Source organism: Adlercreutzia rubneri (assembly GCF_009755265.1).
GTDB lineage: Bacteria > Actinomycetota > Coriobacteriia > Coriobacteriales > Eggerthellaceae > Adlercreutzia > Adlercreutzia rubneri.
Genome location: NZ_WPOO01000010.1, coordinates 1 through 57,671 on the forward strand (window position 1 = coordinate 1; position 57,671 = coordinate 57,671).

At 64.8% G+C, this 57,671-nt stretch carries 37 protein-coding genes (1 of these 37 running past the window's edge); all 37 read left to right on the forward strand.

Translation table 11 applies throughout. From position 1 onward, the window contains the following. Window positions 1-679 precede the first annotated feature (679 nt). Window positions 680-3,511, forward strand: a complete 2,832-nt coding sequence (secA, locus tag GO707_RS06860) for a preprotein translocase subunit SecA (protein ID WP_114540010.1) — start codon at window positions 680-682, stop codon at window positions 3,509-3,511. A 197-nt stretch (window positions 3,512-3,708) separates the two neighbouring features. Next, window positions 3,709-4,809, forward strand: coding sequence for a peptide chain release factor 2 (prfB, locus tag GO707_RS06865; protein WP_114540011.1), 1,101 nt, complete (start codon window positions 3,709-3,711; stop codon window positions 4,807-4,809). 23 nt (window positions 4,810-4,832) lie between these two features. Further along, window positions 4,833-5,666: a transketolase gene (locus tag GO707_RS06870; protein WP_114540012.1), complete on the forward strand. Its 834-nt coding sequence runs from the start codon at window positions 4,833-4,835 to the stop codon at window positions 5,664-5,666. Window positions 5,667-5,676: 10 nt separating this feature from the next. Further along, window positions 5,677-6,654 (forward strand): transketolase family protein, encoded by a 978-nt coding sequence (locus GO707_RS06875; RefSeq protein ID WP_114540013.1) that lies wholly within the window; start codon window positions 5,677-5,679, stop codon window positions 6,652-6,654. Between the two features lie 43 nt (window positions 6,655-6,697). Further along, the gene (gene ftsE / locus GO707_RS06880; RefSeq protein WP_442877734.1) at window positions 6,698-7,576 is read left to right on the forward strand and encodes a cell division ATP-binding protein FtsE; all 879 of its coding nucleotides are present in this window, start codon (window positions 6,698-6,700) and stop codon (window positions 7,574-7,576) included. After that, a complete protein-coding gene (gene ftsX, locus GO707_RS06885) occupies window positions 7,569-8,483 on the forward strand; it encodes a permease-like cell division protein FtsX (RefSeq protein ID WP_022740139.1) in 915 nt (304 codons plus the stop codon). Before ftsE ends, ftsX begins: the two co-directional genes overlap by 8 nt. Before the next feature lie 103 nt (window positions 8,484-8,586). After that, window positions 8,587-9,900 carry a S41 family peptidase gene (locus GO707_RS06890; protein WP_114540014.1) on the forward strand — a complete coding sequence of 438 codons (1,314 nt, stop codon included), beginning with the start codon at window positions 8,587-8,589 and terminating at the stop codon, window positions 9,898-9,900. Window positions 9,901-9,957: 57 nt separating this feature from the next. Continuing rightward, the gene (rnr, locus tag GO707_RS06895; protein ID WP_114540015.1) at window positions 9,958-11,958 is read left to right on the forward strand and encodes a ribonuclease R; all 2,001 of its coding nucleotides are present in this window, start codon (window positions 9,958-9,960) and stop codon (window positions 11,956-11,958) included. Window positions 11,959-12,004: 46 nt separating this feature from the next. Next, window positions 12,005-12,955 carry an NrfD/PsrC family molybdoenzyme membrane anchor subunit gene (gene nrfD / locus GO707_RS06900; protein WP_114540016.1) on the forward strand — a complete coding sequence of 317 codons (951 nt, stop codon included), beginning with the start codon at window positions 12,005-12,007 and terminating at the stop codon, window positions 12,953-12,955. Between the two features lie 100 nt (window positions 12,956-13,055). Beyond that, a complete protein-coding gene (locus tag GO707_RS06905) occupies window positions 13,056-13,496 on the forward strand; it encodes a GntR family transcriptional regulator (RefSeq protein ID WP_232325683.1) in 441 nt (146 codons plus the stop codon). Window positions 13,497-13,590: 94 nt separating this feature from the next. Then, window positions 13,591-14,451: a slipin family protein gene (locus GO707_RS06910; protein WP_114540053.1), complete on the forward strand. Its 861-nt coding sequence runs from the start codon at window positions 13,591-13,593 to the stop codon at window positions 14,449-14,451. 286 nt (window positions 14,452-14,737) lie between these two features. After that, on the forward strand, window positions 14,738-17,479 hold the full coding sequence (locus GO707_RS06915) for a molybdopterin-dependent oxidoreductase (protein WP_114540017.1): 2,742 nt from the start codon (window positions 14,738-14,740) through the stop codon (window positions 17,477-17,479). Window positions 17,480-17,492: 13 nt separating this feature from the next. Continuing rightward, window positions 17,493-18,101 carry a 4Fe-4S dicluster domain-containing protein gene (locus tag GO707_RS06920; RefSeq protein WP_114540018.1) on the forward strand — a complete coding sequence of 203 codons (609 nt, stop codon included), beginning with the start codon at window positions 17,493-17,495 and terminating at the stop codon, window positions 18,099-18,101. A 237-nt stretch (window positions 18,102-18,338) separates the two neighbouring features. Then, window positions 18,339-18,632, forward strand: a complete 294-nt coding sequence (locus tag GO707_RS06925; protein WP_181869717.1) for a hypothetical protein — start codon at window positions 18,339-18,341, stop codon at window positions 18,630-18,632. Window positions 18,633-18,800: 168 nt separating this feature from the next. Beyond that, on the forward strand, window positions 18,801-20,180 hold the full coding sequence (locus GO707_RS06930) for a sodium-dependent transporter (RefSeq protein ID WP_114540019.1): 1,380 nt from the start codon (window positions 18,801-18,803) through the stop codon (window positions 20,178-20,180). Window positions 20,181-20,565: 385 nt separating this feature from the next. Further along, the gene (gene ftsY, locus GO707_RS12345) at window positions 20,566-22,056 is read left to right on the forward strand and encodes a signal recognition particle-docking protein FtsY (protein WP_231699608.1); all 1,491 of its coding nucleotides are present in this window, start codon (window positions 20,566-20,568) and stop codon (window positions 22,054-22,056) included. Window positions 22,057-22,069: 13 nt separating this feature from the next. Further along, a complete protein-coding gene (gene ffh, locus GO707_RS06940; RefSeq protein ID WP_022740128.1) occupies window positions 22,070-23,485 on the forward strand; it encodes a signal recognition particle protein in 1,416 nt (471 codons plus the stop codon). A gap of 294 nt (window positions 23,486-23,779) precedes the next feature. Then, a complete protein-coding gene (locus GO707_RS06945; RefSeq protein ID WP_114540020.1) occupies window positions 23,780-25,450 on the forward strand; it encodes an ABC transporter substrate-binding protein in 1,671 nt (556 codons plus the stop codon). A 185-nt stretch (window positions 25,451-25,635) separates the two neighbouring features. After that, window positions 25,636-26,634 carry an ABC transporter permease gene (locus tag GO707_RS06950; protein ID WP_114540021.1) on the forward strand — a complete coding sequence of 333 codons (999 nt, stop codon included), beginning with the start codon at window positions 25,636-25,638 and terminating at the stop codon, window positions 26,632-26,634. Further along, window positions 26,627-27,502 carry an ABC transporter permease gene (locus GO707_RS06955; protein ID WP_114540022.1) on the forward strand — a complete coding sequence of 292 codons (876 nt, stop codon included), beginning with the start codon at window positions 26,627-26,629 and terminating at the stop codon, window positions 27,500-27,502. Before GO707_RS06950 ends, GO707_RS06955 begins: the two co-directional genes overlap by 8 nt. A gap of 9 nt (window positions 27,503-27,511) precedes the next feature. Further along, window positions 27,512-28,504 (forward strand): ATP-binding cassette domain-containing protein, encoded by a 993-nt coding sequence (locus GO707_RS06960; protein ID WP_114540023.1) that lies wholly within the window; start codon window positions 27,512-27,514, stop codon window positions 28,502-28,504. Further along, entirely contained in the window at window positions 28,498-29,121 is a 624-nt protein-coding gene (locus GO707_RS06965; RefSeq protein ID WP_114540024.1) for an ABC transporter ATP-binding protein, read from the forward strand. The genes GO707_RS06960 and GO707_RS06965 overlap by 7 nt, the downstream gene beginning before the upstream one ends. A gap of 123 nt (window positions 29,122-29,244) precedes the next feature. Next, window positions 29,245-29,490 (forward strand): 30S ribosomal protein S16, encoded by a 246-nt coding sequence (rpsP, locus tag GO707_RS06970; RefSeq protein WP_022740122.1) that lies wholly within the window; start codon window positions 29,245-29,247, stop codon window positions 29,488-29,490. A 4-nt stretch (window positions 29,491-29,494) separates the two neighbouring features. Continuing rightward, on the forward strand, window positions 29,495-29,749 hold the full coding sequence (locus tag GO707_RS06975) for a KH domain-containing protein (protein ID WP_022740121.1): 255 nt from the start codon (window positions 29,495-29,497) through the stop codon (window positions 29,747-29,749). Further along, a complete protein-coding gene (locus GO707_RS06980) occupies window positions 29,750-30,274 on the forward strand; it encodes a ribosome maturation factor RimM (protein WP_114540025.1) in 525 nt (174 codons plus the stop codon). A 59-nt stretch (window positions 30,275-30,333) separates the two neighbouring features. Further along, the gene (trmD, locus tag GO707_RS06985; protein ID WP_157012642.1) at window positions 30,334-31,272 is read left to right on the forward strand and encodes a tRNA (guanosine(37)-N1)-methyltransferase TrmD; all 939 of its coding nucleotides are present in this window, start codon (window positions 30,334-30,336) and stop codon (window positions 31,270-31,272) included. Between the two features lie 46 nt (window positions 31,273-31,318). Continuing rightward, window positions 31,319-31,939 (forward strand): signal peptidase I, encoded by a 621-nt coding sequence (gene lepB / locus GO707_RS06990; RefSeq protein WP_114540027.1) that lies wholly within the window; start codon window positions 31,319-31,321, stop codon window positions 31,937-31,939. A gap of 18 nt (window positions 31,940-31,957) precedes the next feature. Beyond that, window positions 31,958-33,106: a glycine--tRNA ligase subunit alpha gene (locus GO707_RS06995; RefSeq protein ID WP_232325685.1), complete on the forward strand. Its 1,149-nt coding sequence runs from the start codon at window positions 31,958-31,960 to the stop codon at window positions 33,104-33,106. Between the two features lie 3 nt (window positions 33,107-33,109). After that, the gene (glyS, locus tag GO707_RS07000; protein WP_114540028.1) at window positions 33,110-35,197 is read left to right on the forward strand and encodes a glycine--tRNA ligase subunit beta; all 2,088 of its coding nucleotides are present in this window, start codon (window positions 33,110-33,112) and stop codon (window positions 35,195-35,197) included. Next, a complete protein-coding gene (locus GO707_RS07005) occupies window positions 35,197-36,108 on the forward strand; it encodes a pyruvate, water dikinase regulatory protein (RefSeq protein ID WP_114540029.1) in 912 nt (303 codons plus the stop codon). Before glyS ends, GO707_RS07005 begins: the two co-directional genes overlap by 1 nt. Before the next feature lie 821 nt (window positions 36,109-36,929). Next, entirely contained in the window at window positions 36,930-37,949 is a 1,020-nt protein-coding gene (locus tag GO707_RS07010) for a hypothetical protein (RefSeq protein ID WP_114540030.1), read from the forward strand. An 879-nt stretch (window positions 37,950-38,828) separates the two neighbouring features. Then, window positions 38,829-41,546 (forward strand): pyruvate, phosphate dikinase, encoded by a 2,718-nt coding sequence (gene ppdK, locus GO707_RS07015; protein ID WP_335878768.1) that lies wholly within the window; start codon window positions 38,829-38,831, stop codon window positions 41,544-41,546. 381 nt (window positions 41,547-41,927) lie between these two features. After that, window positions 41,928-43,121 (forward strand): S-methyl-5-thioribose-1-phosphate isomerase, encoded by a 1,194-nt coding sequence (gene mtnA, locus GO707_RS07020; RefSeq protein ID WP_114540032.1) that lies wholly within the window; start codon window positions 41,928-41,930, stop codon window positions 43,119-43,121. Window positions 43,122-43,215: 94 nt separating this feature from the next. Next, on the forward strand, window positions 43,216-43,977 hold the full coding sequence (locus GO707_RS07025; protein ID WP_114540033.1) for a ParA family protein: 762 nt from the start codon (window positions 43,216-43,218) through the stop codon (window positions 43,975-43,977). After that, window positions 43,970-44,752 (forward strand): hypothetical protein, encoded by a 783-nt coding sequence (locus GO707_RS07030; RefSeq protein WP_114540034.1) that lies wholly within the window; start codon window positions 43,970-43,972, stop codon window positions 44,750-44,752. Before GO707_RS07025 ends, GO707_RS07030 begins: the two co-directional genes overlap by 8 nt. A 222-nt stretch (window positions 44,753-44,974) precedes the next feature. Next, complete coding sequence (locus tag GO707_RS07035) at window positions 44,975-56,905, forward strand: SdrD B-like domain-containing protein (protein ID WP_157012643.1); 11,931 nt, start codon at window positions 44,975-44,977, stop codon at window positions 56,903-56,905. Window positions 56,906-57,193: 288 nt separating this feature from the next. Continuing rightward, window positions 57,194-57,671 carry the 5' portion of an AzlC family ABC transporter permease gene (locus GO707_RS07040; RefSeq protein ID WP_114540036.1) on the forward strand. Its footprint extends 311 nt past the window's final position, so the window shows 478 of its 789 coding nt (coding positions 1-478); the start codon lies at window positions 57,194-57,196; its stop codon lies beyond the right edge, outside the window.

Below are 57,671 nucleotides of genomic sequence, written 5' to 3' on the forward strand. Positions count from 1 at the left end.
ACTCGACCGTCCGTCTAAAGGCCTTCCGGGAGGGCGGCAGGACCGTCTACGATACGATAGACAACCGCAGGAGGCGGTTGGGGCTGGCGGCGTAGGCCGCTGTCCAAGTAACTGTCCGCACCCCCCTAAACTCTAACAACTCGAAAAAAGAAGCATCTGGTTAGGAGAGATTGGCCGGTGGTCGATTTCAAGCGATTTCCGCGAAGACTGCAAGGCTGTATGAGAGTGGGCTTTCGAGCGAGATGCCGTCGGGAAAAGTAGTGGCAACGATTGAAGAAGTGACGCGAAGGGCCGGGGTGTGACGGTGCAGGAGCGCGAAGGGGTCGGGGTGCGACGGCGCTGGACGGCGCAGAAGGGCGCAGAACGGTGCGGGAGAGCGCAACCGGGCGCAACCGGGCGCAGAAGGGCGCAGAAGGGCGCAGAAGGGCGCAGAAGGGCGCAGAACGGTGCGGGAGAGCGCAACCGGGCGCAACCGGGCGCAGAAGGGCGCAGAAGGGGGTCTCGTCGCCTTGCAAACCCTGTGAAATTGGGCGCGCCACCTGCGCTCTGTGGTAGAGTGGAGCAGATTTGCACCGAGGCGGCCCGCGCGGTCGCCCAATGAAGGCGACGGGAGTTGTTAAAAGGGAGGCGATCGCCGACCCCATGACCGCTCGCCGACCACAGAAAGAAGACGCAACCTATGGGATTTCTCTCCAAACTGCTCACGATGGGCGAGGGCAAGCAACTGAAACGCTACCAGGCCAAAGTCGATAAGATCAACGCGCTGGAGCCGGAGTTCCAGGCGCTTTCCGATGAGGAGCTGGCCGCCAAGACGCAAGAGTTCCGCGAGCGCTACGCTGCCGGCGAGAGCCTGGACGACCTGCTGCCCGAGGCCTTCGCCGCCGTGCGCGAGGCTTCCGTGCGCACCATCGGGCTTCGCCATTTCGACGTGCAGCTCATCGGCGGCATGGCCCTAAACGAGGGGCAGATCGCCGAGATGAAGACCGGCGAGGGCAAGACGCTCGTCTCCACTCTGGCCGGCTATTTGAACGCCATTCCCGGGCACAACGTGCATATCGTGACCGTCAACGACTACCTGGCCCGGCGCGACTGCGAGTGGATGGGCCAGATCTACCGCTTCCTCGGCATGAAGACCGGCCTTATCCAGAACGGCATGCCGCCGACGGCGAAGAAGCCCGCCTACGAGGCCGACGTCACCTACGGCACCAACTCCGAGTTCGGCTTCGACTACCTGCGCGACAACATGGTCACGCGCGGCAGCTCGCGGGTGCAGCGCGGGCACCACTTCGCCATCGTCGACGAGGTGGACTCCATCCTGATCGACGAGGCCCGCACCCCGCTCATCATCTCCGGCGCCGGCACCCAGGCCGCCGACACTTACAAGAAGTTCGCCCGGGTCATGCCCGGCCTCAAAGAGGGCGTCGACTTCGACATGGACGAGGCCAAGCGCACCATCAACGCCACGGAGAGCGGCCTTGAGAAGATCGAGGTCATGCTCGGCATCGAGAACATCTACGCCGACCCGTCCGGCCAGCTGGCGAACCACCTGCAGCAGGCGCTGAAGGCCCAGTTCCTCTTCCACCGCGATGTCGACTACGTCGTCATGGACGGCGAGGTGAAGATCGTCGACGAGTTCACCGGCCGCATCATGGAGGGCCGCCGCTACTCCGAGGGTCTGCACCAGGCGCTCGAGGCCAAAGAGCACGTGCTCGTGCGCGAGGAGAACCAGACGCTGGCCACCATCACGCTGCAGAACTACTTCCGCCTCTACGACAAGCTCTCCGGCATGACCGGTACCGCCATGACCGAGGACGCGGAGTTCCGCCAGATCTACAAGCTGCCGGTCATGGCCATTCCCCCCAATAGGCCGGTCATCCGCGTCGACGAGAACGATCTGGTGTACCGCACCATCGACGGCAAGTTCAACGCCGTGGCCGACGACATCGCCGCGCGCCACGCGAAGGGCCAGCCGTGCCTGATCGGCACCGTGTCCATCGAGAACTCCGAGAAGCTCTCGCGGCTGCTCGACAAGCGCGGCATCAAGCACGAGACGCTGAACGCCAAGCACCACGAGCGCGAGGCCCATATCGTGGCCCAGGCCGGGCGCCTCGGCGCCGTCACCATCGCCACCAACATGGCCGGCCGCGGTACCGACATCCGTCTGGGCGGCGAACCGGACATGCTCGCCGAGGACCTGTTGCGCGAGCGCGGGTTCGACGTGGACGCCCAAGAGGGCGACGAGGAGGCGCGCGGTCCCATCCCATCGGCCGCCGACCGCGCCGACGCCCTCACCCGCGCCCGCGAGATCTGCGACGCGGAGCAGGAGCAGGTGCTCGCCGCCGGGGGACTCTGCGTCATCGGCACCGAGCGCCACGAGTCCCGCCGCATCGACAACCAGCTGCGCGGCCGTTCCGGCCGTCAGGGCGACCCGGGCGTGACCCAGTTCTACCTCTCGCTGGAAGACGACCTCATGCGTCTGTTCGGCGGCTCGAAGATGGACTCCATCGCGCACATGATGGAGAAGACCAACCAAGAGGACGACATGCCCATCCAGGCCGGCATGGTGTCGAAGTCCATCGAGAGCGCCCAGCGCCAGGTGGAGTCCATGCACTTCGCCGCCCGTAAGAACGTGCTGGAATACGACGACGTCATGAACCTCCAGCGCAAGGCCATCTACGAGGAGCGCAACGCCATCCTGGACGGCAAGTCCATGACCGAGCGCATTCCCGGCATCATCCGCGACGCCGTGGACGCCATCGTGGGGGAGTGCTGTCCCGGGAATTCCGCCAGCGACGACTGGGATGTGCGCGCCATCGATTTGTGGGCCGCGAACATGACCGGCTGCAACGATTTCTCCGTGGCGAAGGTCGATCACGAGGACGAGGCGGAAAACGTCGCCGAGGCTTTGAACGACTTCCTCACCTGGATTTACGAGCAGAAGAGCGAGCAGTTGGGCCACGACCTCATGGAGAACCTCTCCGCCCAGGTGATGCTGCGCATCATCGACACGCGCTGGATGGCGCATCTGCAGGAGATGGACTACCTGAAGACCGGTATCGGCCTGCGGGCCTTCGGTCAGCGCGATCCGCTCGTGGAATACAAGAACGAGGCCTACAACGCCTTCCAGAACCTGACGAGCTCGATGTACGACGACTACCTGCGCACGCTGTTGCGCTTGGAGATCGCCGCGAAGCCCGCCCCGGAGGGCGCTCCGGCCGGCGCCGGCCGTCCGGCACCGGCGGCCCTGGCGGAGCAGGAGGACCCGCTGGCCCGCAAGATGAGCTACTCGGCGCCGGAGCAGGCTCTGGAGGAGTCGAGCATCCGCGGTCGCCACGCCGCCGCGGCCCGCGCCGCCTCCGGCGTTCCCGCCGCGCCCACGCGCCCCGCGGCCGGCAAGCCCCAGACCTACGTCAAGGACAAGGAAGACCCCTACGCCAACGTGGGCCGTAACGACCCGTGCCCCTGCGGCTCCGGCAAGAAGTTCAAGAAGTGCCACGGCCAGAACCTTTGATGCACACTCAACTATGGTTGAGCGAAGCGGGATGCGGGGTGCCGCTCACCAAGCGAGTTCCGCAGATGGTATCGAAGACGGTAAGCGAGGGGGAGTAGTAGCCTTGACGCCTTCGATACCAGCGAGGACTGTCTGAGCGACTGAGCGGTACCCCGCAGCCCGCCCCCGGTGAGTTTCAAGGAGATTTAGATCAAGGCATGGAACTGAGAGACATTCAGAAGGAGATCGAGAAGGCACAGGGACGGGTGTCCGACGCCTTCTCGTTCTTGCGCATCGAGGAGCGTCGCGACGAGCTGGCCGCGCTGGACGAGCAGACGGCCCGTCCGGACTTTTGGAACGACGCGGCGGCCGCCCAGGCGGTCTCGAAGAAGGCGGCGGGGCTCCGCGCCACCATCGAGGACTACGAGCGTGCCTGCGGGCTTCTCGATGATGCGTCGGCGGCGTGCGAGCTGGCCGGCGACGATGCGGCCTTCGCCGAAGAGGCCGAGCGCACTGCCGCCGAGCTTGCGGCGCTGCTCGACCAGCTGGAGATCGAGTCCTGGTTCTCCGGCGAGTTCGACGAGGGCGATGCCATCCTCACGGTGAACCCCGGCCAGGGCGGCCTTGAGGCCCAGGACTGGACCCGTATGCTCTACCAGATGTACGTCCACTACGCCGAGGACAAGGGCTGGAAGGTGACGGTGCTCGATCTGGTGCCCGGCGAGGGCATAGGGCTCGATCGGGCCACCATCCAGATCGAGGGCCGCTACGCCTACGGCATGCTGCGCAGCGAGATCGGCATCCACCGCCTCGTGCGCATCAGCCCCACCGACGCCAAGAAGCGTCGCCAGACCACCTTCGCCTCGGTGGAGGTGCTGCCGGTCATCGCCGACGACATCGAGGTGGACTTAAACCCCGCCGACGTGCGGGTGGACGTGTACCGCTCCAGCGGCCCCGGCGGCCAGTGCGTGAACACCACCGACTCGGCCGTGCGCCTTACCCACGAGCCCACGGGCATCGTGGTGACCTGTCAGAACGAGAAGAGCCAGCTGCAGAACAAGGAGGCCGCCTTCCGCGTGCTGCGTGCCAAGCTCTACGAGCTGGAGGAGCGCAAGCGGGCTGAAGAGCTGGACGAGCTGCGCGGCGAGCGGCGGGACAACTCCTTCGGCAGCCAGATTCGCAACTACGTGCTCTTCCCATACCAGCTCGTGAAGGATCTCCGAAGCGGCGTTGAGACGGGAAATGTGGACGCCGTCCTTTCCGGCGCCCTGGAACCTTTCGTCATCGGGTATCATACGTGGAGAGTAGCCAACTCCTAGCAGCGAACGGGAAAGGGAAGCTTATGGATACTGCCGCCTTGCAGGCGAAGGCCACCGACATTCGCAAGGATATTCTGACCATGATCACGGAAGCGGGCAGCGGGCACCCGGGCGGGTCGCTCTCCTGCACCGATATCCTCACGGCGCTGTACTTCGGCGGCGTCATGGACTACAACCCGGCCGACCCGCACAAGCCCGGCCGCGACCGGTTCATCCTGGCCAAGGGGCATGCGGCGCCGGCGCTCTATGCGACGCTGGCCCACGCCGGCTTCTTCCCGATCGACGAGCTGCACACCCTGCGCAAGCTCGGCACGCGCCTGCAGGGGCATCCCGATTCCAACCTGCTGCCCGGCGTGGAGGTGTCCACTGGCTCGCTCGGCCAGGGACTTTCCGTGGCCGCGGGCCTTGCGGCCGGCCTGCGCCTGACCGGCGAGGACGGCCTCGTCTTCACGGTGCTCGGCGATGGCGAGTGCGAGGAGGGTCAGGTGTGGGAGGCGGCCATGTTCGCCGCCCATCAGAAGCTCGGGCGCCTCGTGGCCATCATCGACAACAACGAGCTGCAGATCGACGGCTGCATCCACGACGTGTGCGATCCGGGGGATTTGGGCGAGAAGTTCGCCGCCTTCGGCTGGGATGTGCAGCGGGTATGTGGCCACGACATTCCCGCGCTCATCGAGCTTTTCGGCCGTATCAAGGCCGAGGCGGCCGATACGGCCCGTCCGGTGTGCGTGATCGCTCGCACGGTGAAGGGCAAGGGCGTCTCCTTCATGGAAAATCAGGCCGGCTGGCACGGCAAGGCGCCGAAGCCCGAGGAACTTGAGAAGGCTCTGGCGGAGCTGTCCGCCGACGCGGAATAGGAGGCCCGCCATGGTGAAACTCGCAAACGCCGAGACCGCTGCCCAGAAGAAGGCCACGCGCGCCGCGTACGGCGCCACGCTCGCAGAGCTCGCCGCCGAGGGCGTGCCCGTCGTGGCGGTAGATGCCGACCTGACCGGCTCGACCACCACCAAGAAGCTCGCCGACGCGGGATACGCCGGGCGCCTGTTCAACTGCGGCATCGCCGAGCAGAACATGATCGACGTGGCCGCGGGCCTCTCGCTGGCCGGCAACATCGCGTTCACGGGCTCGTTTGCCGTGTTCGGCACCGGGCGCGCCTACGACCAGATCCGCAACACCGTGTGCTACTCGAACCTGAACGTGAAGATCGCCCCCACCCATGCGGGCATCTCCGTGGGCCCCGACGGCGGCTCGCACCAGATGCTCGAGGACGTCTCCCTCATGCGCGGTCTTCCCGGCATGCGCGTGCTCGTGCCCGCCGACTACGCCGCCGCCCGCGCCGCCCTGCGCCTCGCCGCCGCCACGCCGGGCCCCGTCTACGTGCGCATGGGCCGCGCCGCCGTGCCCTGCGTCTACGACGACGAGGTGGAGCTGGAACTCGGTCGCGCCTACGTGCTGCGCGAGGGGAGCGATGTCACCATCGTGGCCAACGGCGTGGAGATCCGCGAGGCGCTCGCCGCCGCCGACGCGCTGGCCGATGCGGGCATCTCCGCCGAGGTCATCGACGCGTTCTCGGTGAAGCCGCTCGATGGGGCGACCATCCTCGAATCGGTGGCGAAGACCCGTTGCGTCGTGACGGCCGAGGAGCATTCCGTCATCGGAGGCTTGGGCTCGGCGGTCTGCGAGCTTCTGGCCGGCGCCGACCCCGTGTGCGTGGAATGCGTGGCCGTGCGCGACCGTTTCGGCAAGTCCGGCGAGTTCGAGGAACTGCTCGGCTATTTCAACATTGACGCTACGGCCATTGTTGAAGCTGTGAAAAAGGTTCGTGAGCGCGCGGGCCTTTGCTAAAATACTTCAGTCTCAGTAACGAACAACCTGAACGGAGCAAGCTGTGACGAACGAACGGAACCAGGGAATTCCTGGTCATGCCGGCGCGCCGGCCCAGGGCAACAACCCGCGCGCCCGCGCGGCGGCGCCCCAGCCCGGCCACGCCCAGAAGGCGTCGATGACCTCCCAGCTGTCCCAGGCTTTGCCTATGCTCGAAGTGGACGAGATGGCCGCCCCCATGGGCGCGCCGGTCATCACCTTCGATCATGTGACCAAGACCTACCCGGCCCAGCCGAAGAAGCCCGCCTTAAGCGATGTGACCCTGCAGATCTTCGCCGGCGAGTTCATCTTCCTCGTGGGCCACTCCGGATCCGGCAAATCCACCTTCATTCGCCTGCTCACCCGCGAGATCAAGCCCACCTCGGGCAAGATCTACGTGGCTGACGAGGATCTGACCACCATGCGCAACTGGCGCGTGCCCTACCTGCGGCGCAACATCGGCTGCGTGTTCCAGGACTTCAAGCTCCTGCCGAACAAGACGGTCTTCGAGAACGTCGCCTTCGCCCTGGAGGTTATCGGCAAGAGCCGGCACGTCATCAAGACGCAAGTGCCGGAGGTGCTGCGCCTCGTGGGCCTCTCCGACAAGCTGAACAGCTATCCCGATCAGCTTTCCGGCGGCCAGCAGCAGCGCGTCTCCATCGCGCGCGCCATCGTGAACCGGCCGCCTCTGCTCATCTGCGACGAGCCCACGGGAAATCTGGATCCGCAGACCTCCCGCGGCATTATGGATCTGCTCGAGCGCATCAATCGCACGGGCACCACGGTGCTCGTGGCCACTCACGACCGCGAGATGGTCGACAACATGCGCCGTCGCGTCATCGCGCTCGACCGCGGGCATCTCACTCGCGACCAGGACCGGGGGGTGTACGGCTTCGATGTCTAGTCTCTTCTACTTCTTCAAGGAGTCGCTCCAGGGCTTCGCGCGCAACCTCTCCACGACGCTCGGCTCCATCATCACCATCTTCCTGTCGCTGCTCATCATCGGGGTGTTCCTCGTGGGCGGCACCATTGTGGAGCGCCTCGTGTCCTCCATCGAGGACGAGGTCTCCATCACCGCCTACGTGGCCGACGATGCGCCGCAGGAGTCCATCGACGCTGTCACCGCGATGATCCAGGGCATGGACGGCGTGGAAAGCGTCGGCTTCACCACCAAGGAGCAGGCGCTGGAGAACTTCAGCAACTCCATGACCACCAACCCCGAGATCATCGAGCAGCTGGACGGAACGAACCCGCTGCCCGCCTCCATCGACGTGAGCCTCGCCGACCCGCAGAAGGTCGACGAGATCGCCGCCGCCATCGAGGCCGACGAGACGTTCCGCTCCATCTGCGACGAGCCCGACAACCCGGCCGATTCGCTGAAGTACGGCCAGAAGACGGTGGATCGCCTGTTCTCGGTGACCAAGTACGTGCGCTATTTGGGCGTGGCCCTGGTGCTGCTGCTCGTGTTCATCGCGCTCGTGTTCATCAACAACACTATCCGCCTGGCCATCATGGCCCGGCGCAAGGAGATCGCCATCATGCGCCTGGTGGGCGCCTCCAACGGGTTCATCCGCGGGCCCTTCCTCATGGAGGGCGCCCTGCACGCCCTTATCGGCTCGCTTCTGGCCGTGGGCGTCCTGCAGGTGCTGCGCATGTACGGCATCCCCAAGCTGCAAAGCGCCCTGTCCTTCCTCTCGCTGGACGTCTCGGGCAACACCTACATCATGATCTACATCGTGCTGGTGGTAGCCGGTCTCGTAATCGGCCTTCTCGGCTCCGCTTTCGCCATGAGGCGGTACCTGAAGGTGTAGAATCTTCCTTAAAGGTTTGGAACGTCGGCGCGACCCCCGCGGCACTGATGAGCCGAGGGGGTCGCGCTTTTCAGATTGACGGAGTCACGTGCAAGGAGCGGCCATGGCCAAAGAACGCAACGGGCGGCATCTCACCCCCAACCCCCGGGCCCGCAGCGAGCGGCGGGTCGATCAGGCGACGAGCCACGGTCTGCTCCGCGTGTTCCTCGCGGTCATCCTCGTCGCCGTCTCCTTCGTCGGGGGCTTCGCCCTGCGCAGCCAGACCGAGCTGGTGGCGAGTTGGGGCATCCCGGTTTCCGATGGCGAGCGGGAGGCGCTTGCGGCTGCGGCGGCCAACAACACCTTCGAGTCCGTCTCGGCCCGGGTGGGCGATGTGGAGGACATCCTCTCCACGTACTCCATGGACGAGATCGACCTTACGGCGGCCACCTATTCCATGCTCGACGACTTGATGAAGTCCACGGGCGACCCCTACGCCACCTACTACAACCCCGATCTGTACAACACCTACATCAAGGAGACCACCGAGCGCAGCTACGCCGGCATCGGCGTGGTGTTCGCCGACTACAACGGGCGCGCCTACGTGTCGGATGTCTTCGAGGGCTCCGAGGCCGAGGCCAAAGGCGTGCAGCAGGGCGACTTCCTCACCTCCATCGACAGCGAGGACGTATCGGCCTGGTCGATGACCGAGGTGGTGAACGCGCTGGCCAAAGACGAGGGCGCGACGGTGTCGGTGACCTGGATGCGCCCGGCGAGCCTGGACGCCCAGACCGGCGAGCAGTTCACCACGACGCTCACTTGCAAGGTCTACGAGGAGGCGAACCTCACCACCGCGCTTTCCGACGGCGTGGGCGTCGTGAAGGTGCGCCAGATCTCGAGCAACGCCGCGGAGCTGGTGGACCAGGCGACGAAATCGCTCATCGAGCAGGGGGCCGGGGCCATCGTGCTCGATCTGCGGGACAACGCCGGCGGATACCTCACCCAGGCCGTCGATATCGCGAGCCTGTTCGTGAACTCCGGCGTCCTCGTGCAGATTCAGGGCAACGATGGGCCGGCCACCACCAAATCGGCCGCGGGCGACGCGCCGTACAAGGACGTGCCGCTTGTCGTGGTGGTGAACCGCTACACGGCCGCCGCCGCCGAGGTGCTCGCCGCGTCGCTGCAGGACAACGAGCGGGCCGACGTGGTGGGGGAGACGAGCATGGGCAAGGGCTCGGTGCAGGTGGTGCGCGAGCTGGACTTCGGCGGGGCTGTGCGCTACACCGCTGCCTACTACCTCACGCCCCAGGGCGAGCCCATCGACAACGTGGGTATCGTGCCCCAGGTGGGGGTGGTAAACGGCGAGGGGGAGGATGGAGCGGACTCCCAGCTGGCCACCGGCATCGACATCGCCCGCTCGCTCATTCCGGCGGCCTAGGATCGGCCGCGCAACGTGCACGGGCGCCTTCGCGTCTCGTAAGGGAAGGGAGATAGGGTGAGCCGCAACAGGAAGCACACGCGCCGCCGCCCCAAGGCGAATCCCCGGGGCGTTCTCACCGTGAGCGCCGGCGGCTTCGGTTTCGTGCAGACGGCCGAGGGGGAGTACTTCATCCCCGCCTCGGGCCTCGCCGGCGCCTTCGACGGCGATCTGGTGGAAATCGCGCCTCTGCGGGCCGGGGCATCGAAGGGGCGGCGAGTCGCGGATGACGACGGGGATATGACAGGTCGTCCCGCCGCCCGGGTGCTCTCGGTCGTCGACCGGGCCCACGACACGCTGGTGGGGCGCTACGAGGTGGCCGAGCCCTTCGGGGTGGTGGTCCCCGCCGATCCGCGCATTCCCTACGACGTGTTCACCATGCGCGCCGAGTCGCCCGAGGTGCCCGACGGGGCGCTCGTGCGCGTGCGCATCGCCCAGTTCCCGACGCGCCGCAGCGCCGCAACGGGCTTTGTGGAAGAGGTGCTCGCCGATACCTCCGACGCGCCGGGGGCCGGCATCGACCTCATCGTCGGCCGCCACAAGCTGGAGACGGTGTTCTCGGAGGGGGCTCTGGCTGACGCGGCCGCGGCGACCTTGGATGCGGAGGGGGCCCTGGCCGCCGGCTACCGCGACTTGCGCGACCGCTTCACCTTCACCATCGATCCGGCCGACGCCAAAGATTTCGACGATGCGCTGTCCTTGGATTATCTGGAAGGGGAGGGGCTGTGGCGGCTCGGCGTGCACATCGCCGACGTGAGCCACTACGTGCCCTGGGGCTCCTCGGTCGATTTGGACGCGCGTCGGCGCGCCACGAGCGTGTATCTGGCCGACCGCGTCATCCCCATGCTGCCCCCGGCTCTTTCCGACGAGCTGTGCTCGCTCGCGCCCGGCGCCGAGCGGCGTTCCATGACGGCCGACCTGTTCCTGAACGATGAGGGAGAGCTCGTGCGCTTCTCGCTGTACCCGGCCCTCATCCGCTCGGACGCGCGCCTTTCCTACGGCGAGGCCGACGACATCCTCGTCGACTACAAGGCCGCCATCGCCGCCGGGGGCGATATTGCCTGGCGGCTCGTGGAATGCTCGCGGCTCGCCCGCGCCCGGGAGGCGGCCCGCGCCCGGGCCGGCGGCATCGACTTCGCCACGACCGAGGCCAAGGTGATCCTCGATGCGGAGGGACGGCCGACCGACATCGCGCTGCGCCGCAAGACCGACGCCACGCGCCTGGTGGAGGAGGCCATGATCCTGGCCAACGAGACCGTGGCCGGCTACCTGGAGCGGCGCGGCTTTCCCTGCCTGTACCGCGTCCACGAACCTCCGGCCTCCGATGCCTTGGGCTCGCTCATTCCCGTGTTCCAGGAGTTCGATTGGTTCGAAAAGCCCATGGAGGCGCGGCTGGTGGCGGGGGATCCGAAGGTCATCCAGGAGATTTTGACGGCAAGCGCGCCCCGCAGCGAGGGGGAGCTTGTCAGCTCGCTTCTGCTGCGGGCCATGAAAAGGGCCGACTACCGGCCCGAGAACCAGGGCCATTACGGGCTTGCCAGCGAGGCGTACTGTCATTTCACGAGCCCCATCCGCCGCTACCCCGATTTGGTGGTGCACCGTATGCTGCGCGCCGCGCTCACGCGCCGTCCGGAGAAATTCGACCAGGAGGTGGCGGCACTTCCCTGGATCGCCGAGCACTCCTCGGCCATGGAACGGGTGGCCGAGGCGGCGGCCCGCGAGTCCCAGGAGCTGAAGATGGTCGAGTACCTGGCCGCATTCGTGGGCCAGTCCTTCTCGGCCGTGATCTCCGGCGTGGCGGCCTGGGGGCTCTACGTGCGCCTCGATTGCACGGCCGAGGGCGTCCTTCCCGTGCGGGCCTTGGGCGACGAGTACTTCGTCTTCGACCCGGTGCGCTACACGCTTGTGGGCGACGAGTCGGGGAAGGTCTACCGGCTGGGCCAGCGCGTCGCCGTCACGCTGAAGAGCGCTGACGCGACCACCGCCTCCCTGGAGTTCGTGCTGGCCGGAAGACGCTGAGGGATGGGGTTGTTGAGGGAGCTGCGAGGGGGAAGGGAAATCGAGTATGGTAAGCATTTACATCGCGCTGTATCTGTTTCTCGCTGGCACGGGGGCCGGCGCGTTTCTTATCGGTGCCGTCGTCGATATGGTTCTGCGCTTTCGTCCTCGTGCAGCGGGAGGATGGTTTGCGCGTGTGAGCGCTGTTACCGATGCCGGTTTGATCCTCGGTCCGGTGCTTGTGGCGGTGAGCGCGCTTTTTCTTTTTCTCGACTTGGGTGTGCCCGATCGGGTGTTTCACCTCTTTCTTGCTTCGACCTCCAGTCTTCTTTCCATGGGTGCGTGGGCTATTCTGGTATTTTGCGTGATGGCGACGCTCGCATTGGTCCTGGGGTCACTTGCTGACGGCGAAGGGGATGGCTATGAATACGAGCTTGCTCCAGGGAAGGTTGTTCTGCGTGTGTGCGAGTTTGCCTGCAGTTTGGTGGCCATGGGAATGGCATTGTTCGTGGTGGTGTATTCTGGCATCTTTCTCGCCATGTATCCTTCGCTCCCCTTTCTTCACACAGGATGGGTTCCCGTGCTTTTCGTGGCTTCAGCGTTGGCGTGCGGGCTCGCGGCGCTCATAGTGACGGCGTTTTTCCGCTTGGCTTCGCCTGGCATGCAGCTGGCTACCAATGCGCTGCTGCCGCTCGATATGGTCTTCGTCATCGTCGAAGCGCTTGTTTTAGCGGGTTTTCTTGCCAGCTGCTTTGCCTCGGATGGGCCAGCGGGCACCTCGGCCCAGTCGCTAATGAGCGGGAGCATAGCACCGCTGTTTTGGGCTGGAGTAGTGATGATGGGGCTTGTTGCGCCTTTCTCCGTTGATGCTGTCTGTCGCCGTCTGCCCGCGCCGGTGGCTGTGGTGCTAGGGAGTACTTGTGCGTTGGTGGGAGGTTTGTGCCTTCGAATGGCGCTGCTCATGGCTACCGAAAGATTTAATCTTGTCTTCATGAGCGCGCTGGGCTTCTGGAGCTAACGGGTGGCTTCCTCTTCGGTGCTATAGAAGCTGAGAGGGTGCTTTGCTGTCGTCGTCCTCTGTGATACTATGACGCAATCACTTAGAGAAGGACGATACCATGAACATGGCGGAGACAGCATCGAATATATCAGCACAGGCGAAAGCCGATCCTATTAGCGACTTTCGCATTAACGAGAAGAGCGTCGTCCCTATCTGGATTCAAATTCGCAAGCGGTTGGTGTACTTGATATCGTCAGGCAAGTTCGAGCGAGGTGAGAGACTGCCATCGGTTCGAGAGCTATCAGTGCAGCTGGGAGTCAATTACAATACTGTGAACAAGGTGTACCAGGATCTTGAGCGCGATGGCTACATCTACACCCAACGTGGCCGCGGAACATACGTCTCCGACCTCAAGAACGCTCATCTTTCGGTTGTTGATGGCGACGTGGAAGCGCTCGCCGTTGATTTTGTCCAGCAGGCGCTCACGGCAGGGATGTCGGCGGAGGATATCCATGATCTTGTGTCCGAGCAGCTCATTCTGCTCGGTGGAGTAGCCTAGCACCAGTTCAAGGGGGAGAAGGGTGAGAAGTAAGGCGAAGCAGGCGCGAGAGGCCGAGCAGGCTCCTGCGCGCGTTAAGGCATTGACGGGGTCTATGGCGGCGCCGACGGCGAAAAAGACGTCGCGTAACAGCGTTTACCTGTTCGCTATAGCGCTCTTCTTGACTTCCGGCGGTCTGTTCGCGTTCCTTGTGTGGAACGCATCGCTGCCCGTGGCCCTTTTGGGCGGCGTAGCAGTGGGTCTGGTGGCCTCGAGTACCGTTCGCATCGCTCCGCAGTGGGAGCGTGTCGTGGTTCTGCGCCTAGGGAAGTTCAATCGCATCGATGGACCAGGATTATATGTGGTTGCTCCTGTTGTCGAATCAGTGGCTGCGCGAGTTGACCAGCGCATTATCACCACGCCGTTCTCGGCTGAGGAGGCTGTGACGGCCGACCTTGTGCCGCTCGGCATCGATGCGGTGTTGTTCTGGATGGTTTGGGATCCCAAAGACGCCTGCGTGGAGGTGGAAGACTATTCATCGGCGGTATGGTGGGCTGCTCAAACCGCCCTGCGCGATGCGGTGGGTCGCATCAATCTCGCCGAGGTGGCGACGCGCCGCGAGCAATTGGACAATGAGATAAAAGCGATCCTCGAAGAGAAAACGCGTGCGTGGGGCATCACGGTTGTCTCGGTGGAGATTCGCGATATCGCTGTGCCGTCAGAGTTGCAGGACGCTTTGTCCAAAGAGGCCCAAGCTGAGCGAGAGCGTAACTCGCGTCTGCTTCTCGCCGAGGTGGAAAAGGACATCTCTGAGATGTTTGTAGAGGCGGCAGCGGTTTACGAGCGCAACGATAAGGCACTTCAGTTGCGTACGATGAACCTCATTTATGAGTCTGTGAAAGAAAAGGGCGGCCTTGTTATCGCTCCGAGCGCCTTCGGTGAGGCTTTTAACAATATTGATGGTTTCTTGAAGTAGCCCACGGCTATCCGGTGCCGATCCAGTTCCGTTAGTGCCGAAATTGCGAGCGGATGTATCCTCCATGGTGTTCGATTTGCAATAAAAGCGCACCATAGTTCTCAGCATTGAGCAGTGAGACCGCGTATCTTCTCAAAAGGGGTTCCATTATATCCTAAATAGGATAATCAAAGTTATTGATTGTCATAGTTGAGTAGTGTACCCTGACAATAGGCATTTGAGGATGCCAGGGGAATGTCCTCTGCAGAGGGCAGGGGAATCCCTTTAGTTTAGAGGGAGGTACACCATGAGCGAGAACGACTTGAACGTCAGTCGCCGAGGGTTCGTGGCAGGAGCCGGCGCTGCGGCTCTCACCGCTGGACTGGTGGGTTGCTCGTCGGGTACGGCAGAGAAGGAGGGAACCGATCTGGCGATCACCTCGCCGGAGAAGACGGCTTACGATCCGAACGCGGGCGAATGGATTCCCACCACTTGCAACATGTGCTTCAACAACTGCTCGATCAAGGCGCATGTTATCGATGGCGTGATCGTGGAGTTGACGGGCAATCCGGATAGCCCTATCGGCTATGGCCACATTTGTGGAAAAGGTGCCGCAGGCATCATGCAGCAGTACGATCCGAACCGTATCACCAAACCCATGAAGCGCACGAATCCCGAAAAGGGGATCGACATCGATCCGGGCTGGGTCGAGATCAGCTGGGACGAAGCGTACGATCTTGTCGATGAGGCGTTCTCGAAGGCAGTTGCGGAATATCCCGGAGCTCTTGGGAGCATGTCCATGGTCGCTAGCCAAACGGGCAGCTTGGTCAAGGGCATGGCGCTCGGTGCGCTCTACGGCGCCTATGAGCCGGCTAATGCCATTGCCGATTTGTGCGGCACCGGCGTTCACCAGGTAAGCTACATCTATACGGGGGCGGGCAACGCGAAGCCCGATTACGAGTATTGCAACTACCTCATTCAGTTCGGCACCAATGCTGGCGTTGCCACGCGTCACGGCTTCAATATGACGGCCGAGCTTTTCTCCAAGCGTCGCGCGGAGGGGATGCGTCTCGTCAACTTCGATCCTCATATGTCGGCGGGCGCCGAAGCCGCTGACCTTTGGGTGCCGATACGTCCCAGCACCGACGCCGCTGCTGCGCTGGCAATGGCGAACGTCCTCGTGAACGAGCTGGGGATCTTCGATGCCGAGTATCTAACGAACCGCACGAACGGCCCGGCTCTCGTCAGCGATGAGACGCAGCGCATCTTGCGTCATCCCGAGTCGAACAAGGCGCTCTACATGGATGCGTCCGACAACACTGCCAAGCCCTACGACGAGTGCGTGCAGCCAGTGCTGGAAGGCACGTTTGAGGTTGATGGCGCTGCTTGCACAACGGCGTTTACCCTTTACAAGGCCCATATTTCGCGCTATACACCTGAATATCAAGAAGAGATCACTACGGTTCCCGCCGCTACTATTCGTCAGATCGCCAAAGAGTTTGGCGAGGCTGCCCATATCGGCGAGACCATCGAGGTCGGCGGGGTGACGATGCCTTACCGCCCTGTTTGCGTCGATCTGTTCTCCGGTCTGACGCGGCACAAACATGCTTACCATGCCTGCTGGTCTGTCATCATGCTGAATGTTATCGTGGGTGCCGCGAACTCGGTGGGAGGCCTTATCGGATTCGATCCCGCCTGCAACGGCATTACCGATGACCCTGAGAACGTTGTTCAGTTCCGTCCCTCAATTTGGGAGGAAGACGGCTTCATGAACGACGTTTCGCTGCTCATGGCCTATCCCGGCTCGTACTACGAGCGCGTGCGCAAGCCGATTGAGGAGTACAAGCCGACCGATATGAGTATGCTCGCCCTCCAGCCGCTCGGAGAGGACGCGCATTTCTTCAACCTGGCCCAGTGCGATCCCGATTTGTACGGCACTCAGCCTATCAAGGCCGCGCTTGTTTACGGCTGCAATCCCATCAAATGGTGGGGCAACCATGACGAGCAGATCGAAATGCTGAAGAATCTCGATTTCATCGTGGGCGTCGACCTGTTCCTCAACGAATCCTCCTACTTGTATGATGTGTTCCTTCCTGAGGCGAACTATCTCGAGCGAATCGATCCTTTGCCTCACATGTTCTTCAACCACCGGGTGATCTGCGGCTTGGATGTGCCGTGGGCATATCCGATCATGCAGCCGGTTGTCGAGCCGAAGGACGGCGTGAAGTCCATTTTCGAGATAATGGGCGATCTTGCCGACCGCAGGGGCATGACCGCGAATTACGTTGGGCTTATGAACATGGTGTACCGGGTTAAGGATGAATACTCTGTTCCCATGGATCAGCCTTTCGACCTCGAGGCGTTCGCGAATTCCGTTGCCAAGAGCCTCGTCGACGAGGAGCATGACTTCGAGTGGTTTAAAGAGCATGGCGTCTACACGCATCCGCGCGACGTTGATGAGGTGTACATTTGGGCTAACAATGCGCCCGGTAAAGTTCCGTTGTACTGGGATTTCATGTTTGAAGCGAAGGAGAAGGTTGAAAAGACCGTTGAGGAGCTCGGTATCTATTGGGAAACTGATGACTATCAGCCGTTCCCGGATTGGAAGCCTTGCACGGAATGGGAGGTGACCGATCCCGATTTCACCTTGTTCCCCATTTACTACACCGATTCCATCAATGTCGACTCGTGGGGCCTCGGCAATCCCTATATCAACGAGGTTAACGAGTCCAACCCTTACGCTTACGCTGTGGAAATGAACGCTGCCGTGGCTTCGGAAAAGGGGCTTGCCGATGGCGATAAGATTCGTCTCGTCAGCCAGCACGATTCCTCCGTTGAGGGCATCCTCATGACTTCGGAGAAGATCCATCCCGAATGCATGGCCGTCATCTGCGGATCATGGGGCTCCCATTCGGAGTTTATTCCGAGCAGCAAGGGCAAGGGAACGCCTATCGCCCACCTCGCGCCAGGCCATGATCCCAAGCGTTTTGACTACATTTGCTCGGCGCTCGATCAGACGGTTCGCGTCAAAGTTGAGAAGATTTCCTAGGGAGGGATAAGCTATGACGTATGGAATGCTCATCGATCTTAAGAAGTGCATTGGCTGCCATGCCTGCGCCGTTGCGTGCAAAGAGGCCCATGGAACGCCGCCTAAGGTAACGCGCGCCCATGTGGAGATCGAGTACGTCGGCGAGTATCCCGACGTTCGCATGACGGCCTATCCCATGCTGTGCATGCATTGCGAGAACGCTCCGTGTGTTGAGGTGTGCCCAACCGGGGCCTCGTTCAAGCGCGAGGATGGCATTGTCGCGATCAACAAGGACGAGTGCATCGGTTGCAAGTCGTGCATGAGCGCTTGTCCTTACGGAGCTCGTTATTACCGCGAGGATGAGAACGGGTATTTTGGCGAGACGCTCAACGAGTACGAGGAGATTATGTATCCCACGATGCCCAAGGGCACCGTTGACAAGTGCACGTTCTGCGCCGATCGCATCGATGCGGGCGACGGGCGCGTCCAGGCCTGTGTGGCCGCTTGCCCCGCTGGCGCTCGCGTATTCGGAGAACTTGACGATCTTCGCTCCCAGGCCGAGGCAGCCGAGGGCTTCCAGCTATTGTCCGAGGAGGGCACGAACCCGTCGGTGTGGTATCTGCCGAAGAAGGTGAATGCATAAGCAAGAGGGAGCACGTCTTAACTGACCTCTCCCAGATGGCGTCCGTTCTTTGCGGACGCCATCTTTTTTTTCAGCGATCTGCAAATAAGGGGGGGGAGAATAGGGCGTCTGGCGCAGATGACCGCAGCTTAACAGGTCGTCAAGGGGTCATCGTCGGATGGGATCATCGCGAGGCGGCGACGGCTGCGGCACGGTATGGTGGATGCACGCGCAAGACCCGATGAAGGGAGATTCACCATGAGTTTCATCGATAAGATGAAGGAAGCCGGCGAGGACATCAAGGAGGCGTTCCAGGATGGCGCCCACGATTTGGCCGATAAGGCGGGCGACCTGAAGGACGCCGCTGCCGAGAAGGCCGCCGACTTGAAGGATGCTGCCGCCGAGAAGGCCGGCGATCTGAAGGACGCCGCCGCCGACGCCGCCGAAAAGGCCAAGGATGCGGCCGATACCGCCAAGGAGAAGGCTGCCGATGCCGCCGATGCCGCCAAGGACAAGGCTGACGACGCCAAGAAGGCCGCCGAGGACAAGTAACGCGCCGGACGCTCCGGGCCACAGTGTTCGGGGCGCTTGGATGGAAAAGGGAAAGCCCGCTGCTTGGAAATCCCCGAGCAGCGGGCTTCTCTGTTCTGTTAGCATGATCTCTCGTGAAAAATCAGCGGTCGTGCTCGTCGGGGCGCGGCTCGTTTAAAGGAGACGTTATTGGAACGTGAGCGATTCGGCAGCCGTCTGGGGTTCATCCTCATCTCCGCTGGCTGCGCCATAGGCCTCGGCAACGTCTGGCGCTTCCCCTACATCACCGGCGAGTACGGAGGCGCGGCCTTCCTCGTCATGTACCTGGTCTTTCTGGTGGTCTTGGGCCTGCCCATCATGGTCATGGAGTTCGCTGTGGGCCGCGGTTCCCAGCGCTCCATCGCCCGCGCCTTCAACGTGCTGGAGCCGGCGGGCACTCACTGGCACAAGTACAAGTGGGTGGGCATCGCCGGGTGCTATCTGCTCATGATGTTCTACACCACGGTGGCCGGGTGGATGCTTGCCTACGTGCCGAAGTTCGCCTCCGGGCAGTTCGTGGGGGCCGACTCGCAGGCCACCTCGGCCGTCTTCGACGCGATGCTGGCCTCGCCGGTGGAATGCGTCTTCTGGATGGTAGTGGTGTGCGTCGTCTCCATCCTCATCTGCTCGCTGGGGGTGCAAAAGGGCGTGGAGCGCATCACCAAGGCCATGATGCTCGCCCTGCTCGCCATTTTGGGGGTGCTCGTGGTGCGCGCGCTCACCCTTCCGGGGGCGGCCGACGGCGTGGCCTTCTACCTGCTGCCGGACTTCTCGAAGATCTTCGGTAGCCCGGATATGTTCTTCGAGGCGGCCTACGCGGCCATGGGTCAGGCCTTCTTCACCCTGTCCATCGGCATGGGCTCCATGACCATTTTCGGCAGCTACATCGACAAGCACCGCTCGCTCATGGGCGAGGCGGCCACGATCGGCGTGCTCGACACCGGCGTTGCCCTGGCCACGGGGCTCATCATCTTCCCAGCCTGCTTCGCCTTCGGCGTGGCGCCGGACTCGGGCCCCGGGCTTGTGTTCATCACGCTGCCGAGCGTGTTCGAACAGATGTGGGGAGGACAGGTGTGGGGCACGCTGTTCTTCGTGTTCATGTCATTCGCGGCGCTTTCCACGGTCATCGCCGTGTTCGAGGGCATTCTGAGGTTCTCGATGGACCAATGGGGATGGTCGCGCAAGCGGGCCGTCACGGTGAACCTCATTGCCATCCCGCTGCTGTCGCTGCCCTGTGCGCTCGGGTTCAACGTGCTTTCGGATGTGGTCATGCCGGGAGTGGGCGACATCCAGACGGTGGAGGACTTCCTTGTGTCCAGCAACATCATGCCCTTGGGCTCGCTGGTCTACGTGCTGTTCTGCGTGTCCCGGCGCGGCTGGGGCTGGAAGAACTTCCTTGCCGAGGCCAATGAGGGCGAAGGGCTCAAGTTCCCTCGGTGGCTGCGCCTGTGGATGCGCTTCGGCGTGCCGGTGCTCGTGGTCATCATCCTCATCATGGGCTGGGTGCCCATCGTCAGCTCCTGGATGTGAGCAAAGCGACTGGTGCCTGAGGCAAACTCGGGTATTTGTGCGTTTAGGGATTGCTGGTTTTCGGGTATTCGTGCGCCGACGACAAACTTTTTTGAAAAAATGGTCACAAAATCGAGTTTTGGTTTTTTATGAGGCGCTCTTTGCGATCATGGAGGCAGCTTTTTACGCAAAACGTCATCTGGAAGGCCTTGGAAGATGCTGATCCAGCCGTTTGACCTTGAACCTCAAACCCAGAAGTCGATTTTGTGACCAAAATAATGAAAGAAATTGTCAGGGCGGCAGTGTGGGGCACTCGATGTCGTAAACTATAAGGAACATTTTAACGAAACGGCCCGACGGCCGTTGCTGACGGGCGCCGTCGCCCATGATTTTGAAGGAGTGCCCGATGGGCTTTTTCGATCGCATCAGCGAGGGGCTTTCCCGCTCGCGCGACAAGTTCAAGGAGTCGATGAACGTCCTTTTGGACCGTGGACCCGATTTGGACGAGGAGTTCTGGGAGGGCTTGGAAGAAACCCTCATCCTGTCGGATGTGGGCGGGGCGGCGGCCAGCGACATCGTGGAGAACCTGCGCGACCAAGCCACCCGTAAGGCGCTGCCCGACGCCTATGCGGTGCTCGACCTCTTGAACGACGAGATCGCCGGTGCCTTCACCGAGCCCGGGGCCGACATCTTCGGTGGCGATGAGGCCGTGGTGCTGTTCGTGGGCATCAACGGCACGGGCAAGACCACCACCGTGGGCAAGCTCGCCAAGGCGGAAACCGATGCGGGTCGCGCGGTCATCCTGGGCTCGGCCGACACCTTCCGCGCCGCCGCCATCGAGCAGCTTGAGGTGTGGGCGCGCCGCGCCGGGGTGGAGATGGTTACCCGAGAGCGCGGAGCCGATCCGGCGAGCGTGTGCTACGACACGCTGGAGCGCGCCGAAGCGACCGGTGCCGAGCTCGTGCTCATCGACACGGCCGGGCGCCTGCACACCTCCGCCGACCTCATGCGCGAGTTGGAGAAAGTAGTGAACGTGGTGCGCAAGCGCTCGAAGCTGCCGGTGTACACGGTGCTCGTCATCGACGCCACCACGGGTCAGAACGGCCTGCAGCAGGCCCGCGAGTTCAACCGCGCGCTGGATTTGGACGCCCTTATCGTCACGAAGCTCGATGGCACGGCCAAAGGCGGCATCGCGCTGGCCGTGAGCCACGAGCTGGGGCTGCCCATCGTGAAGATCGGCGTGGGCGAGGGCATCGACGACTTGCGCGACTTCGACGCCCGCGAGTTCGCCTCGGCGCTCGTCGGCACTTTCGACGAGCGCTTCGATGCGGACGAGGACGGCCTGCGCGGCGAGAACGCCAAGGAGGCGGCCGTCACGGCCGGCGAGCGCCGTCGGGACGTGCTGGAGGGCGCGCCGGCGTGCGCGGCCGAGGCCGAGAAGGCGGTCGAGGGGTCTGCCGGGGAGACGGTCGAGGACGCGACCGTGGAGGCCCTCGCGGAGATTGAGGATGGCGAAGCGCCCGTGGTGGACGCGCAGGGCGATGCGGAAGAGGCCTTCGCCGATGCCGCGGAGGAGGCGGCAGCCGAGCCCGACAATGCCGATCTGCTGGAAGCCGCTTTGGGCCGGCGCACCCACGACACCCTCGTCCTGGAAACCGAGGAGGATACCTCTGCCGGTCTTGAGGCCGCCGAGCTGACGGAGCTCGACCGCAACGCCGAGGCCGTTGCGGAGGCGGCCGAGGAAGGCGTCTTCGATGATGTCCCCTTCACCGACGACGAGCTGGCTGAGCTCGCCATGGCTGCCGCTGATGAAAACGCCGAGGGCGAGCCTGAGCCCGAGCCCGAGCCGGCCCCCGAGCCCGAAAAGAAAAGCTTCTGGAAGCGCCTGTTTGAATAGATAAGGAACCCCCATGCTCGAGAACCTCTCCGAACGCCTTCAGGGCATCTTCTCCGGCCTGCGCAGCAAGGGCCGCCTGACCGAGGACGACATCAACGCCGCCATGCGCGAGATCCGCCTGGCGCTCTTGGAGGCCGACGTCAACTTCAAAGTGGTGAAGAACTTCGTCGCCCGCACCAAGGAGCGTTGCCTTTCCGCCGACGTGCTGGACTCGCTCACCCCGGCCCAGAACGTCGTGAAGATCGTGCTCGACGAGCTGACCGAGCTGCTCGGCCGCACCGATTCCCGGCTCGTGCTCTCAAGCCGCATCCCCAATGTTATCATGCTTGTGGGCTTGCAGGGCTCCGGCAAGACCACGGCGGCGGCCAAGCTCGCCTACCGGCTGAAGCAGGAGAATCACTCGCCGCTGCTCATCGCCGGCGACGTGTACCGTCCCGCGGCGGCCGACCAGCTGCAGACCTTGGGCGACGAGATCGGTGTGCGGGTCTACCGCGGCGACGGGCGCGATCCGGTGGCCATCGCGCGCGAGGGCATCCAGGACGCCATCGACAACCTGCGCGACGTGGTCATCATCGACACGGCGGGCCGTCTGCACGTGGACGCCGACATGATGGAGGAGGCCCAGGCCATCAAGGACGCCACGCACCCCGACCAGATCCTCATGGTGGTGGATGCCATGACCGGCCAGGACGTCGTGAACGTCGTGGAGGCCTTCGCCGAGTCGGTCGACTTCGACGGCGTCATCATGTCGAAGATGGACGGCGACGCCCGCGGCGGCGGCGCCCTTTCCATCCGCGAGGTTACCGGCAAACCCATCAAGTTCATCTCCTCGGGCGAGAAGCCCGATTCCCTGGAGGTCTTCCACCCCGACCGCATGGCCAAGCGCATCCTTGGCATGGGCGACGTCGTCTCGCTCATCGAGAACGCCGTGCGCGTGCAGCAGGCCGAAGAGGAGGAACTGGAGGCCGAGCGCATGATGCGCGGCCAGCTCACCTTGGATGACTTCCTCATGATGAACAAGCAGGTGCGCAAGATGGGCGGCGTCTCCAAGCTCATCAGCGCGCTGCCCGGCGGCGACAAGGCGCTCGGCTCCGGTCAGGTTGATGAAGGGGCACTCGACGCCATGGAGGTCATCATCAACTCCATGACCAAGGCCGAGCGCGCCAAACCGGAGCTTCTGAACGGCAGCCGCCGCGCCCGTATCGCCAAGGGCGCCGGGGTTACCGTCACCGACGTGAACCAGATGATGAAGAAGTTCAACGAGACGAAGAAGATGGTGAAGCAGGCCACCGCCGGCATGGAGCAGCAGGCCTCGCGCAAGGGCAAGAAGGGGAAGAAGGGCAAGCGCCGCCGCGGCCTGGGTATTCCGGGCATGGGCGGCATGTCCATGAGCGACCTCAAGAAGATCCAAGATATGATGGGACAGTAGTTTCTCCGCTGTTGACGGCCGAGACGCCCCTCTGGACGCTGTCGCGGGGCGGGGCTCCGTGCTCAAACAGCAATGGAGTGCACCGTATCGCCGCGGTTTGGAAGGTGATGCGCGCACTCCATTGAACTGCGCGCGGAACCCCGCCCCGCGACAGCGTCCCGCATTGGCGGGGTGCCGGCTATTTACCTTTCGCATCGGCCATTCGTCTTACGAATCGAAATTCCGTAACACTGGTGGCTCGCCTATGGTATTGTTACGCATTGAAGAGACGTAACACTAACAGGAGGAGAAGCCATGGCCCTGACGAGAAGGAACTTCGTGCGTGCAGCGGGACTTGCCGGAGCGGCGGGGAGCGGCGCGCTTTTGGCGGGGTGCGCGCGGGGAGCGGCAGACTCAGGCGCGAACGAACCTGCGGCTGCCGGCGCGGCGGGTGCCGGTGTCGGTCCCGACGGCGTAAGCCAGGTGGTAATCACCATGACGCCCTCCTCGGAACCGGCCGCCGGTTTCGATCCGCTCGTGGGGTGGGGGGCCGGCGAGCACGTGCACGAGCCGCTCATCCAATCGACGCTCATCGCCACGGACAACAACCTCGCCTTCGTGAACGATCTCGCCACCGATTACGGCTGCTCCGAGGACGGCCTTACCTGGACGTTCCATATCCGCGAGGACGTGATGTTCACCGACGGCGTGCCGCTCACGGCCGAGGACGTGGCCTTCACCATCAACGGAATCGTGAACGGCGAAGCGGCCGAAGCGGATCTGTCCATGGTGGACGAGGCGCGGGCCGTTGACGCCACAACCTGCGAGATCGCCATGAAGCGCCCGAACAATGCGCTGCTGTACACGCTCGCCGTGATGGGCATCGTGCCGGCCCATGCCTACGGGCCCGATTACGGTGAGCATCCCATCGGCAGCGGCCGCTATATGCTGGAGCAATGGGATCGCGGCCAGCAGGTGATCCTGCGCGCCAACCCCGACTATTACGGTGATGCGCCGCTCATGGACCGCGTTGTGGTGCTGTTCATGGAAGAGGACGCGTCGTTGGCCGCCGCCCAGTCGGGCACGGCGGACGTGGCTTACACCTCGGCGGCGCTGGCCGGGGCGGTTCCCGCGGGCTACGCCCTGCTCAACTGCGCCTCGGTGGATTCCCGCGGCATCTCGCTGCCCTGCAATCCCGCCGGCACCGATGTCACCGTGGAAGGCGACATGGTCTACGCCGGCGGAAACGACGTCACGAGCGACCTTGCCGTGCGGCGGGCGCTCAACTACGGCATCGACCGCAGCCAGATGATCGAGCACGTGCTGGCCGGCTTCGGCCGAGCGGCCTACTCGGTAGGCGACGGCATGCCCTGGTCGAGCGAGGCCATGCGCGTGGAAACCGACGTCGCGGCGGCCGAGCGCCTGCTGGATACGGCCGGCTGGGCGCGAGGCGACGACGGGATGCGCGCCCGGGACGGGCTGCCCTGCGCTTTCGACCTGTACTACGCCGCCGGCGATTCCACGCGCCAGGCTCTGGCCTACGACTTCGCCGACCAGGCGGCGGCCCTCGGCATCGCCGTCGAGCCGAAGGGGGCCAGCTGGGACGACATCTACCTGCGGCAGTACGCCGATCCGGTGCTGTGGGGCTGGGGTTCCAACTCGCCGGTGGAGCTGTTCGAGCTCACCTACTCCACCGGTTGGGGCAACTACGCCCAGTACATGAACGACACGGTGGACGCGAACTTGGAAGCGGCCCAGGCGGCTCGTACCGTAGAGGAGTCCTATCCCTTCTACCAGGCCGCCCAGTGGGACGCGGCCACGGAAACCGGCGTGGCGCCGGAGGGGGCGGCCACCTGGGTGTGGCTCGCCAACGTGGATCACTTGTACTTCGAGCGCGAGGGCTTGAAGGTGGCCGAGCAGAAGCCGCATCCCCACGGGCACGGGTGGTCTTTGGTGAACAATATCGACCAGTGGTCTTGGAGCTAAAACTATGTTGAACATCGTCGGACGCGAGCTTTGGGCAGTGCTCAGTCGCTCAGACAGTCCTCGCTGGTATCTAAGGCGACATGATTGCCTTTTCCCGTACTCGCTGCGCCTTCGATACCATCTGCGGAACTCGCTTTGTGAGCACCGCCCAAAGCTCGCTGCTGCGAGAGTAATGGGGTTGTGCCATGGCTAGGTACGTCGTGTCGCAGCTTGGTCGGTTCCTGCTGTTGATGGTGGCGGTGGCGGTGGTGACGTTCGCGCTGGTCAGTCTCTCGCCGGTGGATCCTCTGCAGGCCAACGTGGGGCAGGCGGCGCTCATGTCCATGAGCGAGGAGAAGCGGGCGGCGCTGGCGGCCTACTGGGGTGCCGACACGCCCATGCTCGAGCGTTTTCTCGCTTGGGCCGGCGACCTTCTGCACGGCGATTTGGGGATGTCGCTGCGCTACAACGCGCCGGTGGCCGAGGTCATCGCCTCGCGGGCGGCCAACTCGCTCGCCCTCATGGGGGTGGCGTGGGTCGCCTCCGGCGTGCTCGGTTTCGTCCTGGGCGTGGCGGCGGCCCTGCGCGAGGGGCGGCTGCTCGATCGCTTCGTGCGCGGCTACTGCTTCGTTCTGGCCGCCTCGCCGACGTTTTGGGTGGGGCTGCTTTTGCTCATAGTGTTCTCCGTGTGGCTCGGGTGGTTCCCCCTCGGCTTCTCGGTGCCCGTGGGAGTGGCGGCCGCCGATGTCACCTTCGCCGATGCGCTGCATCACATGGCGCTGCCGGCCATCACGCTATCGGTGGTGGGGGTGGCCAACGTGGCGCTGCACACCCGGGCCAAGGCCATCGATGTGCTGAACAGCGACTACGTCCGCTTCGCCCGGGCCCGCGGCCTCACGCGGCGCGAGGCGCTCATCCGCCACGGCCTGCGCAATCTGGCGCTCCCGGCCATCACGCTCCAGTTCTCCCAGATCGCCGAGATCTTCGGCGGCTCGGTGCTCGTGGAAGAGGTGTTCAGCTATCCCGGCCTCGGCCAGGCCGCCGTCACGGCCGGCCTCGGGGGAGACGTGGCCCTGCTCGCCGGCATCGCACTTGTGTCGGCGGCGCTCGTGTTCGCGGGGAACTTGGCCGCGAACCTCATCTACGGCCTGGTGGATCCCCGTATGCGCCCGGTGCGTCGGCAGAAGGAGGTCGCTGATGACTGATGCGGTTTTTGCCAACCAACCCCCCGTGCTCTCGGCGCCGCGGCGCCTTCGGTTGCCCAATCGCCGCCGCGCCTTCGCTCTCGCCCTGGGCGGGGCGCTGCTGCTGGCTGCCGTTGTGGTGGCCGGTCTCATGGCGGGGCCGGCCGCCCAGGCGACCGATTTCGCCGCCAAGAGCCTGCCCCCTTCGCTTTCGCACCCGTTCGGCACCGACTGGATGGGCCGCGACATGCTCCTGCGCACGTTGGCCGGCCTTTCCACCAGCGTGCTCGTGGGCCTCATGGCGGCTGTGGCCTCCTCGCTCATCGCGCTCGCGCTGGCGGCCGCGGCGGCGCTGGGCCCCCGCTGGGCCGACCATGCGGTCAGCTGGCTCATCGACCTCATGATGGGCATTCCCCATATCGTGCTGCTCATCCTCATCTCCTACGCTTTGGGCAAGGGGTTCTGGGGCGTCACCATCGGCGTGGCCCTCACGCACTGGCCGAGCCTCGCCCGCATCCTGCGCGCGGAAATACTCCAGTGCGCATCCTCCGATTTCGTCGCGGCCGCCGCCCGTCTCGGTGCGGGCCGGCTCGCCATCTCCGCACGGCACATGGTGCCCTATGTGCTGCCGCAGTTCGTCGTGGGGCTCGTGCTGCTGTTTCCCCACGCCATCCTTCACGAGGCGGCCATCACCTTCCTCGGCTTCGGGCTGCCGCCGGAGATGCCGGCCATCGGCATCATCCTCTCCGAGGCCATGGGCTACCTGTCGGCGGGGCTGTGGTGGCTCGCGGTGTTCCCGGGGCTGGCGCTTGTCGTCTGCGTCATGTTGTTCGATGTGGTGGGAACGAGCCTGCGCAAGCTCGTCGATCCGGCCTACGCCCAGGAATAGGAGGGGAGTATGGAAGAGAAGCCTGCCGTCGCCCACGAGGCCGTCGATCACGGTGCTCAGCCGGTGCATCATCACCACTCCCACGCGGCCACGTCGCGCCACGGGCACGGCCATCACCTGCTGACGGTGGAGGACCTCTCCGTGTCGTTTCTCATGTACGATGAAGAAGCGGCGGCGACGAGGGCGCAAGGGGATTCGCGCGCAGATCGGGGACGGCTGGGGCGCTATTTGGACGTGCCCCAGCGGGAAGTGGAGGTCATCCGCTCCCTGAGCCTTTCCGTGCACGAGGGGGAGATCGTCGCCGTGGTGGGCGCCTCGGGCTCGGGCAAGACGCTTCTGGCCGACGCGGTGCTGGGCCTGTTCGAGTCCAACGCGCTCGTGCGCGGGCGCATCTGGTTCGACGGCCGTCCCATGGACGCGGCGGCCCTGGCCGCCGAGCGCGGGCGCGGCATTGCCCTTGTGCCCCAATCGGTGGCAAGCCTCGATCCGCTCATGCGGGTGGGGCGCCAAGTGGAAGGCATGCCGCGGGGACGCGGTGCGGCCCGTCGCGCCGATGCCGCCCGCCGCCGCGCCCGGCGCGCCGAGTTGTTCGCCCGCTACGGCCTTGCCGAGGAGGTCGCGCGCCTGTACCCCCACGAGCTCTCCGGCGGCATGGCCCGACGCGTGCTTCTGTGTTGCGCGCTCATGGACGCGCCAAAGCTCATCATCGCCGACGAGCCCACGCCCGGCCTCGATCTGTCGCTGGCCCAGGCGGCGCTCGCGGATTTCCGCGCCTTTGCCGACGCTGGCGGCGGCGTCATGCTCATCACCCACGACATCGAGCTGGCGCTCACCGTGGCCGATCGCGTCGCCGTCTTCCGCGACGGCACGGTGGTGGAGGAGACCTCGGTCGCCGCCTTCGCCTCGCCCGATACCCTGGGCCACCCCTTCACCCGTCAGCTCTGGCACGCCCTGCCCGAGCATGGATTTGTCGTGCCCACCGAAGGAGGTCCGCTATGCTAGAAGGCCGGCACCTCTCCGTCGCCTTCGACGGTCGTCCCGTTCTCGATGACGTCTCCCTCGCCGTTGCCCCCGGCGAGCGCGTGCAGCTGGCCGCGCCCTCCGGCACCGGTAAGACGACGCTCTGCCGCGTGCTGGCGGGCTATCTGGCGCCCCGGACGGGCGAGGTGCTCGCCGATGGCTCCCCGCTGCCGAGGCGTGGCCCGTGCCCGGTGCAGCTCATCGGGCAGCATCCGGAGCTGACGTTGGATCCGCGCATGCGCATGGCGGCGAGTCTCGCCGAATGCGGCGCAAGCGAGGAGGAGCTGGGCCGTCTGCGGGAGCTTTTGGGCATCCGCGACGCATGGCTCTCGCGCTATCCCCACGAGCTGTCCGGCGGCGAGCTGCAGCGCTTCTGCATCGCCCGGGCCCTCGGCGCGCACCCGAGCTATCTCATCGCCGACGAGGTCTCCACCATGCTGGACGCCGTGACCCAGGCGCAGATCTGGCGGGCGCTCGTCGCCGAGGCCGAGGCGCGCGCCATGGGCCTCATCTTCGTCTCCCATTCCCCGGCCCTGGCCTCCCGCCTCGCCACCCGCGTGGTGGAGTTGCCAGCCGTTCCGGGTGCCGTCCGTGGATAGTTCGTGGATGGGCGCTTGCCTTTCCTGCGCTCAAGCCGTAATATAAGCAATTGCTGTTTTCGCCGCACTGTGCGAGCAGTGCTTGCGTATAGAGAATGAAAGTACAAGAAGGAGTTCCATTTCATGGCAGTCAAGATTCGCCTCGCTCGCCACGGCGCCAAGAAGCGCCCGTACTACCGCATCGTCGTCGCCGATTCCCGCTCTCCGCGCGACGGCCGCTTCATCGAGGAAGTGGGCCGCTACAACCCCTGCACCCATCCGCACCTGATCCAGTTCGACATGGAGAAGGTCGACCGCTGGATCGCCGACGGCGCCCAGCCCACCGATCGCGTCGCGAAGCTGCTGACGATCGCCCGCGAGAACGCCTAGCACCATGGCCGATCTCACGGAAGACCTCGCCGGCCTTACCGACGCCATCGTCCGTCCGCTCATCGACGAGCCCGATGCCCTGGACATCACGGCCGCCGAGACCGAGGACGGCAACATCATGGTGGAGATCCGCGTGGCCGCCGACGATGCCGGCAAGGTCATCGGCCGTCAGGGCCGGGTCATCAAGTCCATCCGCACCCTGGCCCGCGCCGCCGCGTCGAAGTCGGGCAAGCTGGTCGATGTGGAGCTCATCGACTAAATGCGCGGCTGGATGTCCATCGCCTATCTGGCGAAACCGAAGAATTTGAACGGAGGGCTCGTCGCACGAGGTGCGTCGGGCCTTCCCTTTGTGCTGCACCCCGGTCTCACGCTGGCCGTCGTGCCGCCTCAGCTGGACGCGCCCCGCACGCTCACCGTGAGTGAGGTGACGGAACGGGCCGAGAACGAGGCGCTCGTTTTCTTCGACGAGGTGTCCGATCTGAGCAGTGCCGAGCTTCTTGCCGGCTGCGAGCTTCTGGCTCGCGAGGAGGACATCGACGCCTCGGTGTTGGTAGAGGCCGAGGCGCTGCCCGCCTGGGAGGGCTGGTCGGTGCACGACGAGCGCGCGGGATACGTGGGCGAGGTCGTGGAAGTCGCCGAGCGCGCGACCCAGCCTTTGCTCACGGTGCGCCGCGCCGAGGGGGGAGAGGCGCTCATCCCGCTGGTGAACGAGTTCATCGTCGAAGTGGACGAGGACGGCCGCCGCATCGACGTGTCCCTGCCCGCCGGTCTGCTCGATCTGTAGGACGCCCCGCGCGTCGTCTTCTTTCCGCCCGTCCGCGCCACCCATCGACAGGGGATCCCATGCTCATCGAAACCCTCTCCACGTTCCCGCATATGTACGACTCGGTTATGGGCGAGTCCATGATGAAGCGCGCCCAGGAGAAGGGCATCTTGGAATTTCGCGCCCACGACCTGCGCGATTGGACCCACGACCGCCACCGCACCACCGACGACGACCCCTACGGCGGCGGCGCCGGCCTCGTCATGAAGTGCGACCCCATCTTCGAAGCGGTAGAAGCCATCCTGGGGAAAGACGTCGTGGAGGCAAAACTTGCCGCGGCCAAGGGGGAGCCCGGCGGGGATACGGGGTGCCCTGACCGAGCGAGTTCCGCAGCGAACGAAACAGCCCAGTGGGCTGTTTCGCAGAGCGAGGACTGTCTGAGCGAATCAGGGCACCCCGCAGCCCCGCCCCAGGGGGAGTCGCAACAACACCGCCCCCAAATCGTCTTTCTCGCCCCCCAAGGCCGCCCCTTCGACGACGCCTACGCCGATAAGCTCGCCGCCGCCGACCACCTGCTGTTCATTTGCGGCCACTACGAGGGCATCGACGAGCGCGTTTACACCCTGGCCGACCACGTCATCTCGCTGGGGGACTACGTGCTCACCTCCGGCGAGCTGGCCTCCATGGTGGTCATCGATGCCGCGGTGCGCAAGCTGCCCGGCGTGCTGGGGGCGGCCGAAGGCCCCGTGGACGAGTCCTTCACCAGCGGCCTTCTGGAATATCCCCAGTACACACGCCCCGCCGACTTTCGCGGCATGGCGGTGCCCGAGGTGCTCACGAGCGGCAACCACGCCGCCATCGCGCGTTGGCGCCGCGAGCAGTCCCTCGCCCGCACGGCCGCCGCCCGCCCCGACCTCATTGCCGCCGCCGAGGCCGCGGGCCGCCTTACCCCCGCTGACCAGAAATTTTTGAAGTTGTTGGAACCAGCGTCAACGGGCGCGGTCGAAGGGGTATCATAGCGTTTCCGACAATTGTGAGCGCAGACGTGGAAGGGGCATCCCGAAGATGTACGACAACGGCTATGGGATCGACCCCTATGGCTACCAGCCGCCTCTTCACAAAGAGATTTCCAAAGGTGTGGCCCACGGCTTTCTGCGCACGGTGCTCTCCGTGCTCGTGCTCGTGGTTCTCGTGGTGCTGCTCTCCTGGGGGCTGCGCACCTTCGTCTTCCAAGCCTACGAAATCCCCTCCGGCTCCATGGAGGAGACCATCATGCCCGGCGACATGGTCTTCTCCGAGAAGATCACCTACTACGGCAGCGACCCGGCGCCCGGCGACATCGTCACCTTCCAAGACCCCGATCCGGAGCAGGGCGGCCGCATCCTCATCAAGCGCGTCATCGCCGTGGGCGGCCAGACCGTCGATCTGCGCGACGGCCGCGTCTATGTAGATGGCGTGCTGCAGGACGAGCCCTACACCCGCGGCGAGCCGTCCTACCCGCTGACGCCCTACTACGGGCTTACCATCGACTACCCCTACACGGTGCCCGAAGGCGGCCTGTGGGTCATGGGGGACAACCGCACCAATTCCCAGGATTCCCGTTACTTCGGCGCCATCAAGGAGTCGAGCGTCACGGGCAAGGCGATATTCATCTACTGGCCGCTGACCGACGTCGGCCCGCTGTAATTCGAGCAAAGGAGACCCATGGCACCAGACACTGCCGAGAAGGTCGGGAAGGCGACGCCCCCCACCTTCCAAGACGTCATCATGAACCTGCAGCGCTACTGGGCGAGCACCGGTTGCGTGGTGCTGCAGCCCTACGACAACGAGGTGGGTGCCGGCACGAACGCCCCGGCCACCACGCTGCGCTCGCTGGGGCCCGACACCTGGCGCACCTGCTACGTGCAGGGCTGCCGCCGTCCCACCGACGGCCGCTACGGCGAGAACCCCAACCGCGGGCAGTTCTACTACCAGTTCCAGGTGCTCATCAAGCCCTCGCCGGACAACATCCAGGATCTGTACCTGGGAAGCCTCGAGGCCATCGGCATCGATATCTCGGCCCATGACGTGCGCTTCGTGGAAGACGACTGGGAGAGCCCGACGCTGGGCGCCTGGGGCCTGGGCTGGGAGATCTGGATCGACGGCATGGAAGTGACCCAGTTCACCTACTTCCAGCAGGTGGGCGGCTTCGAGTGCGACCCGGTGCCCGTGGAGATCGCCTACGGCCTGGAGCGCCTCACCATGTTCGTCCAGGGCGTCGACAACATGTACGACATCGTGTGGGCCCGCGGCGACGACGGCGTGGTGTTCACCTACGGCGACGTGTACCTGGAGAACGAGCGCGAGTACTCCGCGTTCAACTTCGAGGTGGCCGACACCGAGTTCCTCTTCCAGGAGTTCGCCGATCGCGAGGTGGAGTGCCTGCGCACCCTGAAGGCGTCGCTCCCGCTGCCGGCCTACGACTCGGTGCTGAAGTGCTGCCACGCCTTCAACCTGCTCGACGCCCGCGGCGTCATCTCCGCCACCGAGCGCATGGCCTACATCCTGCGCGTGCGCACGCTCGCCAAAGCTTGCTGCGCGTCCTACATGAAGAACGTCGTGGGAATGGACGTGGACACCTCCGATTTGGACGCCCTGCTCGCCGACGTGCCCGACCCGCTGGCGAAGCCGGCTGTCGAGGAAGCCGCCGACGTCGTGCCGGCGTGCCCCGAGCCCGCCTCCGGCGGCGGGTGCCCCGGCGCCGCGGCCGCTGCGGGCGATCGCTCCGAGCGCGCCTTCGAGTTCGTGACCATCGCCGAGGACGCCGTCTCCGCCCCGTCCGAGTCGTCCGATCCGTCCGAGAAGGAGGCCTAGAAGATGTCCGATACCGCAACCCTCGCCTTCGAGATCGGCACCGAGGAGATCCCCGCCTTCGATTTGAAGCGCGCCACCGAGCAGCTGGCCGAGCTCGTGCCCGCGGCTCTGGATGCCGTGCGCATCCCCCATGGAGAGGTGGCCATCTACACGAGCCCGCGCCGCCTCATCGCCATCGTGACCGACGTGGCCGCCCGAACCGAGGCTTTGGAAGAGGTCTTCCGCGGGCCCGCCGCCAAGATCGCCTTCGACGAGGCGGGCAACCCCACCAAGGCCGCCATCGGCTTCGCCCGCGGCAAGGGGCTCGACGTGGACGCGCTCGAGCGCCGCGACGAGAACGGCACCGAGTACGTCTACGCCGTGCGCCAGGTTCCCTCCCAGGATGTGGCGGCCCTGCTGCCCGAGGTGCTGCGCGGCGTCATCGACGGCATCTCCTGGCCGAAGTCCTGCCGCTGGGGCACCACGACCGAGATGTTCTCGCGCCCGGTGCGCTGGCTGGTGGCGCTTCTGGGTAACACGGTGATTCCCGTGGAGTACGCGGGACTCGTTGCCGATCGCGAGACGCGCGGCCATCGCTTCCTGGCCCCCGGCCCGCACACCGTGGCCTCGGCCGACGACCTCGTGTCCGTGGTGGAGGGCGCCTACGTCGTACCCACCCAAGAGGCCCGCGAGGCGGTCATCCGCAAGGGCGTGGCGGCCATCGAGGCGGCCACCGGCTTCACCGCCGATCTGCCGGCCAAGACGCTCACCGAGGTCATCAACCTCTCCGAGTACCCCACCCCCATGGTGGGCACCTTCGACGAGGAGTTCCTGAAGGTTCCCGAGGAGATCATCGTCGACGCCATGCTCATGCACCAGCGCTACTTCCCGCTGTACGACGCCGACGGCAAGCTCACCAACAAGTTCATCATCGTCTCCAACGGCGACCCGGCCCATGAGGACACCATCGTCGACGGCAACGAGCGCGTGGTGGCCGCCCGCCTCTACGACGCGAAGTTCTTCTACGACGAGGATCTGAAGATGCCGCTGGATGCCTACGTCGATCGCCTCGATGAAGTGGTCTTCCAAGAGGCGCTGGGCACCATGCGCGACAAGACCGCTCGCGTGGTGAAGCTGTCGGCCCGCATCACGTCGGCCGCCGGCATCGAGGCCGCCGAGATGCGCGACATCGCGCGATCCGCTTACCTGGCCAAGGCCGACCTGGTGACGAGCGCCGTCATCGAGTTCACGAGCGTCCAGGGCATCATGGGCAGCTACTACGCCACCGCCGCCGGCGAGCCGCCTCGCGTGGCCCGCGCCATCGCCGAACACTATCGCCCGCGCTTCTCTGGCGACGCCATTCCCACCGACATCATCGGCCAGGTGGTGGCGCTCTCCGATAAGATCGACACCATCTGCGGCCTGTTCGCCGTGGGCCAGGCGCCCACCGGCTCCTCCGACCCCTTCGCGCTGCGCCGCGCCGCCTTGGGCGTGCTGGCCATCCTGGAGGAGACGGGCCTGCCGATCAGCCTGGTGGAGACCATCGACGGCTCGCTCATCATCTACCGCGAGGCCGGGCTTCAGTTCGACAACGCCGAGGTGCGCCGCGAGATCATCGACTTCTTCATCACCCGCGAGAAGGTGGCCCTGCGCGATGCCGGCGTGAAGGCCGACACCATCGACGCCGTGCTCGCCTGTGGCATTGAGGAGCCGATCGTGCTCGCCCGCCGCGCCCGCGCTCTGGAGGCCGCCCGCACCGAGAACCCGCAGGTCTTCGACGACTTGGCCACCGCCTTTGCCCGTGCGAACAACCTGCGCGAGATCGGCCTGGGCACTGGCTACAAGAAGACCGAGCTCACCGCGGTGGAAACGGCGCTCGCCGAGGCTGTGGCCACCGCCGAGGGCGACGTGGCCGCCGCTCTCGCCGACGACCGCTACGCCGACGCGCTTGTGGCCCTGGCGGCCCTGCGCGCGCCGGTGGACGAGTTCTTCGACACCACCATGGTCATGGACGAGGATCCGGAGGTTCGCGCGAACCGCCTGAAGCTCTTGAACCGCTTCGCCAACGTCTTCGCCCACGTGGCCGACTTCTCCCAGATGGCGAAGAAATAATGCATAACAAGACGCCGGCTGAACGCGCGGCTCGCGTGCCCACCATCCACATCATCTCCGATTCCATCGGCGAGACGGCCCAGGTGGTGGCGCGCGCTGCCGCGGCCCAGTTCGGCGTCACGAGCCCGCACCTCGAGATCTTCTCGAAGGTGAAGAGCTTCGAGGAGGTGCGCGGATACCTGCTGGAACATGCGCGGCACCACGAGGAGGTGCTCGGCGACGACCGCATGCTCGTGATGTACACGCTGGTCAACGCTGATATCCGCGAGCCTTTGCAGGGCTTTCTGGCCGAGCATCCCAACATTGTTGCGGTGGACGTGCTCACGGCTGCCGTCGCCGCCGTCTCCGAGATGAGCGGCATGGAGCCGGTGGGCAAGCCCGGCATGCTGCGCGTGGTGGACCACAACTACTTCAAGCGCATCGGCGCCCTGGAGTTCACCATCGCCCACGACGACGGCCAGAATCCCGAGGACCTCACGAAGGCCGACATTGTGCTTCTGGGGGTCTCGCGCTCTTCCAAGACGCCGCTTTCCATCTACCTAGCCCAGCAGGGGCTGAGGGTTGCCAATGTGCCGCTGGATCCTACCACCGAGCCGCCCTCGCAAATCTACGATGTCGATCGCACGCGCCTGTTCGGCCTCATGATCACGCCGGAGGTGCTGCTGGACATCCGGCGCAAGCGCATCAAGAAGGCGGCGGGGAAGGCCGGCGGCGGCCAGTTCGCCATGCTCGCGAAGAACTACGCCGATCCGGAGTACATCTACCGCGACCTGGAAGCCAGCCGCGCCCTCATGCGCCGGCTCGGCTGCATCGTCGTGCACACCGAGGGCCGCGCCGTCGAGGAGACCGCCCAGGAAATCCTCCGCTACTACGAGCGCAGCCACCCCTCCAATACCGACATCATCGACTAGCTGCAGCGGTTCCGCCCCCGGCCGGCTGCTCGACTTTGTTCCCAATGCTGGTCAAAAAAGTGGCGGAAACTGCCTTTGCGGAGGCTTTGAGGGCAGGTTCTGGCCAAAAAGGAGCCGCTGGCTGCATCAGCTTCACGCTGGGCTCAATCGGAGTACTAATCGCGCGCTCCTGAACAGGGAAAACTCCAATCTGCTATAGAGCTCTTTTCGAAAAAACAAGGTAGTGGGCAAAATAAGGGCGATAGCTGCCAGCTAGCGTGGCATTTTTGGCCAAAAGAATTCATGAGGCGCGCCAGAGGATCCTGATTTGTCGGTCGCGCTCTGCTGCATGTGTTGCCGAGCACGCTCCTCTTGTGTCTCGTCGAGCCCTGCGCGCCTTGCTGCTCGCGCCCCGCCGCAAGCTTCGTCGAGCGCACCCCGCTGCGGATCCAGATATCTTTCAGAGCAATTGCGTGGAATGCCGTGAATGTGCGGATCTTGTGCAGTGGGTGCTCGCCGAAGAAGAGCAACGAGAAATTTGTTCCTGAAGTATTTTGCGTTTTGGGAACGGCACGACGATCGGCTTGCGTGGTTGTTGATAACTCCCCTCATGTGACCTCGTGCTTTGAAAACTTCAACGCAATGTCTCGTTTCATTCCCGATGGAGTCCCGACTGGCGCCGGGGATGACGGCAAAATGCACCCCTAGTCAATTGCCTGCTTCTGGCATAGAGTACGCGGAACACTTTCCTCTCGCCCGTTGCGTCGGATCGCTCAAGCTGCGCGCTGCGGAGGCGAAACGAAGCGAGAGGCGGTTGTTCAAACGATGGGAAGGGGAGGTTCATGCGCGTTGCTCTCTACGGCGAGTCGGCATTCGCCTACTATCTCGTTGCGGGCGATGCGCCTTCTGCGGTGGCGCCCCCCAGCGTCCTTGATAAATCCTGCTACCCTACGCAGGCTACCCTGGACTATGTGCGTGAGCGAATGCCTTACCTTACGCGCCCCGTGCATTGCTTGGTTCCTAAGTGGGAGCGCTGCACCCTCGATGATGTGCATCTGCATGGCTCGTCGTATCCCTATCGATCGGGATCCTTTTTGCGCATCGATCATGGCGTTATTGTTTCGTGTCCCGAATTATGCTTTCTTCAGCTGGCCCAGAGCCTCGATCTTCTCCCGCTGATTCAAGCGGGATGCTTTCTGTGCGGGACTTTCGGCCTCGATCCCTCGGTGCCGTCGGGGCTTATGGGACGAACCCCGTTGACAAGCCCTCGACGCATCGGCGCCTATCTCGAGCGATGCCCAGGTCACGATGGCCTTGCACGTGCACGGGAGGCTCTGCGGTTTGTCTGTGCCGAGGCAGCATCGCCGCCTGAAGTGTTCATGCGACTTGTGCTCGGACTCCCAGCACGGTTGGGCGGTTTCGGATTGAGCGGGTCGGTGATGAACAGGCGCATTAAGCCGTCGAAGCGGGCAAAAGCGCTTGCTGGACGGGAGAGCTTGGTTCCAGACCTGTATTTGCCGGACTGCAAGCTCGACATTGAATTCGATTCGAATGCCGAGCATCTTACGGCGCGCCAGGCGACGCTTGACGCGACAAAGCGCATGGCGCTGGAAAGTGACGGCCTGAAGGTAATCACCGTTACAACTTCGCAGTTGGCCAGCGCTTCGGCTATGCGCCACGTCGCCCAGGAGGCGCACGCAAGACGAGGCACGCGATTACGCTTGCGCTGCAAGAACTTCGCATTAAGGCAAAAACGACTCTATCAGCTGAGATGGTCCATGGACGATTATCTCGACGAGGGGTGGGTTGCGGCGCAGCGGTCTTGCTGTCGGTCAAGCGCGCTGCACGTAGAGGTGTTTTAGCGGGGGTGCCCAGCCACGGGCTCTGATCGCTAGCGTTGCTCGGGTACTTTCTGGACAAAAAAGCATTGCGAACTGGCAGTTAAGACGGGAAAATTGACCACTGTCTTCAGCTGGGAAAAGAAGGGTTATCAAAAGGCCAGGTCACGGGCTTGTGGTAGAGGACGGAGATGCGATTTGCGCGTCGCTTTTGCAGCTGAGGAATGCTTTTTGGCCAAAACCCACGAAGATGGCTTGCCAAAATGCAGTCAGCGCCACTTTTTTGGCCCGTGATGCAGTTAACGCCGATTTTCTGGCCGTGGAGGGCTTGCATCGAAATGCGGCTGTATGCCACTGTGTCTATTTCCTAGACTGTTCAGACTGTCGTGTGCCGCTGTGCTCGTTGTCCAGAGTGTTTTTCCTGCTGCGTTTCTTGAGCGCCATTGTCTCGGGCGAATGATGCACCATCGGCAGATGAGCGGGGAGAGTTGGGGTTGCAAACGACCGCTTGTGAGATTTTGGGGTACTGCGGCCTGATGGGGGAGGGGAATCGCGAAATAGGCGAGATTATCCCTTATAATTGAAGCCAACTTGTTTCGTTTCGGTGTTCAGGCAACAGGGATGTCCGCGATTCGGGGATGTCCGCGATGTTCGGGATATCCACGATGCTCGGGGATGCCCGCGATGTGCCTGCGGCTAAGCTCGGAACGAAGCGGGGCGCCTTGTCCGGCTCGGCTGGCATGGCGGGAAAGGCAGCTGCGGCAATCGCGCGCTGTCGGCAGGGGCGCTCGCGTCGCCGCGAAGGCGAAGCGGGGCGCATCGGCCGGCGTCGCGGGCGGGGTTCGCGGTAAGGCAATCGCGGCGCGCACAAGGGGCGTCGCTTAAGCTTTAAGGAGAAGTAAGGTGACAGAAGCAGTGAAGCGCGTCTACGCCTTCGGCAAGGACGCCAACGGGAACAATGTGACCGAGGGCAACACCGAGATGAAGTGGGTGCTCGGCGGCAAGGGCGCGAACCTCGCCGAGATGGCCAACATCGGGCTGCCGGTGCCTCCCGGATTCACCATCACGTGCCAAACCTGCATGGAGTACGCCAACGCCGGCAACGTGTGGCCGGAAGGCGCGCTCGACACCATCGCCGAGTACCGCGCCGACCTGGAGGAGCGCATGGGCAAGCGCCTCGGCGACGCCGAGGACCCGCTGCTCGTGTCCGTTCGCTCCGGCGCCCCCTTCTCCATGCCCGGCATGATGGACACCGTGCTGAACCTCGGCCTTAACGACGAGTCCATCAACGGCCTCATCAAGCAGACCGACAACCCGCGCTTCGCTTGGGACTCCTACCGCCGCTTCATCCAGATGTTCTCCAACGTCGTGATGGGCCTCGACGGCGATCTGTTCGAGAACGCCATCGTCGCCATGAAAAACGACCGCGGCGTCGCCTCCGACACCGATCTGACTGCCGAGGACCTGCAGGAGCTCGTCGACGAGTTCAAGGCCATCTTCGCCGAGAACGTCGACGGCGAGGCCTATCCGTCGCTCGTGGTGGACGGGGAAGTGGCCTTCCCGCAGGATCCCATGGTGCAGCTGCAGCTGGCCATCGAGGCCGTCTTCGGCTCTTGGAACAATCCGCGCGCGGTTCTCTACCGCCAGAAGGAGAAGATCGCCGACGATCTGGGCACCGCCGTCAACGTGCAGTCCATGGTGTTCGGCAACAAGGGCGACACCTCTGCCACGGGCGTGGCCTTCACCCGCAACCCCGCCAACGGCGAGCGCGAGTTCTACGGCGACTACCTGGTGAACGCCCAGGGCGAGGACGTCGTGGCCGGCATCCGCAACACGAGCCCCATCGCCGATCTGAAGACCGTCGAAGGTTTGGAAGAGGCCGGCGCCCAGCTCGAGGAGATCTTCGACGTGCTGGAGAATCACTTCCGCGATATGTGCGACATCGAGTTCACCATCGAGCAGGGCAAGCTGTGGATGCTGCAGACCCGCGCCGGCAAGCGCACCGCCGCGGCCGCTCTGCGCATCGCCATCGAGATGGAGAAGGAAGGCCTCATCACCAAGGAGGAGGCCATCATGCGCGTGGCCCCCGACCAGCTCGACCAGCTGCTGCACCCGCAGTTCGACAAGAACGCCACCTACGACGTGGTGGCCCGCGGCCTGAACGCGAGTCCGGGCGCCGCGGTGGGCGAAGCCGTCTTCTCCGCCGCCGACGCCGTGGCCGCCGCCGAGGCCGGCCGCAAGTGCGTGCTGGTGCGCTGGGAGACCAACCCCGACGACCTGGCCGGCATGATCGCCGCCGAGGGCATTCTCACCTCCCATGGCGGCAAGACGAGCCACGCGGCCGTCATCGCCCGCGGCATGGGCGCGCCGTGCGTGTGCGGCGTGGAGGCGCTGAAGATCGACGCCGCCAAGAAGGAGGCCGCCATCGCCGGCACCGACCTGGTCATCCGCGAGGGCGACATGATCTCCATCGACGGCACCACGGGCATCGTGGTCCTCGGCGCGGTGGAACTGGTCATGCCCGAGCTCACCGGCGATTTGGACACCATCCTGGAGTGGGCCGACGAGGTTCGCACCCTGGGCGTGCGCGCCAACGCCGACAACCCCGAGGACGCCCAGCTCTCCCGCGACTTCGGCGCCGAGGGCATCGGCCTTTGCCGCACCGAGCACATGTTCCTGGGCGATCGCAAGCAGATCATCCAGACCTTCATTCTGAACGACGACGAGCTCATCCGCGAGAAGGCCGTCGCCGATCTGTTCGAGGCCCAGGTGGGCGACTTCTACGGCATGTTCAAGGCCATGGACGGCCTGCCGGTGATCGTGCGCCTGCTCGACCCGCCGCTGCACGAGTTTTTGGAGAGCCCGCGCGAGCTGGCTGTTGAGATCGCCAAGATGGAGGCGACCGGCGCCGCCCCCGACGCCATCGCCGAGAAGCGCGACCTGCTCGAGAAGATCGACGGCTTCGCGGAGCAGAACCCGATGCTCGGCATGCGCGGCTGCCGTCTGGGCATCGTGTACCCCATCCTCCCCGAGATGCAGGTGCGCGCCATCGCCACGGCCTGCGCTCGTCTACAGAAGGAAGGCTTCTCGCCGAAGCCCGAGATCATGATCCCGCTCGTGTCCGTGCTGCCCGAGCTCGCGAAGCTGCGCGGCGTGGCCGAGGCCGTCATCGCTGACGTGTCCGCTGCGGAGGGCGTCGAGCTGGATATCCCCGTTGGCACGATGATCGAGCTGCCGCGCGCGGCCGTCACCGCCAACGAGATCGCCACCGAGGCCGACTTCTTCTCCTTCGGCACCAACGACCTCACCCAGACCACCTTCGGCTTCAGCCGCGACGACGTGGAGGGCGAGTTCGTCCCGCAGTACCTCAACGAGCACCTGCTGCCGTACAACCCCTTCGCCACGATTGACGCCGGTGTGGCGAAGCTCGTGGAAATGGGTGTGGCGCTGGGGCATGAGGGCAACCCCGATCTCGTCTGCGGCGTCTGCGGCGAGCACGGCGGCGACCCGGAGAGCATCCACACGTTCAACCGCATCGGTCTGGACTACGTGAGCTGCTCGCCCTATCGCGTGCCGGTGGCCCGTCTGGCCGCTGCCCAGGTAGCCATCAAGCAGCGCTAGGCGTCTGCTGAACAAGCTTGAGTCCCGAGGGCCGCTCCGCACGACGGGGCGGTCCTCTTTTGCTTGACAGCGCGAACGAGGGCGCTATAATCGCAACTGAAATGGCAGGTGGACACCTTGGGTAGGACGGCCGCCTCTCATTGTCACATTACGTGAAGAGGGGCCGTTCCGCTGCTGGTGGGACGGCTCTTCTACTCTTTTCTTCGACTCAAAAGGTCTACCGTCAAGCGTATGAGCTCAATTACTATTAAGCAGAACGCGAATAGCTCTTGCAAAGAAACCATGGTAGCTCCTTCCGAAGAAGAGGCGACCACACCACCTGCCACGATTAATATAGCACAATAGTATCATGCACGAAAGTGCTAATATGAAAGATATGACATGAATCTTGATTTGGGGAACCTGCCGCGGACGATCTGGGTTGAGAAGAGCGAGGGAGGGCCCGTGGTGGGGTTCGTGGACCAGCGGCTTCTGCCAGATGATCTGGCTCTTGTGCGCACCGCGGACTGGCGCGAGGTCGTGGATGCCGTGAAGACGCTGGCCGTTCGCGGCGCGCCGGCTATCGGCGTGGCGGGGGCGGCGGCGGTGATGCTGGCCGCCTTCGAGTGCGCGGCGGACGAGAGCGCCGCCAACCTCGTGAGGCAAGGCGATCCGGAGGCAGGTGGCGGTTTCGGGAGGGAGGGCGCTCGTGCCGATTTCGACCGTCGCTTGGAAGAGGCTGCCCGCGTGATCACCGGGGCGCGGCCGACGGCGGTCAACTTGTCCTGGGGCGTGCGCAGGGCCGTGGAGGCGGCCCAGGAGGCCCGCAGCGCCGGCAAGACGGCCGCAGAGGCGGCCGAGGCGCTCTACGGGCTCGCAGGGGCCCTCATTGCCGAGGACGAGGCGGTGAACCGCCGTATCGGCGCCCATGGGGCCATGCTGCTGCGCGAGATTGCGGATAAACGGGACGGGAGGGGAGACGCCCCGGAGGCCTCCCATGGCATCGACGGCTCTTCGCGCGTGGCCGCACCTGTTCGGCGGCAGGGTCTCAACATCCTCACGCACTGCAACGCGGGCAGCTTGGCGACGGCTTTCTACGGCACGGCGCTCGGCGTTGTTTATGCGGCTGCGCAAGAAGGGCTTATCAACCGCGTCTATGCCGACGAGACGCGCCCGGTGAACCAGGGGGCGCGCCTGACGGCGTGGGAGTTGGCGCGCGCTGGGGTGCCGGTGACGCTGCAGTGCGACGATATGGCGGCGTCGCTTATGGCCGAGGGGAAGGTGGATGCCGTGATCGTCGGGGCCGACCGCATCGCCGCCAACGGGGATACGGCCAACAAGGTGGGCACCTTGGGGCTGGCGATCATGGCTCGTCATTTCCAAATTCCGTTTTATGTGGCTGCCCCAAGAAGCACCATCGATTGCATAACGAAGACAGGCGACGACATCTCCATTGAGGAGCGCGATTCGTCCGAGGTGCTCGCCGAACCCCTCTTCGGCGTTACGGTGCGCAACCCGGCTTTCGATGTGACGCCCTACGCCCTCGTCACGGCCATCATTACCGAAGATGGGATTTGGAAGCCCCTTGAACTCTAGAACCCTATAGACAACATAACATTATATGTAATAGTACGTCCCATAGAGAACGGCGCAGTGGGGCGAGGCCTCGTCGCGGCAGTAAGGGAAGGCTATGATCACACTGGCGGCCGCCTCTCAAAAGGGCGGCGTTGCGAAGGCGACGACCAACTTGGCCATCGGGGCGAAGCTGGTCGAAGACGGGGCGCGGGTGCTCTATATCGACCTCGACCCCCAGATGAACCTCTCCACCACGCTGAAGGCTCAGACAGGCGGCGTTCTGTCGTCGCTTGACGTGCTCACGGGCGAGGCGGGCGTGGCCGCTGCGGCGCAGACCATCGATGGCTACGATGCCGTGCCGGCCAGCCGCCTGAACGGGAAGGCCGACGACCTCATGCCCTCGGTGGGGAAGGACTACCGCTTGCGCAAGGCGCTGGAGGCCGTCTCCGATCGCTATGACTTCGCGATCCTCGACACGCCGCCGGCGCTCGACACGCTCACGGTGAACGCGCTCACGGCGGCCTCCTGGGTAGTCATACCCGCTCAGGCCGATGCCTATTCCCTGGACGGCGTCACCGATTTGGCGGCCACCATCCAGGCCATCCGCGAGTACACCAATCCCGATCTCAAGATAGCCGGCATCCTGCTGATGCGCTACAACCCGCGCACGCCCATATCGAAGATCATCCGTGAGGACGCCGAGGCGATGGCGGCCGAACTCGATACCAAGGTGTTCCGCGCCTGGATTCGCGAGGCCACCGTCATCAAGGAGTCCCAAGCGGTGAAACAGTCACTTTTCGCGTACGCCCCCTCGGCGAAGGTGGCCTACGACTACCGGTTCTTCATCGAGGAGCTGCTGGAGGACATCAATGGCTAAGAAGGATCTGCGCGCCCAGATGGATGCGGCGCGCGCGGCAGCCGCCTACATCGGCGCCGCCCAGGAGGATCTGGCGGCGCCCGAGAGGGGGATCTCCCCTTCGGGCAGCTCGGCGAGATCGTCCGAGAAGGACGGCGCGAAGGCGGCGCCGAGACGGTCGCGAACCCATGAGGTGAGAAGCGCCTCCCTTGATGTGACCCAGGCCGCCGCGATGCCCGATTTTTTCGCCGAGGACTATACGGAAGAGCCTCGGTGCGAGGCAATCCCATCGGTCTCCTACGGCATCGCCTCGGTGCTAGCGGCATCTGACGCGGCGGGGACGGCCGAGGCCGCCGATGCGGCGGGGATGGTCGAGGCCGCCGATACGGCGGGGATGGTCGAGGTCGCCGGTGCGGCGGGGACGGCCGAAATCGCCGGTGCGGCGGGGACAACTGAGACCGCCGATGCGGCGGCTGCTGCGGTGGAGGATGCGGACGCGCCTTCCCGGGCCGCCGGCGCGTCTAGGGCCGCTGCCCGTACGCGCAAGCCGCGCAAGAAAAGCGTTGAGGCCGAGCCGCCGGTCCAAGCCGGAGAGGGGACGAGCGGACGTATGACCGCTCAGGTGCGGGTGCCCATGACGGCCGAGCAGAGAGAACACGCCGACCTTTTGGCGTCGGTCATGAAGATCACGCGAGCCGAGGTTATGCGCCAGGCCCTTGACGAGTACTGGGAGAGCCACAAGTCCGACCTTCAGGCGGCAGTCGCGGCCTGCGAGGCGCTCACCAAAAGCTCATGAAGTAAAACCGCTCGCCCTCGATTGAAAAGAGGGGCGGATCGCTTCGTTTGCGCCAAGGTTGAAGCACCCGACCAACGGATTCGAATGCTGAGTCCGTTGGTCGGGTTTTTTGCACGGAAATCTCCTCGACGAAAAAATTTTTCCGAAGTTTCTCCTCTGTTACCTAGCAAGGGCCAGGACGTTGAGCTCGCCCAGTGGTTCTACCTTGAGGGCACGGGTACCGTGGCCGAGGTGACCGAGGGCGAAGGCGAGGCGAAGCGCACCTACAGCAAGGTGACTTTCACCGCTGCCAACGTTGTGAACAACAAGGGCACCGAGCTGCGTCCCGCCAAGACGTTCACCGGCGAGGAGTACTACGAGATCGAGCTGGTGCGCGACGACGCGAACGCGGTCGTGGGCGCCTGGATCAAGAACCCGGCCTTCGGCGACAAGGTCACCGAGACTGTGACCGACGAGGCCTCCGGCACCACGGCCACCGTGGTCACCGGGCATACCGGCTTCTACACCATGAAGACCGACGCCGATGGCGCCTTCGCCTTCAACGACGACAACACCGCCGGGCTTCTGCCCTACGTGCAGTTCGACACCAACGACAACCCGGTGGCGGCCGGCGATGCCGCGGCTACCGACGACACCCTGGCCATGGCGTCCTACCGCCTGCCCGAGCCGAACCTGCCCGAGGGCCACGTGCTCACGGTGTTCCACAACGGCGACAAGAGCTCCTCGCCGGTGTGGGCCACCAACGCCGACTCGGATGCCAAGCGCGACATCCACCGCTCGGCCATGGTGGACGGCTACGACACGGCCATCGTGACGAGCTACCCGCAGTTCGCCGCTACCGACAAGAACGGCGCCATCACCGGCGCCGATGGCAAGCCTGTGGAGCAGGACGACAAGGGCCTGGCCGAGAAGACTGGCTTCATCGTGACCGCCAACTCCTCCACGCCGGCCGCCAACACCCCCTACACCTTCTCTATGGAAGGCGTGGCCTACGACGTGGCCAACCAGGTGTTCAAGCGCGAGCACGTGAACACGGGTCTCTTCAAGGCGCCTACCTCCCAGATCACCGGCATCGTGTGGGACGACACCGAATCCGACGACAACACGGCTCCCGATGGCGTCCGCGCCGATGACGAGCAAGGGCTTGTCGGCGAAACGGTGCTTGCCACCCAGTGGCACTACGTGCCCAAGGGCGCCGCGGCCTTCGCCCAGATCAAGACCGGCGATGACGCTGGTCTCGTGGAATGGGTCGCCGCTGACGGCACCAAGTCCACCGACGATACGGCCAAGGCGTCTGCCGTGGGTGCCTGGGTGCAGAACATCGGCTTCGGTTCCGACTGGGTGACCACCAAGGCCACCATCGTCAAGGATCCGACCGACATCACCGACCAGGGCAAGGTCGTCTGCATCCCGGTTGTGAGCAACGGCGAGAACCGTGCCGATGCCCGCAACAAGATGGGCGTGGTGGCCGTGAAGACCTATGCGGCCGGAGGTGCCCAGAAGGTCGTGGCCGACGCGAAGGAGGCCGCCGGCTACAAGCTGGTGGACGTGGTCGACGGCGAGTACGTCTTCGACAACCTGCCCACGGCCGTGGTGGTGCTCGACGCCAACAGCGGCATCGACGAGTACTTCCTTGCCGCCTACCGCGTGGAGCTGGCGGCCCCCAAGAACTACCTGAAGAGCGGCTACGCGAAGGGCGAGCGGGACCCCTGGCACATCACCACGCCGCATCAACCCGTAAGCTTCGCCGACACTGACGCGACCGCCAAAGGGCTCGCCGTCGACTCCGACGTGCCCGGCACCAAGGCGGGCGTGGCCGGCAACGCCGATGAGCTCGACATCACCGATGGCGCCATCAAGGCCCTGTACCAGAGCTGGCCCATCCAGCACCGCTACGCGGCAGACGGCTCGGTGCGCGCCAACGACGGCCAGGTCATCCTGGCCGAGGTGAACAACGGCAAGACTGATGGCATCCAGGCCAGCTTCGCCGACATCCCGGTATCCAACGCCATGGACACCGCCGATGCGGCCACCTACCAGTGGACGCATCCGGTAGTGACCGAGGTGGCCGGCGACGTGGGCGAGATCGCTCCGGCCTACCGCGCCATCGGCGGCTACGTGTGGAAGGACAACGACTACAAGGACGGCATCTACAACCTTATTCCCGGCACTTACGAGGATATGGTCAACACTGGCATGACCATCGAGCTGAAGAACCCCGAGAAGCAGCCGGTGCCCGATCGCCCGACGAGGCTGTACCTGCGCCAGTGGTACTACGATCCCGACCGCACCAACGGCGGCAACGCGAACCCCGAGGCGGACGCCCCGGCCGACCACTGGTTCCCGGTGCCCCAGGGCGCGTTCACGGAGTACGGCAACGATCGCGACTGGAGCCCGACCGAGGCGACCAAGGCGCCCTTCTACTACAAGACGGTGACCACCCGCAACAAGAGCGTTACCGGCAAGGAAGCGGACAGCTACTACCAGTTCGACGACCTGCCCGTGCGCGTGTTCATCGACGGCAAGGAGTACCTGGCCGGCTACACCGTGGCCATCCGCGGCAATGCCGACTTCAAGCCGGGTAACTACGAGGCCCAGACCTCCGACTACCTGGTGCAGAACAACCTCACCGCTCCGGACTACCTGGTGGACCAGTGGAACTCCAAGGGCCTGGCCAACGTGCGCGGCACCTCGTCGTTTGCCTACCGCTACGGCCCCGAGACCTTCCCGCTCGTCCGCAGCCAGAAGTTCAGCTCCAACGGCGACATCCATACCATGGACTCCGTCATCGTGCTGGCCGGCTCCACCACCGCCGATGCCAAGGGCGCCCGCACGGGCAGCACGCCGTATGTGGTGAACTCCGCCGAAAAGAACGGTGATGCGCCGCTGGCCTCCTTCGATCTGGCCTTCGGCAAGAACGAGACCCGCATGAACGGCGGCTACATCGTGACGCCCTCCGCTCCCATTGAGGGCTACATCTGGGAGGATGCCAACTACGACGGCATCCGCCAGGAGGATGTCTACGATAAGGACGGCAACCTCGTCTCCGAGGGCGAGCGCGGCATCGGCGGCGTGCGCATCCGCCCGACCAAGTACTACCTGGACGACACGGACAAGACCGGCGGCCCGGACGGCACGTGGAAGCGCACCTACAGCCTCGACGAGGACGGCAACCGTGTGCTCGACCCGTACTATCCCTTCACCACCTCCTACGGCACCGACCCTGAGGAGGATCTGGAGCTGGGCCAGTACCGCACCGACCTTGTGCCCACGAGCTTCAAGAAGCCCGATGCCCAGAAGCTGGGCGAGGCGAGCGACCGCGAGTATCTGTGCGGCTACACCGTAGCCGTGGCCGACACCAACCCGGCCGACCTCTACCAGCAGGTGCCTAACGAGGCCATCGCCGGCTACACCCTGACCCGTCCGCACGTCGCGGGCGACCTGGACGACGTGGTGGCGGCGGGTGACGCCGAGGGCATGCGCACCGAGTCCGATGCCTTCCGCTACTACACCTCCGAGGGCTTGGACGCCCTCGACAGCACCACCAAGGCCTTTGGCCTGGTGAACCGCTTCATCGACATGCAGGACTCCGTGCCTGCGGCGGGCGATACCGACAAGAACGCGGCCTTCAAGAACCGCGTGCCGGCCGGCCGCGCCGACGGCATGGTCATCGTGGCCCACGAGGCGGTGGAAAGCTCCACCAACGACAAGACCCAGAAGAAGTACAAGGGCGTCACCTACGACACCGACGAGAACGTCCAGGTGCAGCAGGGCGGCGACGGCGGCTTCATAAAGATCCCCGAGACCTCCGTCACCGGTGTGGTGTGGGACGACTCCTACAGCGACCAGTGGGCCGCCAGCAACCCGGTGCTCGACCGCGCCGAGCGCGAGCGCTCCTACGACGGCATCTACCAGCCTGCCTTCGAGAACGGCCTGCCTGGCCGCACCGTGGCGCTGACCCAGTGGCACTACGTGACCCACGACCTGTGGAAGAGCTTCGCCTTGCGCCACGCCCATCTGGTCTACAACCTGCTGACCAAGGAGGATCTTGAGAAGCTGGGCATCGACCAGGTTGAGCCCATCGAAGCTATGAAGACCATCGACCAGGCTACCGACGCGACGCTCGAGCTCGCCTGGCAGCTGCTGTACGACCGTGCTGAGCAGGGAGCCGCGAGCGATGTGTGCGCGGCGAGAGGCAACGAGGACGCCCTGGGATTCTGGGTGCGCACCCGCGCCTTCGGCGGCGACGTCACCTGGAAGAACAACGGCACCGCCGAGAATCCCGATTGGGAGCGCGTGGTCACCTACAACCCGACCAAGACCGAAACAGTGCGCGACGGTCAGGTCCAGTACGTCATCAACGGCGACGGCGACCGCACGGTGACCACCGGTCCTCTGGGCCTCGACTACCAGGGCAACGTGGTAGACGACCTGGATCCTGGCACCTACGCCTTCTATAACCTGCCCACCAGCTGGGTGGGCTGCGGCGACGAGGTTCACAAGGAGATCGAGCTCGCGCCGCGCTACGTCGGCAAGGAGGACGCCGCGGATGACGGCACCACGCTTCTGGGTGCCGACGAGGCTCGCGATTACCCGGCCGGCTTGGCCCCGATGTACGGTGACACCTACTCGCTGGCCAGCTACGAGGTGGAAGTGGACGGCCTGGCCCACGACGGCTCCGACGTCGAGGCCAACGGCACCAGCTGGATGCTCACCCGCTACCACGCCGGCAACGCCGATGAGGTGGAGTCCAACGTGGCCTCTACCGACCGCTTCGGCGTGGTGAACTTCGCAAAATACGAGGGCGACGGCAAGGCCGTGCGCCTGGGCCGCACCGTTACCGACCGCACCGTCATTGCGGCCGAGGGCGGCCTCGAGATCGCCGGCACGCGCACCTCGGTGGGCGATGTGGACGGAGAGGATCACGGCGGCCGCATCGTGGTGGCCAGCGAGGGCGTGGCCGAGGGAGAGAACAAGACGAAGCTGGAGAACGCGAGCGACTTTGCCCGCGTGAGCACCGAGCAGCTGGTTCGTCCAGACGCGCCGTTGTACGGCGTGGCGGCCTACGACTGGCTGACGGTCGACATGGAGACGGTTGTGGTGGATTCCGTTCCCGACGGCAACGGTGGCACTTGGGAGCACAAGGTGCCGCTGCCCAAGGTTGTCCAGGGTGGCGACATGGGCATGGTTCGCCCCGCCCTGCAGTCCATCTCCGGCGTGCTGTGGAACGATGCGAACAACAACGGCATCCAGGACGTGACCTTCGACGAGAACGGCAACGTCGTCGGAGAGGAAGAGATCCTCGACGGCTACGAGGTCACCCTCGAACGTTACTACTTCGACGGCGCGAACTGGGTGCCCGACACCACGCAGTGGGCCGCCGACAACACGGCGTCCGTCGCAGTGACCACGACCGACCGCGTGCTCATGGAGCGCGGCACCGAGAAGACGAAGCCCACCGAGCTCGGCGAGGACATCGACGGCGCGCTGACCGGCACGCCCGATCTGCACCGCTCGGGCACCTACCGCTTCGACAACCTCGAGACGGCGGGCCTGCGCAACGTGAACGGCACCGACACGTGGGTGGCCTACGGCTACAAGGTGCGCGTGAGCGACCCGCGCGTCACGGAAAACGAGCTTTTCCGCGCGAAGTACCAGGTGACGGGCGCCGGCTATCGTGAGAACTCCGATCTGACTGACGACAACAAGCTGGTGGAGCCCGACGAGTACATCATACTTCTGGAGACGGTGGCCGCCGACGGCACCACGCCCGACGGTTTGGCGTCCCATGAGTCGAACATCGTTTACGCGCCGGCGTCGAACAACGACGACCAGACGCCGAATCTGGTGCTCGACGAGAACGGCGATCCGGTGCTGGATGCCGACGGCAAGGTGCAGGTGAAGGACCCGATGACCGCCACTGTCGGCGGCAAGACGCTCGTGGCCTACGACCTCATGATGGGCGCGAGCCGCGACCACAACGACGGCGGCCTCATCGAGCCCCCGGCTTACGCCATCGATGGCTACGTCTGGGAGGACGCCGACTACGACGGCCTGTACAACTACAACACCGAGACGCGCGTGACCACCGAGAAGGACGGCACCAAGACCGAGGCCGACTACCTCGAGTACGGCTACAACGACAAGCAGGTCATCCTGAAGCAGTACGTGCTCGGCGCCGACGGAACCTGGAAGCTCAACCCGCACTTCGGCAACGACGGCAACGTCATGGCCGAGAAGGTGGCCGACGGCGTGACCGAGGCGAAGACCGACACGCTGAACCCGACCTCTGGCACCTACAAGGTGCGCAACGAGGCGGGCCAGATGGTGGACGCCTCCCCGGCCGAGCGCCTCACCTTCACGGTGCCGAACTCCACCTACCTGGGCGGCGGCAAGGTGGCCGTGCTGACCGGTGACAACGAGAACCTGAAGGCGCTCGCCAAGGACGGTACGACCGAGCTGCACGACGTGTCCGGCTACTACCTGTTCGATCAGCTGCCCACGGCCGTGCGCACCTGGAACTCGACGGCGAAGAAGTACGAGTACGCGCTTGCCTCCTATACGGTGGAAGTGAACGGCGAGAAAGCCGCCGACGGCATGTCCTCGCTGCTTGTGACCACCTTCGAGGCCGAGACGACCGCCCACGACGTGGTGAACTCCCGCGTCCAGCCCATGGTGACGGCCGAGGAGCAGCACGAGGACACCAACACCGACGGCATGGCCGAGGTGTGGAGCCGCTACGAGACCAACAACTACCCGGTGTTCCTGGACGAGCAGAACATCCAGACCGCCGATGCGACGCACTCCGATGGATCGTGCACCATCAAGGAGTGCGAGACCGTCGAGGGCGAGATCTCGAAGAACAACGCCGCCTGGCGCATCGTGCTGGCCGGCTTGGTCGATGGCGCCAGCTGGGCGAACCAGCGCACCGCCTACGGCTGGTCCGAGAAGCACGAGGCTGTCGACGCCAACGGCCGTCCGACGACGGAGACGGTGACCGGCACCTTCGATTACGACTTCGCCATCGGCCAGAACCAGAACGCCATGAACGCCGGCTTCGTGCCGCCCGACCGCTCGAGCCTGGTGGGCCAGGCGTGGTACGACGAGGACTACGACGGCAAGAACGATTCCGACACTTCCGACGACCGCATCGACACCGACGACCGCGACAAGACCGAGCAGGGCGTCGAGGGCCTGCGCGTCATCCTGACCCAGTACTACTTCGTGCCCACCTACGACAACCACGGCAACCAGCTGCTGGAAGACGAGGACAACAACGTCTTCTTCCTCGACCGCGACCGGGCCAACGACGACTACCCGGACGGCCAGCTGCATCTGGTGGAGTCGCGCGGCGGCAACGTGGTGTCCGGCGCCGACGACAAGGTGTACCTGGTTCGCTCCGGCCGCACCTACGACTACGACGCCCTGTACAAGGCCGGCGTGCGCGAGCTGAAGGACTCCGGCTACTGGGTGGAGAACACCAACCTCAACGGCGGCCGCCAGTACAAGGACGGCGAGGACGTCGAGGTGCCCGAGACCCCGGTCGAGCCGGAGAATCCGAACCCGACCGACCCGGAGAACCCGGGCGAGACGACCGATCCCGAGAACCCGAGCCCCGTGGAGCCGGGTACCGGCGAGGATGCGGGCATCCGCATCGTGGCCGAGCCGGCCATGCGCAGCTTCTCGCTGGCGCGGATGGCACTGGCCGCCACCGAGGAGACCGAGGGCTTCGCCGACGGCGAGAGCACCGAGGTGACCGACCCGGGTGAGGAGACCTGCACCCACGAGAACAAGACCTATACGGGCAACAAGAACGGCACCCACGACTGGACGTGCGACGCCGAGGGATGCACCGCCTCGGCGACCAACGAGGCCTGCTCCGACGGCGATGGCGACGGCCGCTGCGACGGCTGCGGCGACTGCCTGCACCTGCACGACCGCACCTACACCTACAAGGATGCCGACGTCCACACCGTCACCTGCGCCGACTGCAACGAGGTGCTGGGCGAGGAGCCCCATGCCGACGCCAACGGCAACGGCATGTGCGACGGCTGCGGCGCCGATGTGTGCAAGCACACCGAGCTTGAGTGGAAGGACAACTTCGACAACACCCATACCTCTGTTTGCAAGATCTGCGGCAAGCAGACGAGCACGGCGGCCCATGTGGACGCCAAGCACAACGACGAGGCCGGCACGGAAGGCCCCGACGGGCGCTGCGATGTCTGCGGCGGCCTCATTATCGAGGATCACCAGCTGTGGATCTACACCGACGCCGAGGGTGTCTATGACTTCGACAACCTGCCGGGCTACGTGCTCGTGAGCAGCGAGGTCGACCATCCGGCCGCTCCGGGCGAGGACATCGACAAGGTGTTCCAGCCCTACGGCGTGGCCAACGCCAACGGCACGGCGCTTTCCACCTCCGACCTGGTGGCCCTGCAGAAGCGCCCCGTGTCGGTCGGCATGATCCGCCAGCTCTCGGCCTCCGAGATCGTCTCGCTGTCCGCCAGCCAGGTGGAAGCCATCAAGGCCGATGCCGACATGATGGCCGCCTATGAGGCGCGCCAGACCGAGCTCGCCACCAGCGATCCGGCCTTCACGTCGGCCACCCCGTACCTGACCGGCTACGCCATCAAGGTGGTGGACGACTCCGGCGAGTACGTGGCCAGCCGCTTCCATGTGGAGGGCGCCAGCACCGGCGACAACTCCGACCTCACCTCCTTCGAGTCCTCGCTGACCGACAACGTCAACGCCGAGAACGAGAAGGTCAACGAGGTGTACGCCGTCGTGGCCGAGAAGATCGCCGACGACGCCGACCTCACCGGCGGCATCCTGTCGAGCGCGTACGCGGTCCGCTACCTGAAGACCAACTACGACCTGGCCAACCGCATGTACTACAAGCGCGCCTTCGACGCCGGCCTCACCAAGCAGCTGCCGGTGCTCATCGACGGCAACGTGTGGAACGATGTGAACTCCGACGGCCTCATGGACGAGGAAGAGGAGCGCATCGAGGGCGCCGTCGTGCGGCTCGTGCGCTACTGGTACGACGAGACCGGCATCGGCTACTGGGAGCAGGTGCCCGGCCAGACCCCCGGCGGCGACGGCAGCTTCGAGAACTCCGGACTCACCCGCGAGGAGTACGACGAGATCGTTGCCATGGCCGACCCGTTCAAGCTGGACGAGGGCGAGACCATGACCTCCGAGGAGCAGAAGGCCGCGGCCGACGCCATGACGGCCTACATCAACGAGCTGTACGCGTCTGTGGCCGCCATGCCCGAGGGCGCGGCGCGCGCCGAGGCCGCCACGAAGAACCTGATGAAGCTGAACGTGCTGTACCACAACCACACCGAGTTCCTCACCAGCTACATGGAAGTCGTTCCCGGCGAGGGCGACGTTGCCGGCGACGGTGAGACCACCGAACCGGCCGGCGTCGAGGAGCTCGTGATCTACAGCGCCTGGGCCAACGCCAACCGCGACCTGACCGTCCTCGTGGGTGCCGAGACGCCCGAGGAGGAGAAGGGCGTGTGGCGCCGCGACTGGACCTTCACCCAGGATATGCTGGAAGACCTCACCGGTCGCCACGATCTGTCCAAGGACGGTCTGGGCACGAACTATCCGTACCTGCCGCTGACGGCCGACGAGGCCCTGGCGGTTGCCGACGACGACGAGAAGTTCTTCGACCAGAACGGCTACGAGTACGTGCCCGGCGCCGGTTTCGATAGGACCGACGAGAACGGCCACTGGCAGTTCCTGGCCTACGGCACCGGCACCCATCAGGCCTCCAGCGACTCGGCGGCCTTCAAGGTGCTGTTCTCCTATCGCGCCGAGATCGTGAGCTACCCGGACGAGGATGTCTGGGCGCCCACGCTGCAGCATATCGGCAAGACGGTCAACGACTGGATCAACTCCGACTTCGACGACGAGACCCAGGCCCTGAAGCCGAACGTGGAGGATGCCGCCAGCCATGCCGGCGACTACACCTTGCCGGCCACGGACAACCTGAACGAGGCCATGCGCAAGGCCGGCGACCTCATCGTGCTGACGCGTTTGGCCGACGAAAGCGAGTCCTCCACGACCTCCGGCGCCTACGCCACCTACGCCTCCCAGCCGGGCGGTTCCGAGGACGTGGAGTGCGAGCACGTGGATGAGGACACCGCCACGACGGCGGCCGACGGCCTGTGCGACAAGTGCGGCCTGTGCCTGCACGAGAAGGACGAGAACGGTCTGTGCACGGTTGAGGGATGCCAGCATATCGGCATGGAGTGCTGCGGCACGGCGACGCCGACCGAGCCCGGCGAGGACGAGGGCGACGGCGACGGCGACGAGGGCGATACGCCGGTCATCGACGTCACCAAGCCCGAGGGCGGGGACACCACTCAGCCGAGCGAGGGCGACGGCGGCGAGGTCGAGACCTTCACCACGCGGGTCATGGCTGCCAGCGCGGTTGACGCTCGGGCCGATACCAACACCAACACCGGCAACGGCATCTACAGCGACGACTACGTGACCGAGATGCTCGCCTGGATCGCCACAGCCACCCAGGACGATCTGGACAACATGGATCAGCAGCGCCACGACGCCATCTTCGGCAAGCACCAGAAGGACGCCGCCGGCAACCTGCTGTACCTGGAGACGACGATCGAGAACGGCAAGGAGGTGGAGAAGGTCGTCACCAACGAGACCAACGTCACCACCGGCGAGCCGAACCTGCCCTACTACGACAACACCGGCAGCCAGCGCCTCTACGAGGCCTACCAGGCCCGCGTGGCGTCGCTGGTCGGCGACAACCAGTGGTCCGACCTGAACTGGTTCAGCTCGCTGGCCCACGGCTACGGCCTGTTCCGCATCGCCCAGGCGCACATCGCCGGTGTGGTATGGCAGGACGACAACTACAACGGCATCCAGGACGCCGGCGAGAACGTGCGCATCCCGAACGTGCCGGTGAGCCTGAAGCGCTACTGGTTCGGCACCGATGCGACGGGCACCGGCTGGCATCTGGACGAGACGTTCAGCCAGACTACCGTGTCGGACGGCCAGGGCCACTGGATCTTCGACAACCTGGACGTCGCCGGCAAGCGCATGGTGGGCGGCAAGGAGACCACGGTGCTCTACGGTTTCGAGGTGACGGTGGACGACCTGCCGCGTGGCTACGGCGTCACCCATATGAACCGCGGGACTGCCACCACCGACTCCGACCTGAACGAGGACACCAAGCTCATCGAGCCGGGCGATCCGCAGGGCGGCCTCATCGTACTGGCCCAGCCTTCCGACCGTCGCGATCTGGTGGGCAACGGCGCCGCCTACATCCTGGGGCCGAATGGCACCGTGTGGGTGATCTCGCTGTCCGAGGATTCCGACTACAACGACACGGGCCTTGTGCCCTACGCGCTCGCGGCCATCGCCGGCGTGGTCTTCGACGACCCGGAGGCCGACGGCCTGCAGGATGACACGGCCGTTGCGGTGCCCGGGCAGAAGGTCTACCTCGACCGCATGGTCATCGACGTGGACGCCGTCGGCTTCAACGGCGCCTCCTACGCCCCCACGGCCCTCGCGGCCGTCGAGGGCCAGAAGGTGCGCTCCGAGGACGGCTGGGCCGAGGTGGCCTCCATGGAGACCGACGTCGACGGCGCCTACCGCTTCGACGGCCTGCCCATGGTGGACGGCAACGACAAGCCCTACCTGTACCGGGTGCGCTCCTACATGCCCGACGGCAAGGAGTGGGTGGCCATCAACGTCGGCTCCGACGAGAACAACGACTCCGACTGGGGCGAGGCGGCCAACTCCGTGGTCGGCGCCGGCGGCCGGGTCGGCATCACGCCGGCCATGTCGGTGCTCGGCGCGTTCCAAACGGTGCGCACGACGCCCAACGCCTACGGCCAGAAGTTCAACCTGCTGGTTCCCTACAACTGGGTGCCGGAGGACGGACGGTCGGTCGACCTCGGCATGACCGGCGACGCCGACGCGTGGCGCACCCTCGTGTTCACGACGCCGTGGGGCACCCGCCTGTTCTACGTGAAGCTCCCGCAGACCGGCGACGAGCTCCTGCCGTGGATGGTGGGGCTGGCCCTGGTCGCGGCCCTCGGCCTCGTTCTCGCCGTGGCCGCCCGCCGGCGCGACGATGACGACGAGGAGGAAGAAGAGACCCCTGAGGAGTAGGGGAGACCGCCGGGGCGGACGGAGCGCCCTCCGCCCCGGCACCTGAGACCTTTCCGAGTAGGCAGACTGCTTCGCGGAACCCTGATTACCCGCGAAGTCACCTGCCGAAGCCCGCCGGCTGCCGCCGCTTATGCGCGCGGCGGCAGCCGGCACATCATATATGCCATCTCCGATGAAGCAGACGGCCCCGCGGAATCCTGATTACCCGCGGGGCCACCTGCTATTTAGGGGTTGTGAAATCGGGGGAAGGGTCTTTCAAAAATCTGCGAGTCGATTATCATAGGCGTCATGTTTTCTCGCGAGCACATACTTTCGGCGTTCTCCGCCGCCGTTCCCATCATGCTGGGCTATGTGGCCATTGGCCTTCCCTGCGGCATTTTGGGGAACACCATCGGGCTGAATCCCTTGCAGGTGGCGCTTCTGTCCATCCTTCTGTACTCGGGCGCCGGCCAGTTCATGATTCCCAACATGTTCCTCGCCGGCTCTTCGGTGGCGGCCATCACGGCGTCGGTGTCCCTCGTGAACACGCGCCAGATGCTCTACGCCGCCTCCTTCGCGCCCCAGTGCGCTGCAAGCCCCCGTTGGCTTTCGGCCCTGTTCGCCGCATCGGTGACCGACGAGTCCTACGGCGTGAACACGGCGCGCTTCGCCGAGGGCAACTGGTCGGTGGACCGGGCGCTCATGGTGAACCTGTTCTCCCAGAGCTCCTGGACGATCTCGAACATCGTGGGCTGCGCGGTGGGGGCAGCTGTCGACATTCCCGTGC

Excerpts from the sequence above, each read along its gene's own strand:
- nrfD (WP_114540016.1), top strand. The coding sequence starts at position 12,005 with ATGGTAAGCATTTACATCGCGCTGTATCTGTTTCTCGCTGGCACGGGG.
- GO707_RS06950 (WP_114540021.1), top strand. The coding sequence starts at position 25,636 with ATGGCTAGGTACGTCGTGTCGCAGCTTGGTCGGTTCCTGCTGTTGATG.
- lepB (WP_114540027.1), top strand. The coding sequence starts at position 31,319 with ATGTACGACAACGGCTATGGGATCGACCCCTATGGCTACCAGCCGCCT.
- GO707_RS06920 (WP_114540018.1), top strand. The coding sequence starts at position 17,493 with ATGACGTATGGAATGCTCATCGATCTTAAGAAGTGCATTGGCTGCCAT.
- rpsP (WP_022740122.1), top strand. The coding sequence starts at position 29,245 with ATGGCAGTCAAGATTCGCCTCGCTCGCCACGGCGCCAAGAAGCGCCCG.
- trmD (WP_157012642.1), top strand. The coding sequence starts at position 30,334 with ATGCTCATCGAAACCCTCTCCACGTTCCCGCATATGTACGACTCGGTT.
- prfB (WP_114540011.1), top strand. The coding sequence starts at position 3,709 with ATGGAACTGAGAGACATTCAGAAGGAGATCGAGAAGGCACAGGGACGG.
- GO707_RS06910 (WP_114540053.1), top strand. The coding sequence starts at position 13,591 with ATGGCGGCGCCGACGGCGAAAAAGACGTCGCGTAACAGCGTTTACCTG.
- GO707_RS07030 (WP_114540034.1), top strand. The coding sequence starts at position 43,970 with ATGGCTAAGAAGGATCTGCGCGCCCAGATGGATGCGGCGCGCGCGGCA.
- secA (WP_114540010.1), top strand. The coding sequence starts at position 680 with ATGGGATTTCTCTCCAAACTGCTCACGATGGGCGAGGGCAAGCAACTG.
- GO707_RS06945 (WP_114540020.1), top strand. The coding sequence starts at position 23,780 with ATGGCCCTGACGAGAAGGAACTTCGTGCGTGCAGCGGGACTTGCCGGA.
- GO707_RS06925 (WP_181869717.1), top strand. The coding sequence starts at position 18,339 with ATGAGTTTCATCGATAAGATGAAGGAAGCCGGCGAGGACATCAAGGAG.
- GO707_RS06870 (WP_114540012.1), top strand. The coding sequence starts at position 4,833 with ATGGATACTGCCGCCTTGCAGGCGAAGGCCACCGACATTCGCAAGGAT.
- GO707_RS06905 (WP_232325683.1), top strand. The coding sequence starts at position 13,056 with ATGAACATGGCGGAGACAGCATCGAATATATCAGCACAGGCGAAAGCC.
- GO707_RS07025 (WP_114540033.1), top strand. The coding sequence starts at position 43,216 with ATGATCACACTGGCGGCCGCCTCTCAAAAGGGCGGCGTTGCGAAGGCG.
- GO707_RS06995 (WP_232325685.1), top strand. The coding sequence starts at position 31,958 with ATGGCACCAGACACTGCCGAGAAGGTCGGGAAGGCGACGCCCCCCACC.
- GO707_RS06955 (WP_114540022.1), top strand. The coding sequence starts at position 26,627 with ATGACTGATGCGGTTTTTGCCAACCAACCCCCCGTGCTCTCGGCGCCG.
- GO707_RS06975 (WP_022740121.1), top strand. The coding sequence starts at position 29,495 with ATGGCCGATCTCACGGAAGACCTCGCCGGCCTTACCGACGCCATCGTC.
- mtnA (WP_114540032.1), top strand. The coding sequence starts at position 41,928 with ATGAATCTTGATTTGGGGAACCTGCCGCGGACGATCTGGGTTGAGAAG.
- GO707_RS07005 (WP_114540029.1), top strand. The coding sequence starts at position 35,197 with ATGCATAACAAGACGCCGGCTGAACGCGCGGCTCGCGTGCCCACCATC.
- GO707_RS06960 (WP_114540023.1), top strand. The coding sequence starts at position 27,512 with ATGGAAGAGAAGCCTGCCGTCGCCCACGAGGCCGTCGATCACGGTGCT.
- ffh (WP_022740128.1), top strand. The coding sequence starts at position 22,070 with ATGCTCGAGAACCTCTCCGAACGCCTTCAGGGCATCTTCTCCGGCCTG.
- GO707_RS06965 (WP_114540024.1), top strand. The coding sequence starts at position 28,498 with ATGCTAGAAGGCCGGCACCTCTCCGTCGCCTTCGACGGTCGTCCCGTT.
- GO707_RS06875 (WP_114540013.1), top strand. The coding sequence starts at position 5,677 with ATGGTGAAACTCGCAAACGCCGAGACCGCTGCCCAGAAGAAGGCCACG.
- glyS (WP_114540028.1), top strand. The coding sequence starts at position 33,110 with ATGTCCGATACCGCAACCCTCGCCTTCGAGATCGGCACCGAGGAGATC.
- GO707_RS06890 (WP_114540014.1), top strand. The coding sequence starts at position 8,587 with ATGGCCAAAGAACGCAACGGGCGGCATCTCACCCCCAACCCCCGGGCC.
- GO707_RS07010 (WP_114540030.1), top strand. The coding sequence starts at position 36,930 with ATGCGCGTTGCTCTCTACGGCGAGTCGGCATTCGCCTACTATCTCGTT.
- ftsY (WP_231699608.1), top strand. The coding sequence starts at position 20,566 with ATGGGCTTTTTCGATCGCATCAGCGAGGGGCTTTCCCGCTCGCGCGAC.
- GO707_RS06915 (WP_114540017.1), top strand. The coding sequence starts at position 14,738 with ATGAGCGAGAACGACTTGAACGTCAGTCGCCGAGGGTTCGTGGCAGGA.
- ftsX (WP_022740139.1), top strand. The coding sequence starts at position 7,569 with ATGTCTAGTCTCTTCTACTTCTTCAAGGAGTCGCTCCAGGGCTTCGCG.
- GO707_RS06980 (WP_114540025.1), top strand. The coding sequence starts at position 29,750 with ATGCGCGGCTGGATGTCCATCGCCTATCTGGCGAAACCGAAGAATTTG.